Raw genomic sequence first — 46,853 nt, 5'->3', positions numbered from 1 at the left:
CAGCAGCGAAGAACCGAACTATACGCCTCCCAACAAAACCAGTCAACACCCAATTTCAAAAAAATTGCAGAATTTCTGCAACTGTCTGTATTTAAATAATTTTAAATTTATCAAATTTTATATATTCACTAGGTGTACAGAATCTTCAAAGATAATAGCCCTACAACTTTGCTCTTATTTGCTACATTCAGATGCTATCTCTCTTTATATTGCTGGCGCTTTGGTCCTATCTACTCTTACAATCTACACTTTCTTCAATAAAACAATCATAAATTTAAAATTGTCCTATTATGAGCAACCAACAAATCCAACAAAAATTTGAACAGGCATATCACTCTTTTATCGAAGAGGAAAATTACGAGGAAGCGCTTAAACGTGCGGAGATTCTTTGCCTTCTCAATCCACAATCTGTCGAATTTCATCACAAAGTTGCTTATGTCTATCTAAAGCAATTGAATTGGGAAAAAGCCATTGAGGCCGAAATGAAAACATTGGAGCTGGATTGCGCCTATATCCCTGCTTTGGATTTACTTGCACATGCATACGGCGGTTTGGAAAATTGGGAAAGAACCGGATTTTATGGCCATCAGGCTTTGGTCTTGAAAGATAAAGCCATACCTGACCTTCAGCATGAAATTATTCCTGCATCGGCGCCAAAAGATGGAAAACGGATTATCTCGTTTTCTTTATTTGGTAATAGTTCCAAATATATTGAACCTGCCGTCTTAAATACCCAGCTTGCTCCTGTTCTTTTCCCTGGCTGGACATGCCGTTTCTATGTTGATGATTCTGTTCCGGCCGAAGCCCTCCAACGGTTTAAGGCCAATGGTGCGGAGGTTATCCATATTGATCCCCAACTGCGCAACTGGCCCGGAACGATGTGGCGTTTTCTTGCGATAAATGATCCTGAAGCTGAATATGTGATATTTCGCGATGCTGATTCTATTATTTGTTATCGAGATGCAGCTTCTGTTTCGGAATGGATAAAAAGTGGCGCCCTATTCCACACCATACGCGATTCGGGCTCGCATACTGCTTTAATTCTTGCAGGCATGTGGGGGGCTAAGGCCGGTGCCGTCCCTAATATGCGGGAAAGAATTCAAAACTTTATTGATAGCGGCTATTCTTCAAGGCATTTCGCGGATCAGGATTTCTTAGAAAAAGAATTGTGGGCCTATATACGCCAAAATCTCTTTGCACATGACCGACTGTTCAACTTCCGTAATCCGCATGACATCCCCGGAGAATTCAACCCAGATTATCAAATTGCTTTCTGCGAAGGTGCAACCAGCTTCAATGCGACAACCGATTATGAAGATAACAGCTTGGCGAGATGGACTTTATATTCGCGTGTATCCCCTTTAGTCAATCGGGATTACTCGCTTAATATTGTTCCTGAATTTAAGGTATGCAGTTACGTAACTGAAGTAAAAAACGGAATTGTCTCAGCTTCCTTACCCAGAAGATACGGTAATGCCATTAAAGCAGGATTGGCAAAAATCAATATCGAGAGAATTTGATTTCAAACAATAGCTTAACTAAACATCCAATATCATGAGCAAACACATTCTCCTCGGCATTACCGGCGGTATTGCGGCGTATAAATCGTGTGAACTGGTCAGACTGCTGAAAAAGCAAGGACATTCTGTTTCAGTGGTGATGACGAATTCTGCGACGGAATTTGTCTCTCCGCTGACTTTCCAAGCATTAAGCGGCAATCCCGTGTTATCGGATACCTATTCAGGCGCTTCCAATAATGGCATGGCGCACATCAATCTGACGCGCGAAGCCGACGCATTTCTTATTGCGCCTGCAACTACCAATACGATTGCCAAAATTGCCAACGGATTGGCCGACAACCTGCTGACTACTTTGGCCGCAGCCAGAAAATGTCCTTTGGCCGTTGCGCCTGCAATGAATGTCGAAATGTGGAACAACCCTGCCAACCTGCGCAATATTGCACAACTGGCTTCAGACGGCATTACCGTGTTTTACCCAAACAGTGGCGAACAGGCTTGCGGAGAAACAGGCACAGGCAGAATGGTTGAAGCAGTCGATCTGGCAGATTTGCTAGAAGATTTATGGACACCCAAGCTACTGAGCGGCAAAAAAGTTCTGATTACAGCCGGCGCAACGTTTGAAGCCATCGATCCTGTCCGCGGTATTACCAATATTTCCAGCGGACAAATGGGTATGGCTTTAGCGCGTGTGTGCCGTGCTGCCGGAGCGGAAGTCACACTGATTTACGGTCAAATTCAGACGGCCTTGCCAGCAGGCTTGGCTCATTCTGAACAGGCTGTCAGCGCAGAAGCCATGTATCAGGCAGTCCACCGCCACATCCATGCGCAAGATGTCTTTATTTCCGTTGCAGCCGTTGCAGACTATAAAGTCAAAAACAGCAGCAACGAGAAACTGAAGAAAAACGGCAATCAGCCTCCGGTTATCGAGCTGACAGAAAATCCGGATATTCTCGCATCCGTAGCCGCCCTGCCTTCCCCACCATTCTGCGTCGGCTTTGCAGCGGAAAGCCATCAGGTTTTGGAATTTGCACGGGCAAAACGTTTGCGCAAAAACGTACCGATGCTGGTGGCCAACCAAGTTTCCGTTTCCATGGGTAAGCCAACCAATCAAATCACCATTATTGATGACCTTGCTGAAACCTCCTTTCCGGAAATATCCAAACGCCAAGCCGCAGATGAAATCGTCAAACGCTTGGCTGAATTGTTGTCTTAATCAAACAGAAGGCCGTCTGAAAATTTTTCAGACGGCCTTTGTTCAAACACACATTACAGTCCCAATTCGCGCAGGAAACGAATATCGTCTGCCCAACCGGATTTCACTTTCACCCAAATCTTCAAGAAGACTTTGGTATCAAACAATTTCTCCATATCAAGGCGTGCTTCAGTAGAAATTTTCTTCAATTTCTCCCCACCCTTGCCAATCAAAATCGCCTTTTGGCTGTCTTTATCAACCAACACCGCGATATAAATGCGGAACAGTCCGCTTTCCTCTTCCTCAAACTGCTCCACTTCAACATTCATCGCATACGGCAGCTCTTCGCCCAAATAGCGGAACAATTTTTCGCGCACAATTTCCATCGCCAGGAATCGGCTTGATTTGTCCGTCACCATATCTTCCGGATACATCGGGATACTTTCCGGCAGATACGGCTTGAGCAGCTCCAGCAGATTGGCAATACGCAGACCATGTTTCGCGCTGACTGCCTCGCTGGCGGCAAACTCAAACTCTTGGCGCACTTCATTGATAAACGCCTCAAGTGCAAATTTGTCTTTGGCTTTATCTTTATCGATTTTATTGACCACCAATACCACGGGCGTATGCTTAGGCAACTGTTTCAACACCACGCGGTCGGCATCGGTAAAGCGCATGGCTTCCACCACAAAAACCACCACGTCCACGCCGCTCAATGCTTCGGTGACGTTTTGATTAAGACGGTCATTCAAAGCATTGCGGTGATTGGTTTGGAAACCCGGGGTATCGACAAACACAAATTGCGCCGTGTCGTCGGTGTAAATACCGGTTACACGGTTGCGCGTGGTTTGTGCTTTTTTACTGGTAATACTGATTTTCTGACCGATTAAATGGTTCATCAGCGTGGATTTGCCGACATTCGGACGCCCCACGATGGCCACAAAGCCGCAACGATAATCTGTCGGGTGTTGCGACTCGTTTTGCAAAAAGGTTTCGATATCCATTTATATATGACTTTCTTGATTGTTTCAGACGGCCTTTGCATTTTCTCAAAGGCCGTCTGAAATATTATTTTTTAGATTTTTTCAAAGGAAACTTCTGTTCCAACCATTCTAGGGCTTCACATGCCGCTTTTTGCTCGGCTACTTTCCGACTGCTGCCGCGTGCATTGCAGATGAAACCAAGTTCGCCCAAATCGCAGGAAATCACAAACATCGCATCGGCCGTCTGCTCCGCCTGCTCTTCAATTCGATATTTTGGCAGGGCAAAGCGGCGTGCCTGCAAGGCTTCCTGCAAAGCGGTTTTACTGTCTTTTTTGCCGATATTCAAATCCGCGCGTTTTACGCGTTCCGCAAACAAATGGCGAACTACTTTTTCCGCCGCAGAAAAATCAGCGTCAAAGCTGACCGCCGCAAACATCGCCTCCATCGCATCGGCCAAAATCGAAGGCCGTCTGAAACCGCCGCTCTTCAACTCGCCGGCACCCAAATACAAACCGTCGCCAACATTCATTTCCAACGCGATTTCAGCCAATACGCCTTCATTTACCAAAGCCGCGCGCATCCGCGACAACTCGCCTTCCGACAATTTCGGAAACGCGTCAAACAACATCCGCGCCACGGAATAGTTCAAAATCGAATCGCCGACAAATTCAAAACGCTCATTGTGTTTGGCATTGTAGCTGCGGTGGGTCAAAGCCTGCTGAAGCAGCTCCATATTGCGGAACTCATAGCCCAGACGCTTTTGAATCGCTCGATGCGCCTGCTGTTTGAACAAATCAGGTTTCATTCCATACTTTCAAAAAACAGCCCGAAAATACGCCTCATCCGCAGTGAAACAAAATAAAAAGGCTACACCGGCAACTTTTTTATTTTGGCTCATTGTTTCTTGCGTCCCTCAAGCCGATAAACAATCAAAAGCCGTCATGTTCAAACCTGACGGCACTTGCCGACATTGTACCATCAAACCGCCCCTGCACACATCCGTGCGGAAAAGCGGCGAATCGTGTAAAATCATGCCAAATCATCTCTTTGTCAACTCCATGAACAAATTTGCCCAAGCATTGGCCGCAGCGCTCGACCGCTGCATTGTTACCAACACCGTCGCCGAACAAGGCGAACCCGTCGGCTTCCTCTACCGCGAAGCCCCCGTATTTGAAAATGACAGCGGCTGGCGTATTTTCAGCGGCGACGAAACCGACGAATACACCGACAATCCCGACAACTTCAGTATTGTCAGCCTCTCCGCCATTACTGCAGACAATCCCGACATCGCGCCTCTGCTGACTCAGGCAGAAGGCAGCGCGTGGGAACTGAACGAAGACGGCGAGTTCCAAGCCGTTGCCGATTGGCAGCCGCAAGAATAATCCATCCCCATTTCGTTTCAGACGGCCTTCTTTATAACAAGGCCGTCTGAGACCGAGCCGAATCCCTATTTCACCAATATTGAAGGAATCATCATGAACATTATCGAACCTCGCCTCGACGGTACCAACTTGCGCATCGGCATCGTTCAGGCCCGCTTCACCAACGAAATCGGCAGCGAAATGGTCAAAGTTTGTTGCCGCACCTTAAAAGAATTGGGCGTAGCCGAAGACAACATCACGCTTGCCACCGTCCCCGGCGCGCTTGAAGTGCCTATCGCGCTGATGAACCTCGCTTCATCCGAACAATTCGATGCCCTGATCGCCATCGGCGTTGTGATTCGTGGCGAAACCTACCACTTTGAATTGGTATCTAATGAGTCCGGCGCAGGTGTCAGCCGCGTTGCCCTTGACTACAACATCCCGATTGCCAACGCCATCCTGACAACTGAAAACGACGAACAAGCCGTTGCCCGCATCGAAGAAAAAGCCTCCGATGCCGCCAAAGTTGCCGTAGAATGTGCCAACTTGGTCAATCATCTTTTGTCAGAACAATACGAAGACGACGAAGAATAAACTTCTCCCCGTATTGAATACAGCATATTTTCAGACGGCCTCCCAATCATGACATTGAGGCCGTCTGAATCATTCAATATTCAGCCGACAACCCTCGGCACCCTCTTCACAAGGAATACCCATGAAAAGCCCACGCCGCCGCGCACGCGAGCTTGCCGTACAAGCCATTTATCAAGCAGGCATCAACAAAACCGCCGCTCCCGAAATCGCTAAAAACATCCACGAACTGTCCCAATCTTCCAATATGGATGAAGAGCTGTTCAACAAACTGTTTTTCGGCGCACAAACCCATGCCGAAGAATACATGGAAAAAATCAGTCCCCTGCTCGACCGTGACGAAAAAGACCTCAGCCCTATCGAACGCGCCGTTTTGCTGGTTGCCTGCCATGAGCTGAGCACCATGCCTGAAACCCCATACCCCGTCATCATCAATGAAGCCATCGAAGTTACCAAAACTTTCGGCGGTACCGATGGCCATAAATTCGTCAACGGCATCCTCGACCAACTGGCTTCCCGCATCCGCCCTGACGAACCGCGCCGCAAAGGCTAAAATTGACTTCACATCGGGTCGAGATTACCAATCTTTGCCCTGTTGAGGCTAATCTGCTTATACAGCCAAACCATCCAAAAGGCCGTCTGAAATTCAGACGGCCTTTTATATTTCGATTTATTCCGATTTTGGTATTTCATAACCGGGGCAGTTTTGTTTATCGCTGTTTGCCCAGATGATACCGCTGTCGTTGTAATAAACGGTACAAGTTTCATCGGCATTGGTTTCTTTATTGGGTACAGCCTTCAAAATATAACCTGAATCGGAAGGATTAGGCATAGAATCCGTACCTTCGGAAAAACTAATATTGAAATATTGATTCTGCTGCAAATTTTCAGGAGGAAACCCTACAAAAGTACTTTTTTGAGTATAGTAGCGTTCGAGCTGTTGGGCATTATGCAGCATCTGGGTGCGGACGGATGCGAGACGCGTTTGGCGGATGTAGTTTTGATAAGACGGATAGGCGATGGTAGCGAGAATGGCTGCAATCAAAACGACTATCAGCAGCTCGATAAGCGTGAAGCCTTGTTGGTGTTTCATTTTATTTGTGTCGTTAATAATTGGAATAAGACATGAATATTATAGTCGTTTTCTTGCGGCTTAAATGTTCAGATTCGGAGGGAGTTTGGGAATTTATGTAAACGAGGTACAAGTTCTGAAAAATATCTTCATCCTTTTATTTTTTATTTCAATAAGTTAAACTTCAATTTAAGCCAACTGTCTCTTGGTTGGCCTTAGTCTTTACAGTAAAATCCAGTTGTTTTTTGTCTCTATCAATACATTTGTTGCTTGTCTGCGACGTTATTTTATTGAATTGGTTCCTTTTATATGTCTAAAGTTTTCAAGTGGGCGGCCGGTACGGCTGTTATCGTGGCTGCGGCTTTCGGCGGCTGGTCTTTGATGAAGCCTGAGCCTCAGTCTTCTTTTATTACGGAAGTGGTCAAACGCGGCGATATCCGTCAAACCGTATCGGCAACCGGCGAAATCTCGCCTTCCAATTTGGTATCCGTAGGCGCAGAAGCTTCAGGCCAGATTAAAAAACTGTATGTGAAACTGGGCCAACAAGTGAAAAAAGGCGATTTGATTGCAGAAATCGACTCAACCAATCAGCTCAACACGTTAAATACCGAAAAATCCAAACTGGAAACTTATCAGGCAAAATTGGTTTCTGCAGAAATCGCGCTTTCCAGTGCGGAGAAAAAATATAAGCGCGAACTTGCCTTATGGAAAGAACAGGCCACTTCCAAAGAAGATTTGGAATCTGCACAAGACTCTTTAGCCGCAGCCAAAGCCAATGTCGCCGAGCTGAAGGCCTCCATCAAACAATCCAAAATCTCCATCAATACGGCCGAATCCGAACTGGGCCACACGCGGATTACCGCTACCATGGACGGCACCGTAGTCGCCATTCCTGTTGAGGAAGGCCAATCCGTCAATGCGGCGCAATCTACGCCGACCATTATCCAACTGGCCAATCTGGAAACCATGTTAAACAAAATGCAGATTGCCGAAGGCGATATTACGAAAGTCAAAGCCGGTCAGGATATTTCGTTCACCATTTTGTCCGAGCCGGACACCCCGATTAAAGCAAAATTGGACAGTGTCGACCCCGGCCTGACCACCATGTCTTTGGGCAACTACACCAGCAGCACGGACACGACTTCCAATGCGATTTACTACTATGCCCGCGCACTTGTACCGAATCCCGAAGGCAAACTTTCTATCGGTATGACCACTCAAAACACGATCGAAATCAACGGCGTGAAGAATGTTTTACTGGTACCGACGCTGACCGTGAAAAAACATAACGGCAAATCCTATGTCAGCATTTTGGGCGCAGACAATAAAGCGGTAGAACGCGAAGTAACCGTCGGTTTGAAAGACAGCATGAATACCGAAATCAAAAGCGGCTTGAAAGAAGGCGAAAAAGTGATCGTTTCTGAAATGAGCGCAGATGAAAAGAATAAGAGCAGCGAACGCGCGATGATGGGTGGCGGCCCTCCTCGCTGATTGATTAAGGCCGTCTGAAAGGTTTGGCTGTGTTTCAGACGGCCTTAGTTCCTATATTTCTATTTTTCGCCCGGAAAGATTATGAGTTTAATCGAATGTAAGAATATCAACCGTTTTTTCGGTAGCGGTGAAAACCGTGTGCACGTATTGAAAGATGTCAGCCTTTCTATTGAGAAAGGCGACTTTGTGGCGATTATCGGCCAGTCCGGCTCAGGCAAATCGACACTGATGAATATCTTGGGCTGTCTGGATACCGCCACCTCCGGCTCTTATCAAATCGACGGCATCGAAACATCGCAAATGCAGCCGGATGAGCTGGCGGCTTTGCGCCGTGAGCGTTTCGGCTTTATTTTCCAGCGTTACAACCTGTTAAGCTCGCTGACCGCCCGGGACAACGTCGCCCTGCCTGCCGTGTATATGGGCATGGACAGCAAAGAGCGCGCGGAACATGCGGAAAAATTATTGGGCGATTTGGGTTTGCAAAATAAAGAAGGCAACAAACCCAGCGAGCTTTCCGGCGGTCAGCAACAGCGCGTTTCGATTGCCCGCGCGTTGATGAACGGCGGCGAAATCATCTTTGCCGACGAGCCGACCGGCGCATTGGATACCGCCAGCGGTAAAAACGTGATGGAAATCATCCACAAGCTGCACGAAGACGGGCATACCGTGATTATGGTCACCCACGATCCGGGCATTGCGGCAAACGCAAACCGCGTCATCGAAATCCGCGACGGTCAGATTATTTCGGATACGTCTAAAAATCCCGATATTCCGCCAAGCAAAGTGGAGAGGATTAAAGAAAAAGCTTCCTGGTCGTTTTATTACGATCAATTTATGGAAGCATTCAAAATGTCGGTACAGGCGATTATGGCGCACAAAATGCGTTCGCTGCTGACCATGCTGGGGATTATCATCGGTATCGCTTCGGTGGTATCGGTAGTGGCCTTGGGTAATGGCTCGCAACAAAAAATCTTGGAAGACATCAACTCGATGGGTACAAACACCATCAGTATCTTCCCCGGCCGTGGTTTTGGCGACCGTAGAAGCGGACGGATCAAGACACTGACGATTAATGACGCAAAAGCCATCAGCCAACAAAGCTACGTCGCCTCTGCCACCCCTCAAACCAACTCCAGCGGCACCTTGACCTACCGCAACACCGACCTGACCGCCTCGCTTTACGGCGTAGGCGAACAATATTTCGACGTGCGCGGTTTGAAATTGGAAGAAGGCCGTCTGTTTGATGATGACGATGTAAAAACCGATGCCCAAGTCGTCGTCATCGACCAAAACACCAAAACCAAACTCTTCGGCGAAGGTGTCAATCCTTTAGGTAAAACCATCCTTTTCAAAAAACGCCCGCTAACCGTCATCGGCATTATGAAAAAGGATGACAACTCGTTTGGTAATTCCGACTCGCTGATGCTTTGGTCGCCGTATACAACGGTCATGCACCAAATTACCGGCGAGAGCTATACCAACTCCATCGTTGTCAAAATCAAAGACGATGCCAACACGCAAGTTGCCGAAAAAAGCCTGACCGAGCTGCTGAAAGCACGCCACGGTACAGAAGATTTCTTTATGAACAACAGCGACAGCATCAAAGAAATGGTTGAAAGCACAACCGGCACCATGACGCTGCTGATTTCTTCCATTGCGGTCATCTCTTTGGTGGTCGGCGGCATCGGCGTGATGAACATCATGCTGGTTTCCGTTACCGAGCGCACTAAAGAAATCGGCGTCCGCATGGCAATCGGCGCACGCCGCAACAATATTTTGCAACAGTTCCTAATTGAGGCAGTCTTAATCTGTATCATCGGCGGCCTGTCAGGCGTATTGTTGTCCGCAAGCATCAGCCTGGTGTTCAACTATTTTGTTACCGACTTCCCGATGAGCATTTCCATGACTTCCGTCATCGGCGCAGTCGTCTGCTCCACCGCCATCGGCGTCGCGTTCGGCTTTATGCCTGCCAACAAGGCTTCCAAGCTCAACCCGATTGATGCGCTGGCTCAGGATTGATTCAGTTAGATGTAACAAACAATATTCAGATAACCTATGGTATGTACATCACCAAAGCACGATAAGGATAAATAATGCAAAACTGGCAACAATATGAATCGCAATATCAAATCGAAGCATTGCTATACGAGTTGTGTATCCAAGCCATTCAAATCATGGCTAAGGAATCTGAAGGCACTGTGATTAACGGTATTGCCTTAAACGTTCATTCTTATTACGGCACTTGCGGCTTGTCTTTTAATCGTGCTGAAAATGGAGAAGATGGCTCATTTTTGCGTGAAAATGATATACAACCACCCGATTGGAGTGATGAATGGAATGAAGCTGTTTATCAAACATTTAAACCTTTCAAAGAAAAACACCGTTATGCCATTGCCGACATTATGCAGGAGTTGGGAAATAAAAATCTGGATGCAGAATTTGAAACATTTGGTAACGGCTTTCTATATACCTGTCGTCGTGTAATGAGTCGATTACGACAAAATAAAGCCTTTGAAAAATATGCCAATATCTCGAATAATTGTTGGTATCCAGTTACTGAAATTGACGCTGATACTGAAGAAGAGGAACGACTTTTAGAAGAAGTCTACCAAGAAATAATTTCAACCCTCACTGCATAAACTTAAATTCAAACATGCATCCCAATAAAGTACAAAGAGATAAATTAAATAAGCTGAGCGACCTGCCCAATGTCGGCAAAGCTGTGGCGGAGGATTTAGCTTTGCTCGGTATCACGCAGCCGCAGGATTTGGCAGGACAGGACGCTTATGAAATGTACGACCGCCTGTGCAGCCTGACCGCAACCCGACATGATCCCTGCATGATCGATATTTTCCTATCGCTGGTTGATTTTATGCAAGGGAACGAACCGAAGCTGTGGTGGCATTTTACGGAACAGCGAAAGGCGTTCTTGGCAGATAAACAAAAGTAGCCAACATTATTTGGTTAGCATTTGAAACCATCTATGCCGTCCGAAACTCTGTTACCCGAAAGATTTTTTATGAAGACGAAACCTTTTTCCCAAGCAGCCTTGTCATTGGCTGTTGCCCTTGCCCTAAGTGCGTGCGCCGCGCCTAAAGCCAATCCGAACCTGACGCTGGAAGCGACCGGCCAAGTCATGAGCGCTGCCGAAACTGCCGAACGCTACGATGTCAACGGCAACTGGTGGGAAATCTACCAAAGCCCGCAGCTTAATGCGCTGATGGAGCAGGCGTTGGCGAACAATGTCGATTTGAAACAGGCCGCCATCAGCGTCAACAAGGCTTTGTACCAAGCCAATATTTTGGGTGCGGATTTGGTGCCTTCGTTCAGCGGCTCATTGGGCGCAAACGCTTCTAAAAACCTGAAAACTGGCAGCCACGGCAATACCTTCAGCAGCCAGCTTGGCTTGAGCTACGAATTGGATTTATGGCGTAAACTCAGTGCCACTGCCGATGCTCAGGTATGGGAATATCAAGCCACGCATGAAGACATGGCCAACACACGCCTGACTTTGATTAATAATGTCGCCGATGCGTATTTCAATATCGCCTATCTGAACGAAGCCATCGAGTTGGCAAAAAAATCGTTAAAGCAATATCAGGAAATCAACCGCATTGCAAATGCCAAGTTCCGCTACGGCCGGGCCGATTCAAGCCAGCCGACCCAAGCCAAACAGTCATTGCTGAGCGCGGAAAACAGCCTGTTGTCTTTGCAAAACAATTTGGATACGCAAAAACAGGTTTTGCGTAATTTGTTGAATTTAAGGCCGTCTGAAAACATGGCCGCCGATCCGGCACAATTCCGCCTGTTGCCTGTCAAAGGCGTGAACTTGGACGTACCGATTACCGTTTTGGCCAACCGCCCCGACCTGCGCGCCGCCGAATACCGCCTGCAAGCGTCGCAACAATCGGTCAACGCGCAAAAACGCAGTTGGTATCCGTCGATTACTTTGGGTGCAAGTTTGAGTACGTCTTCCGATAAAGCGAAAAGTACGTTCAATATCCCCATGTTGGGCGGCTCAGCCACCATCAATCTGCCTTTCCTTAATTGGCAGACCATGAAATGGAAAGACAAAACCGTACAAGCGGAGATGGACAGCGCCAAGCTGAATTTTGAAAAAGCCCTGACCACAGCGCTCAACGAAGTCAACACCAACTACCTTGCCTACAAAAACGCACAGGCCGGCCTTGCCAATCAGGAACAGCGTTATCAGTTGGACAAGAAAAACAGCCATTACTATCAAGTCCGCTACCAACACGGTAAAAACGAACTGAAAGACTGGCTGGAGGCTTTGAATACGGAATACAGCTCGGCTCAAAACCTGCTGAACCAACGCTATGAGGCTTTAAAATACGAAAATATGGTATATAAAGCCATGGCGGGACGTTATACGCCGAAATAGCATTTTCAGACGGCCTTTGGTTAATTTCCGTCAAAGGCCGTCTGAAACCATTCAAGCAACTGAATTTTCATATATAATCGCGCGTTTATTTGATTTTATCCGGACAACATTATGGCCTTCGCCTCTCTCTTTACGCTTTTGGACGACATTACCGCCGTTTTGGACAATGTAGCGATGATGACCAAAGTCGCCGTCAAGAAAACCGCCGGCGTGGTCGGCGACGATTTGGCGCTCAACGCCAATCAGGTAACCGGCGTATCTGCCGAGCGCGAATTGCCGATTATTTGGGCCGTGGCAAAAGGCTCTTTGGTCAACAAACTGATTCTGGTGCCGCTTGCGCTGTTGCTTTCCGCTTTCGTGCCTGCACTGATTACGCCCTTGCTGATGATCGGCGGTGTTTATTTGTGTTTTGAAGGCGTGGAAAAACTACTGCACAAATTTCTGCACCGCAATGAACACGAAGACGGACACGATGCCGAGCCTGAAGTTACAGACGAAAAAACAAAAGTTAAAGGCGCGGTCCGCACGGATTTCATCCTCTCCGCCGAAATCATCATTATCGCGCTGGGCGTTGTTGAAAAATATGACCTGATAACACGTTCTTTGGTTATGGTTGCCATCGGTATCGGCATGACGGTGTTGGTGTACGGCTTGGTCGGCATTATCGTTAAACTTGACGACCTCGGTATGATGCTGATGCGCCAAAAAAGTGCCGCCGTACAAGGCATCGGACGTGGTTTGATTTCATTTATGCCTTGGTTTATGCGCGGCTTGAGCATTGTCGGCACGCTGGCGATGTTCTTGGTCGGCGGCGGACTGATCGCCCACAACCTTGGTTTTTTGCACGACTTCCTCCACGCGCAACATTGGGACAGCGGCATGATGGAACATATCGCCAATTTGGTGATCGGAGTAGCCGCCGGTGCATTGGCCTGCGCCATTGTCCTGCCTGCAATGAAACTGTTTCAAAAAGACTGATTTTGTTTCCCTGCCGTCTGAAAACCTTTCAGACGGCCTCAATACCATTTAAAGCATGAATATTTTCCGTAAACTCGAACAATACTGGCAACACCCGCTGCTGTACTGGCCGCTGGTCATCTTGATTGCCGCCGCAACGCCGTTCACTTTTGCCCCGTATTATCATTTCTGGCTGATGCCGCTGTTGTTTGGCGCGCTGATACGCCTGATTGAATTGCGTCCGCGCTTTGCCGTCATGACTGCCTATCTGTTCGGATTAATCGGTTATACGGCGCAGTTTTATTGGATACACACTGCCCTGCATGATGTTTCGGGGCTGCCGGATTCATACGCCATCCCCCTCACCTTCCTGCTGCCGGCATTTCTTGCGCTTTATCCGGCCATCTGTTTTTGGGTGTGGAGAAAATGCAACCTGGCTCGCTGGGCCAAAACCGGCCTCCTGCTGCCGATTTTGTGGACGCTGGCAGAATTTGCCCGCGAACGCTTCCTGACCGGATTCGGCTGGGGCGCCATCGGCTATTCCCAAATCATCAAAGACAGCCCGTTGGCAGGCTTCGCGCCGTTGGGCGGCATTCATATGGTTACGCTGGCAACCGCTTTCCTCAGCGCATGGCTGGTGTTGCTGATTGACAACCACGGCCGTCTGAAACACCGCCTGCTGCCCTTATGCCTTATCGTTGCGCTCTGCTCCGTCGGCTACATTTCCCAACAAACCGAATACACCCGCCCTGACGGCAGCACCAGCACCGTCGCCCTAATTCAAGGCAATATCGAGCAAAATCTGAAATGGAAAGAAGAGCAAATCATTCCGACCATTCAGAAATACTACGAACAAATCAGCAAAACCAGTGCCGACATCGTCATCCTGCCCGAAACCGCCTTGCCGCTGATGCGCCAGGACCTGCCCGAAGGCATCTTAGAACAATTCGCCGAACAGGCGCAAAGCAACGGCAGCGCATTGGCCATCGGTATCAGCCAATATACGCCCGACGGCAACGGCTACGAAAATGCCGTCATCAATTTGAGCGACTATCACAACAGCACTTCCGATACCATCCCCTACTACGCCAAGAACCACCTGGTTCCATTTGGTGAATACAAGCCATTGCCCATCATTACCGAGCGCCTCTATAAAATGATGGATATGCCTTTGGCCGACTTCCAAAAAGGCGGCGACAACCAAGCGCCTTTGACAATGAAAGATCAAAAAGTCGCCTTCAACATCTGCTATGAAGACGGTTTCGGCGACGAACTCATCGCAACGGCCAAACGCTCCACCCTGCTTGCCAACATCAGCAATATGGCGTGGTACGGCAAATCCAATGCCATGTACCAGCAGCTTCAACAGTCCCAAGCACGCGCGATGGAACTGGGCCGCTACATGGTTCGCGCCACCAATACCGGCGCAACCGCCATTATTTCCCCTAAAGGCACGATTGTTGCCGAAGCCCAGCCGGATACAGAAACCGTCCTGGAAGGCCACGTCAAAGGCTACATCGGTGAAACGCCTTATATGAAAGCAGGAGGCTCAACCTGGCTTATCAGTATTTTAGCCGCCATCAGCGTATTCCTCATTCTGATTGGCCGGAAGAAACCAGAATAAAAAAATTTTAAGACCTTGTTTAACAAGGTCTTTTTTATTGATATAACTATTTACATACAGAAATGTTTGTAATATACTTATCCAAAACCTAGCAAATCACTCAAATTTTCAAAGACAATCAACCCCTGCAATTTAAGCAGCAAAAACTATTGAATCCATCGTTTAATTTACAGAAAAAATCCAACCCATAACAAAACAAACCACAGGCAGTGTTATACTGCTTGTCACACAATAAACAAAAAGCCGTTTTCAGACGGCCTAATCAAGGAGAGCATCCTTTTATGAATAAAGCTTTTGCATTACCCGTTATCCACAGCGGCAACGGTAGCCTCGAGCAATACATTCATACAGTCAACAGCATTCCCATGCTGACTGCTGAAGAAGAAACGCAACTGGCCGAACGTCAACAAAAAGGCGACCTCAACGCCGCCAAACAGCTTATTCTGTCCCATCTTCGCGTCGTCGTATCCATTGCACGCGGTTACGACGGCTACGGCCTCAACCAAGCCGACCTGATTCAAGAAGGCAATATCGGCCTGATGAAAGCCGTCAAACGCTACGAACCGAGCCGCGGCGCGCGCCTGTTTTCGTTTGCCGTGCATTGGATTAAAGCCGAAATCCACGAATTCATTTTGCGCAACTGGCGTTTGGTCCGCGTTGCCACCACCAAACCGCAACGCAAACTGTTCTTCAATCTGCGCAGCATGCGTAAAAACCTGAATGCCTTGTCTCCAAAAGAAGCGCAAGAAATCGCCGACGATTTGGGCGTCAAATTGTCCGAAGTCTTGGAAATGGAGCAACGCATGACCGGTCACGATATCGGCATCATGGCAGAAAACAACGATGACGAGGACAACTTTGCCCCTATCGACTGGTTGGCCGACCACGATGCAGAGCCTAGCCGTCAGTTGTCCAAACAAGCCCACTACGCCCTGCAAACCGAAGGTCTGCAAAATGCCTTGGCGCAACTGGACGACCGCAGCCGCCGCATCGTTGAAAGCCGCTGGTTGCAAGACGATGGCGGTTTGACCCTGCACGAATTGGCTGCCGAATACGGCGTATCTGCCGAACGCATCCGCCAAATCGAAGCCAAAGCCATGCAAAAATTGCGCGGTTTCTTGGCAGAAGAAGCTGAAGCCGTTTAAGCCTTTCTTGATAAAAGGCCGTCTGAATCTTTTCAGACGGCCTTTTCGATGACAAACCTCATTGTATCTTCTCCCCCAACACATTCATTTTAAAGCCCACTTAAGCTATAATACCCACCACACACACTACCCAGTCATACCATAACCATGCAACTTACCGTCGTCGGACTCAATCACCAAACCGCGCCCTTGAGCATACGCGAAAAACTGGCATTTGCAGCTGCAAATCTGCCGGATGCCGTGTCCAACCTCGCGCGCAGCGAGGCGGCGGAAGAAGCAGTCATTCTTTCTACCTGCAACCGCACCGAGCTTTACTGCGTCGGTGAAACCGAAAAAATCATCGACTGGTTGGCGCAATATCACGACCTGCCTGCCGAAGAAATCCGCCCTTACCTCTATACCTTGGATAATAATGAAACCGTCCGCCACGCCTTCCGTGTCGCCTGCGGTTTGGACTCCATGGTCTTGGGCGAACCGCAAATTCTCGGTCAAATCAAAGATGCCGTCCGCGTTGCGCAAGAACAGGAAAGCATCAATACCCACTTAAACGCCCTGTTTCAAAAAACCTTTGCCGTTGCCAAAGAAGTGCGTACCGACACTGCTGTCGGCGAAAACTCCGTATCCATGGCCTCTGCATCGGTCAAAATGGCAGAGCAAATCTTCCCTTCCATTTCCGATCTGAACGTCCTCTTTATTGGCGCAGGCGAAATGATTGAGCTGGTGGCCACTTATTTTGCCGCTAAAAATCCCAAGCTCATTACTGTTGCCAACCGCACACACCAGCGCGCGCAGGAATTGTGCGACAAACTCGGTGTCAACGCCGAAGCCTGCCTGCTGAACGAATTACCCGATATTCTTCACGATTACGACGTGGTTGTTTCTTCCACTGCCAGCCAACTGCCCCTCGTCGGCAAAGGCATGGTCGAACGCGCATTGAAAAAACGCCACAACATGCCTGTTTTCCTGCTGGATTTGGCCGTTCCGCGCGATATCGAAGCCGAAGTCGGCGAATTGGAAGACGCATATCTCTATACCGTGGACGACATGATGGATATTGTCCAAAGCGGTAAAGACGCGCGCAAAAAGGCAGCGGCGGCAGCTGAAAGCATGGTGGAAGAAAAGGTCAGCGAATTTATCCGCCAGCAGAAAAACCGCCAAAGCGTTCCGCTTATCCGCGCCTTGCGCGACGAAGGCGAACGCGCACGCCGCCAAGTGCTGGAAAATGCCATGAAACAACTGGCAAAAGGCGTATCGGCCGAGGATGTCCTCGAACGCCTCTCCATTCAGTTGACCAACAAACTGCTCCACTCTCCGACACGCACGCTCAACAAAGCCGGCTCGGACAACAGCGAATTAATCGATGCCGTGGCACAGATCTACCATTTGGATCAACACGACTGACCACAATTTAAAGGCCGTCTGAAAAAAGCGAACCGACCGACAGGTCATATTCAAAAGTTTTCAGACGGCCTTAAAACAATAAAATCCCAATTATCATTTTTTCATTTAAAATGAAATGCTTGAAAAAAAACCGTTAAAGTGTAAAAATCCTACCTTATACATTTAAACAGCATTCAAACAATAAAACTGCCTGCCGATTCAAACGCATGCCGACAATACGATAGGCACCGGCAAAAGGAACTTTCGTGAATATTAAAACAAACACATATCTGGCCCTTGCTGTTCTCTCAGCTTCCCTTCTTTCAGGTTGCGACAAAGTCAGCACCTTTTTCGACAAAGACGAAAACAAAGAACTCGTCCAACGCATAGAAACCAATACCGATGACGGGAAAGTCGGTATGCTGTTGCCCGACTTCGCCCAACTGGTACAAAACGAAGGACAGGCAGTCGTCAATATTCAAGCGACACCGGCAAAACGCACCGCGACACCGGATGACGACCACAGCATGGACCTGAGCCAATTCCCCGACAATGATCCGTTTTACGAGTTCTTCAAGCGCCTTGTTCCCAATATGCCCGACATGCCGCAAGAAGATACCGAAAGCGACGCTTTGAATTTCGGTTCCGGCTTTATTATCAGCAAAGACGGTTATATCCTGACCAATACCCACGTGGTTGCCGGCATGGGCAATATCAAAGTCCTGCTCAACGACAAACGCGAATACACGGCCAAACTGGTCGGCTCAGACACTCAATCCGACGTTGCCCTCTTAAAAATCGAGCCGCAAGAAGACTTGCCGGTTGTCAAAATCGGCAATCCGAAAGATTTGAAACCGGGTGAATGGGTAGCCGCCATCGGCGCACCTTTCGGCTTTGACAACAGCGTAACTTCAGGCATCGTCTCCGCCAAAGGCCGCAGCCTGCCGAATGAAAACTATACGCCGTTCATCCAAACCGACGTTGCCATCAACCCCGGCAACTCAGGCGGTCCACTATTCAACCTCCGCGGCCAAGTAGTCGGCATCAACTCGCAAATTTACAGCCGCAGCGGCGGTTTCATGGGCATTTCGTTTGCCATTCCGATTGATGTCGCCATGAATGTGGCCGACCAATTAAAAGCCAACGGCAAAGTCCAACGCGGTCAATTAGGCGTAGTTATTCAAGAAGTTTCTTACGATTTGGCCAAATCTTTCGGTTTAGACAAAGCAAGCGGCGCACTGATTGCCAAAATCATGCCGAACAGCGCGGCACAACAAGCCGGTTTGCAGGTTGGCGACATCGTACGCAAAGTTAACGGCGAAGAAGTCCGCGCTTCCAGCGACTTGCCTGTTATGGTCGGCTCGATTATGCCGGGTAAAGAAGTGACTTTGAGTATTTGGCGCGGCGGCAAACAAACCGATGTCAAAGTCAAACTTGGCAGCGCAGCCGAGCAAACGGAAACTTCTGCAAAAGAAGCCGAACATCCGCAACACGAAGGCGGCCATGACGGCTTTACCGTTGAAAACGCAGGCCTGACTTTGCAGGTTGAAAACGCCGACGGCAAACAACGCTTGATCGTTCTGCGCGTTAGCGGTGCGGCCGAACGTGCCGGCCTCAAACGCGGCGACGAAATCATTGCCGTCAGCCAAATCAGCGTCAATGACGAATCCACTTTCCGTAGCGCATTGGAAAGCTCAGGCAAAAACGTACCGCTTTTGGTACAACGCGACGGCAATACTTTGTTCCTCGCGCTAAATCTGCAGTAGTCCGATTTTTCAGACGGCATGATGATGTGTTAGATGATAAAATACCCATCTGTCAGAGGCGGTGGGTATTTTGTTATCCGTCTTCCAATTTAGGCCGTCTGAAAATATTTCACCGCTTATATACAATATAATTATGCAACTTATTAATTATTCGAATTCTATTTTATCCATCGTCCCGGCAGCCATTGCGCTCGCCTTGGCCATTGCCACGCGCCGTGTATTGCTGTCCCTCGGTGTCGGCATTATCGTCGGCTCATTCCTGCTGGTAGGCGGTAATCCACTCGATGCCTTGATTCACTTAAAAGACATGGCGGTCAGCCTGACTTGGGCGGACGGCGATTGGTCTTTGGGCAAACCCAAAATCCTGCTCTTTTTGGTGCTTTTGGGGATTTTCACTTCCCTGCTGACGCATTCCGGCAGTAACCAAGCATTTGCCGATTGGGCAAAACAGCACATCAAAGGCCGTCGCGGGGCGAAGCTGCTGACCGCCTGTCTGGTATTCGTTACCTTTATTGACGACTATTTCCACAGCCTTGCCGTCGGTGCGATTGCCCGCCCTGTAACCGACAAATTCAAAGTTTCCCGCGCCAAACTGGCTTATATCCTTGACTCCACTGCCGCGCCGATGTGCGTTTTGATGCCTGTATCCAGCTGGGGGGCGTCGATTATTGCTACTTTGGCAGGCCTTTTGGTGACTTACAACATCACAGACTACACACCAATGGGCGCATTCGTGGCCATGAGCCTGATGAATTACTACGCCGTCTTCGCATTAATTATGGTGTTTGTCGTTGCCTGGTTCTCCTTCGACATCGGCTCTATGGCTCGTTTGGAACGCGCCGCTTTGAACGAAACTCATGATGAAACCATTGAAACAGGCCATCCTAACGGCCGCGTATTCGCGCTGATTGTGCCGGTTTTAGTACTGATCATCGCCACTGTTTCCGCTATGATTTACACTGGCGCACAAGCTTCTGAAACCTTCTCTTTGCTCAGCGCGTTTGAAAATACCGACGTGAACACTTCCCTCGTATTCGGCGGTACTTGCGGTGTATTGGCCGTCATCCTCTGCACCATCGGCACCATCAAAACCAACGATTACCCTAAAGCCATTTGGCAGGGCATCATCTCTATGCGCGGTGCCATTACCATCTTGATTTTGGCATGGATCATCAGCACCGTTGTCAGCGAGATGCACACCGGCGAATACCTCTCCACTTTGGTGGCAGGCAATATCCACGCAGGCTTCCTACCCGTGATTTTGTTTCTGCTCGCAGGCGTGATGGCCTTCGCTACCGGCACAAGTTGGGGCACATTCGGCATCATGTTGCCGATTGCCGCCGCCATGGCCGTCAAAGTCGAACCTTCGCTGATTATCCCTTGCATGTCCGCCGTCATGGCCGGTGCCGTATTTGGCGACCACTGCTCGCCGATTTCCGACACCACCATCCTCTCTTCTACCGGCGCACACTGTAACCACATCGACCACGTTACCTCGCAATTCCCTTACGCACTAACCGTTGCCGCCTCTGCCGCTATCGGCTACCTGATTTTAGGCATGACCGGCTCTGCGCCTTTAGGTTTTGTGGTAACCGGCATCGTAATGGTTGTGTTGATTTTCATCTTAAAAGACAAGAAAAAAGCAACTGCCTAATTCAAAACCAATATTCAGACGGCCTGAGATATTCCGACACGCTCAGGCCGTCTGAATATTGCAATTACCCATATATACATTATTCAGGACAAAACAATGAATACGCCCCATCTTCCACGCGGCCCAGTCATGGCCGACGTCGCTGCCTATCATCTGACCGAAGAAGAAAAACAACGCCTGCTCGACCCTGCCGTCGGTGGCGTTATTTTGTTCCGCCGCAACTTTGAAAACGTCTCCCAACTCAAAGCTTTGGTTCAAGAAATCAAAGCCGTCCGTACACCTGAACTCATCATCGCCGTTGACCACGAAGGCGGACGGGTTCAACGTTTTATTGACGGCTTCACCCGCCTGCCGGCCATGAACGTATTGGGCGAAATTTGGGACAACGAAGGCAAAGAAGCCGCCTGCGCCCAAGCAGAACAAGTCGGCTGGGTTTTGGCAACCGAACTCTCCGCCTGCGGTATCGACCTATCCTTTACGCCTGTATTGGATTTAGACTGGGGGCAATGCGCCGTCATCGGCAACCGCAGTTTCCACCGCGACGCCAACATCGTGACCCAGCTTGCCCTTGCCCTGCAAAAAGGCCTGAACAAAGGCGGCATGAAATCTTGCGGCAAACACTTCCCCGGCCACGGCTTTGTCGAAGGCGACAGCCATCACGTCCTGCCTTGCGACGAACGCAGCCGCGAAGGGCTCGAAGCCGCCGACCTTATCCCATTCCGAGCATTGAGCCAAGCAGGCATGGCCGCAGTCATGCCTGCCCACGTCGTATACCCGCAAATCGACAGTCAACCTGCCGGCTTCTCCGAAAAATGGCTGAAACAAATCCTGCGCCAAGAAATCGGATTTAACGGCGTTATCTTTTCAGACGACCTGACCATGGAAGGTGCATGCGGTGTCGGCGGTATTAAAGAACGCGCCCGACTTTCTTTTGAAGCGGGCTGCGACATTGTACTAGTGTGCAACCGCCCTGACTTGGTAGATGAATTGCGAGACGGTTTTCACGCACCGGCAAACGCCGACTTGGCAGCACGTTGGCAATACATGGCCAACACATTGACCGTACAAGAAACTGCCGACATCATGGCAACCGAAGAATTTCAAGCCGCCCAACAGGCAACCGCCAAACTGGCAACGCCTAAAGACATCGCAGGCGGTGTCAAAGTCGGCGAAGCATTCTGATTCAAGGCCGTCTGAAACATTGACGGCAAATAAAAAAAGGAAGACTTGAAAAGTCTTCCTTTTTTTATTTAAACCGATTAGCGGTGTTGCGGATTGTAACGGCTTTCCAATCGCAGGAATACCCAGCCCAAAAAGCTTGTCAGCACCAAATAAATCAGCGCGATTGTATAAAGCGGTTCTTCATAGACAGAATAGCGGCCGGTAATCGTGCTTTGTACATAAGCCAACTCAGCCACGCCGATGACGGACAATAATGAGCTGTCTTTCAACAAAGTAATAAATTCACTGGCCAATGGCGGCAACATACGGCGCAAAGCTTGCGGCAAAATCACATAACGCATCGCCTGAGTATAGGTCAGACCCAAAGAACGCGCAGCTTCCATTTGGCCCTTATCAATCGACTGGATACCGGCACGGAAAATCTCACAAATATACGCACCCGAGTTCGCAACCAAAGCCAAAGAACCGGCAATCAACGCACCATAAGAACGGCGCAAATCAATGGCTGCTTCGCCGCTAATCAATACACCGTCGGCCGGATGAACAAAAAATGGGAACCAAACATAAGCCCAAATCACAATTTGTACAAACAATGGCGTACCACGAAACAGCGTCACATACCAAAAAGAAATCTTACGCAACACCCAAGCCAAGACACGCATCGGCACACCGGCTTTTTCCGGATTGATCAAACGCGCCAATGCCAGCAGCAAACCCAAAACTGAGCCGCCTGCCGTTGCAACCACCGTCAGTCCCAGCGTCGTCAACACGCCGTATAAAAACATCCAGCGGTATTCATAAATAATGTCAAAACGAAAATCCATAACCCTTCCGTCGGTCAAAATCGGTAACTAATCCGAATATTTTTTAAAATGAAGCTTAATATTTTACAAGAAAATACATTGCTTGAACGGTTTTTTGTTAAATTATTCCGCCCAACCCTGCTTTTTTTACATTTCCAATGAATTGCAGCCCCTTTTCACCTTTGCCCATATAGGACATTTTCCGTATAAAAAACAAAGCGCAAACCTGACACAAAATTGACCGAAATACAAAAACAGCGGATAATCCGCCCATTCTTCAAACATCTTTCAGACGGCCTTCCCTCTTTCCTTGAGGGCCGTCTGAAAACATTTTAAAAAGCATAAAACATGAAAGCACCCGAACTCTTATTGCCGGCAGGCGGCCTCGAACGCATGCGCGCTGCCTACGATTACGGCGCAGATGCCGTTTACGCCGGCAGCCCGCGTTACTCCCTGCGCGCCCGCAACAACGAATTTGCCAAACTCGACGTCCTCGAGCAAGGCATTAAAGAAGCGCACGAGCGCAACAAAAAATTCTTCCTGACCGTCAATACGCTGCCGCACAATTCCAAACTCAAAACCTTTGTTTCCGATATGGAACCCTTGATTGCCATGAAACCCGACGCGCTGATTATGGCGGATCCGGGCTTAATCATGACTGTGCGCGAAAAATGGCCGGAAATGCCGATCCACCTATCCGTTCAGGCAAACACCACCAACTACTGGGGCGTAAAATTCTGGCAGAACATCGGTGTCGAACGCATCATCCTGTCGCGCGAATTAAGCATGGAAGAAATCGCCGAAATCCGCCAAGAATGCCCCGACATCGAACTCGAAGTCTTCATCCACGGCGCATTGTGCATCGCCTACTCAGGCCGTTGCCTATTGTCGGGCTATTTCAACCACCGCGATCCCAACCAAGGCACCTGCACCAACTCCTGCCGTTGGGACTACAAAGTCCACAACGCCACTGAAAGCGATGCGGGCGACGCCCAGCTTCTGCAAGGTTTCAACTTTGAAAAAGCCCAAGAAGAAGCCAACCAAAACTTTGAAGGCATCAATGGTCAAAAACGCCACCCATACGCTGACAAAGTTTTCCTGATTGAAGAGTCCAACCGCCCGGGCGAAATGATGCCGATTATGGAAGACGAACACGGCACCTACATCATGAACTCCAAAGACCTTCGCGGCATTGAAGTGGTTGAAAAACTGGCCAAAATCGGCGTGGACAGCCTCAAAGTCGAAGGCCGCACCAAGTCGCTTTATTATGTTGCACGCGTAGCTCAGTCCTACCGCAAAGCGATTGACGATGCCGTTGCAGGCCGTCCGTTTGATTACAGCCTGTTGAGCGAACTCGAAGGCCTTGCTAACCGCGGCTACACGAGCGGCTTCCTTGAGCGCCACCAAACTCAGGATTACCAAAACTACCTGACCGGCCACTCCATCGCCAAACAAAGCCAATATGTCGGCCACGTTACCGAAATTGATGAAAACGGCTGGGCGACCATCGAAGTCAAAAACCGCTTTGCCATCGGCGATTCACTCGAAATCATCCACCCGAGCGGCAACCAAACCATCAAATTAGAACAAATGACCCGCAAAGGCCAGCCTGTCGATGTTGCCCCAGGCAACGGCATTCAGGTCAAAATCCCGAATATGCAAGGCAAAGAAAAAGCTTTGGTTGCGCGGATTATGAATCCTTAAGCATCAACAAAACAAAGGCCGTCTGAAACTTTCAGACGGCCTTTTAAATGATCTATGCTATTTTAAGCCTGTTCTTGCAATACGGCGGCAATCAATTCTTCCGCACCATCATCTGCCAGTTTTTTGGCAACAGCGCGACCCAAAGCATCGGCGTATTCGGCAGGGGCTTGCGCGTCTGCCTGCAAAATGACTGAACCGTCAGGATGACCGACCAAGCCGCGCAAGGTCAGTAAGCCGTTTTCTTCAGTGCAATATGCGGCCAGCGGCACTTGGCAGCTTCCACCCAAAGCGCGCGCCAACGCACGTTCGGCCGTAACGCAGGCGTGTGTGGTATCGTGGTTTAACGGCTTTAAGACTTCGTACAAATCTTCGCGATGCGCTGCAATTTCAATACCCAATGCGCCTTGTCCGGCGGCAGGCAGGCTGTCGGATTCCGACAAAATCATGCGGATGCGTTCGTCCAATTCCAGACGCTGCAAACCGGCGGCGGCCAAGATAATCGCATCGTATTCGCCGTTATCGAGTTTGGACAAACGGGTTTGCACATTGCCGCGCAAAGGTTTGATAACCAAATGCGGATAGCGCGCACGCAACTGGGCTTCGCGGCGCAGGCTGGATGTACCAACGACGGCGCCTTTGGGCATTTCTTCCAAACGCGCGTATTGGTTGGACACAAACGCGTCAAACGGATTGGCGCGTTCGCCGATGGCTGCAAGCGCAAAACCTTCAGGCAAATCCATCGGTACGTCTTTAATAGAATGCACGGCCAAGTCGGCCCGACCGTCATACAAAGCCTGTTCCAACTCTTTGACAAACAAGCCTTTACCGCCGACTTTTGACAAAGTTCTGTCCAAAATCTGGTCGCCGCGCGTGGTCATGCCCAAAATCTCGACTTCGCAATCGGGATACAGGGCTTTCAGACGGCCTTGGATGTGTTTTGCCTGCCACATGGCAAGCAGGCTTTCGCGACTGGCGATAACGAGTTTTTTCGGGTTCATAATGGTTGCCTGAAAGATGGAAAACGGCATGAAGTCTATCATATTTTGGGCGGTTTTTCAGACGGCATGGGGGTGAATATGTTATATTTACACCTAAAAACCAAATTTTCTGGACAACATGAAACGCGCCAAAAAATATCCTTTTTTATCCTTACAGCGGCAACGTTTTCATCTGAACTTTGAAAACGCCTCTTCCGCCGCCGATCTTCCGAGCGAACGCGATTTTTACCGCTGGGCATGGTCTGCCCTGAAAAACGAATACCGCCGCGCTGACATCAGCCTGATTCTTCTGGACGAAGAAGAAGCCCGCGCCTACAACCGCGACTACCGCGGCAAAGATTACGCCACCAATGTATTGAGTTTCGCGCTCAACGAAGGCGAAATCCTACCCGACCAGTTTTCAGACGGCCTGTATGGCGATTTGGTGATTTGTCCGCAAGTGGTTTTGAAAGAAGCCAGCGAACAAGGCAAAACACCCGAGCAGCATTTTGCCCACCTAACCATACACGGCACTTTACACCTGATGGGCTACGACCACATCGAAGACGATGAAGCCGAAATAATGGAAGCCGAAGAAATCCGCCTGATGCTGGCGGCAGGCTTTCCCAACCCCTACCAAGAGGACGAATATTAAAATGGACGGTACGCAGTCGAAACCCAAGTTTTTCGAACGCCTAATCTCCCGACTTGCCGGCGAGCCCGACTCCGCCGAAGACGTATTGACCCTGTTGCGCCAAGCGCACGAGCAGGAAGTTTTTGACGCCGACACACTGACCCGGCTGGAAAAAGTATTGGACTTTGCCGAGCTGGAAGTGCGTGATGCCATGATTACGCGCAGCCGCATGAACGTATTGAAAGAAAACGACAGCATCGAGCGCATCACGGCCTACATCATCGAAACCGCCCATTCGCGTTTCCCCGTCATCGGCGAAGACAAAGACGAAGTTTTGGGCATTTTGCACGCCAAAGACCTGCTCAAATATATGTTTAACCCCGAGCAGTTCCACCTGAAATCCGTCTTACGCCCTGCCGTTTTCGTCCCCGAAGGCAAATCACTGGCCTCCCTTTTAAAAGAATTCCGCGAACAACGCAACCACATGGCGATTGTCATTGACGAATACGGCGGCACATCCGGCCTGGTCACCTTTGAAGACATCATCGAGCAAATCGTCGGCGACATCGAAGACGAGTTTGACGAAGACGACAGCGCCGACAATATCCACGCCGTTTCTTCCGAACGCTGGCGTATCCACGCCGCAACCGAAATCGAAGACATCAACGCCTTTTTCGGCACAGAATACAGCAGCGAAGAAGCCGACACCATCGGCGGCCTGGTCATTCAAGAATTGGGGCACCTGCCCGTACGCGGCGAAAAAGTCATCATCGGCAACCTGCAATTTACCGTCGCACGCGCCGACAACCGCCGTCTGCACACCCTGATGGCCACACGAATTAAAGAAAACACGGATAAACCATGATTATTCTGGATCACGTCTCCAAACACTATCAAACACGCGACAACAAAGACTTTGTCGCCGTCGAGCCGACCAGCCTCGAAATCAAACAGGGAGAAATCTTTGGCCTGATGGGCTATTCCGGCGCAGGTAAATCCACCCTGCTGCGCCTGATTAATTTATTGGAACGTCCGGATACAGGCACCGTCAGCGTGTGCGGCCAGGAACTGACTGCGCTCAACGCCACGCAACTGCGCCACGCCCGACAAAACATCGGCATGGTGTTCCAACAGTTCAACCTATTGAGCAACCGTACCGTTGCCGAAAACGTCGCCTTTCCTTTAGAAATTGCCAAATGGCCGTCTAAAAAAATCCAAGCGCGTGTTGAAGAATGTTTGGAAATCGTTGATTTGCAAGACCGTGCCAACCATTACCCGTCCCAACTTTCCGGCGGTCAAAAACAACGTGTCGGCATTGCCCGAGCGCTGGCGCCGCAACCTCAAGTCATCCTTGCCGACGAACCCACTTCCGCCCTCGACCCTGCCACTACGCGCAGCGTTTTGAAGTGTTTGGAGGACATCAACCGACGTTTCAACGTAACCATCGTCATCGTTACCCACGAAATGAGCGTTATCCGCCGCCTGTGCGACCGTGCCGCCCTCTTGGACAAAGGCCGTCTGCTGGAAATCGTTGAAGTACACGGCAACCAAATCCATGCCCAATCCGAAATCGGGCAAGAGCTGATTCGAGAGGACTAATATGGCAGATTTAACATTTGAAAGTGCTGTTGCGACCATCGTCAGCATGAAGGGCGAAATTATCCAAGCCTTGGGCGAAACCTTTATTATGGTCGGCCTATCAACTACTTTCGCCGTTATTTTCGGTACGATTTTGGGCGTATTGCTGTTTGTTACATCTAGCCATCAGTTGCACTACAACAAACAGCTGAATTTGTTTTTGGACAACCTGGTCAACCTGATGCGCGCGTTTCCTTTTGTCATCCTGATGATTGCCATGATTCCTGTTACACGCGCCATCATCGGCACGACCATCGGCCCGGTTGCCGCCTCATTGGTATTGAGCGTATCCGGCTTGTTCTACTTCGCCCGTCTGGTCGAGCAAAACCTGCGCGAAGTACCCAGAGGCGTGATTGAAGCGGCCTCCGCAATGGGTGCTTCCCCCATGAGTATCATCTGCAAAGTGCTTTTGAATGAAGCGCGCGCAGGTATGGTTTCCAGCATTACCGTACTGGCTATCGGCCTTCTGTCGTACAGCGCGGCGGCAGGTATGATTGGCGGCGGCGGCTTGGGCGACCTTGCCATCCGTTACGGCTACTACCGCTATCAAATGGAGGTCATCATATTCATCGTCGCCATCCTGGTTTTACTCGTTATCCTGATTCAAGGCATCGGTAACAGATTGGCACGCAAACTGGACAAACGTTAAACAAACCAGGCCGTCTGAAATGGACTTACTATTTTTCAGACGGCCTGTTCTCTATTTAGGACATATATTCCCATTAAGTTTACAAAAAAGCATCCTCATATTTCCAAAATAGATTTACAATCCCTCTTTTTTTGACAGCGGCAGCTTGAGGCCGTCTGAAACCGTTTTATCATCCATCAGGAGCAAAATTATGCGAATCAACCCATTCTTCAAAACCCTTTCTGCCGCTGCGCTCGCCATCGTACTGGCTGCCTGCGGCGGTCAAAAAGACAGCGCGTCGGCTGCCTCTGCCGCTTCTTCCGCCGACAACGGCGCAGAGAAAAAAGAAATCGTCTTCGGTACAACCGTCGGCGACTTCGGCGATATGGTAAAAGACCAAATCCAACCGGCTTTGGAGAAAAAAGGCTATAAAGTCAAACTGATCGAGTTCACCGACTATGTGCGCCCCAACCTTGCTTTGGCAGAAGGCGAATTGGACATCAACATCTTCCAACACAAACCTTATCTGGACGACTTCAAAAAAGAACACAAACTGGACATCACTGAAGCCTTCCAAGTACCGACTGCACCTTTGGGCCTGTACCCTGGCAAACTAAAATCTTTGGACGAAGTGAAAGACGGCGTCAGCGTTTCTGCGCCTAACGACCCATCCAACTTTGCCCGTGCATTGGTTATGTTGAACGAATTGGGCTGGATTAAACTGAAAGCCGACGTTGATCCGCTGACCGCATCTAAAGCAGATATTGCCGAAAACCCTAAAAACATCCAAATCGTAGAACTTGAAGCCGCCCAACTGCCGCGCAGCCGTGCCGACGTTGACTTTGCCATCGTTAACGGCAACTACGCCATGAGCAGCGGCATGAAACTGACCGAAGCCCTGTTCCAAGAGCCAAGCTTCGCCTACGTTAACTGGTCTGCCGTCCGTACTGCCGACAAAGACAGCCAATGGTTGAAAGATGTAACCGAAGCCTACAACTCTGACGAGTTCAAAGCCTACTCACAAAAACGCTTTGCCGGTTACAAATACCCTGCGGCATGGGGTAAAAACGCAGCTGCAGGTGCTCAAGCCGAAGCCGCCTCTACTGCTTCTGCAACCAAATAAATCGCTCTTTAAAAAAAGGCCGTCTGAACGTTCAGACGGCCTTTTTCTATCATCACTCACAAAGTCAAAAAATTATTTCTTATTGATATCAATCACTTAAATAATTTATTATATCAAACCGAATCAACTGTTGTAAAAATATTCAATAAAAATCCATGTTTTTATTCAATATAATCAATCACTAAATGAATTATTCTACTTTTTTATAATATTCACTGGTAATGTTCCGCTTATCCTGATATTATACCGTTCATCTAAAGACATCCGGTTATCTGCATTACAGACCGTTCATCTGAATTGCTTCAAACCACTTTGTCGGATTTTCCCATATATGTTGTGTTTCTCCGTATCGAAGGGGTTTGAGCGGTCGAAATACCGTTTTGCTTAGATATTAAAGCTTCGTGCTTTGAAATGAGTGAATTTTTGTTTTAAGTGTCGTAATCTCTTGCTAATTACTCCCAGCTGCAAGAGTTTCAGGGTTGTCTATTTGGACAACCCTTCTTTTTTATACTCCATTGTTTCAATAACTTAGACTTTCCCTTATTCATATATTCAAACCAACTGGCAAAACCATTCTTTTTCCCACCTCAAATCTTCTTCAATTCATTATTCGGCATCACCAGCCAAACCTGTGCCTTTTTAACTTGAGCCGAAGTACGGATGGCCGCCTCATCCATAATGGAGAATGCGGTAGAAAAGGCATCGGCAACCGCCGCACTCTCTGCCATGACGCTCATGCTTTTATAGCGCGGCTGGCTTCCGCCTGTGCGCGGGTCAAACAGATGGGTAAATTTGCCTGCCTCGTCCATTACCGTGCCATAGCCGCCCGATGTGGCAAACGCTTGATTTTTCATGGTAATGGTGGTCAAAATTTGGTCTTCTTGGTCAGGATTGCGGATGCTGACATTCCACTCGCGCTGGTTGGCATTATCAAAGCCGTAAATCTCCCCCATATCAATCAATGCCTGAGAAACGCCTTGCTGCTTCAACAATTCGGCTACTTTGTCGGTGATATAGCCTTGGGCAATGCCGTTAAGCGACAAGCCCATGCCTTTTTGGGCAAAACGGATTTCTTTGGTATCAAAGTTGACTTTATTGAAGTCCACCAATTTAAGCGTATCTTTGATGCTGCGTTCAGACGGCGGCGTTTCGGTTTTCGGATTCCGTCTGAAATGGTCGGCATACAGATTCCACAAAGGCTGAATGCTGGGATCAAATGCACCTTGCGTCAGCCGATGAATATCCCGGCTGATACTAAGCAGCTGCAAAAAATCGGATGGCGGATTTTTCAGACGGCCTTCTCGGTTTAAGCGGCTGATCAGGCTGTCGTCCCGATACAGGCTGAAGATTTTTTCCAATCGTGAAACTTCTGCCAATACTTTGTTGATCAGTATCTCCGCCTGCCTGCGTCCAACACCGAACAAACGCAATTCCGCACCCGAGCCTAATGCAATCCCTTTCCAGATAACAGGCTGCCCTTCTTGATTCGGGCCGGCTGAATGAGTCGGCCGATTGGTTTTTCGGCTGATGACAAAGGGAATGCCGGCACCGGCGGCAAGTGTGGCGGCGACGGCGATGAAACGGCGGCGCGTTAAAGGAGTGGACATGGCATATTCCTTGGATTTTTTATTTTTACATTGCAAACCTGCATCATTAAATATCAATCGGCAGCCTTCAACACAAAGGCCGTCTGAAATGGTTTCAGACGGCCTTTATTGATTGTTTTATTTGAAAATATATTCGTCGGGCATTTCTGCAAAACCGACAACTCTGCCGCCTTTTTCTTTGGCGAATTTTTCAGCTTGTGCCTTGTCTGCAAAAGGAAGCGCATCTTCCGCACCCATGCCGCCGATAAAGCTGCTTTCGATAACGTAATAGGCTTTTTTCGCATCTATCCATTCGGTGTCGGCATTGGGTTTTTCCCAATCTTTGACTTTACCCATATCGGTAACATAGATGACATGAATGCCTTTCGGCTCTTCAGGCAGCTTGGTGTAGCCGAACATCTGCTTGATGGTGGAAAACCAAACTGGTTTTTCAGGTTTGCCGTTCAAGAAGATTTGCGCTTTAGGGCCGTTGTGTTCAGTCAAATTCATGCTGCAGTAATGACCGACCGCGCTGTCGCTGATTTGTTGGGGCGCAGGCGGAGGGCTGTTGTCCTGCTTGCTGCAGGCTGCCAATGCGATGAGTGTGAAGGTAGTCAATAATATTTTTCTCATATTTGTCGCTTTCCGAAAATCCAGGCGGCTAAAATTAAAGGAATGATAACCCATAATACCTGAGCCGTCAGCAAAACAGGCATACTCAGGCTGATTTGTTCGCTCAAACCCGCCATGCCGGCATACATGGCTGTATTTTCGTAACCCGTCAGGTTCAGCAGGCGATAAATGTCTGCGGGGTTGAACAGAAGAACGGTTTCTACTACAGGCGCGGTAATGACTTGTTCGGTATCGGCAACCAAAACACCTAAAAGCGCCATATCGAAAATAACGACAAAAAACAGCCATACGCCGATGGCAATACCGGCGGCGGTACCGCGTTCTTTAACTTTTGCGCTGATCAAATAACCCATGGACAAAAAGGCTGCGCCAAGAATCACGCTGGCAACAATCAAAAGGGCGAAAGGCTGCCATGCGGCAATATCAAAACTGCCGTTGGCAAGCTGAAGGGTAATACCTGCCAATCCGTAGCCTGCCGTAGTAGCAAGGGCAAGGATGATGAGGTGGCCGATAAATTTACCGGCAAGGATTTGGTTGCGCGAGATGGGGTAACTTAGCAGCAACGCCATTGTACCGCGCTCGATTTCGCCGATCAGTGCATCATAAGAGAGCAACATCGCAATCAGCGGAATCAGGAAAATAGACAGGCTGGACAGACTGACTACGGTTACCGTCAAGGGATCAACCTTGACCGAACCGGTAGGCGAGCTGCCGAGAAAGCCTAATGATAGTGCCAATGCGGCAAGCAAAAGTGCGGCGGCAAGAACCCAACGGTTGCGCAGGCTGTCGCGGACTTCTTTGCCGGTAATAATCCAAACGGGGTTCATACGTCTTCCCTCTTCAAGAATTGCGCGTACATATCGTCAAGTGTAGGCGTGTGGATATCGATGTAGGCAAGACTGCCCAAATCACCCAATTCGCTCAAAAGAGCCATGCGCTCTTCTGCTTTACATTGCGCTTGGTATGACAGGCCGTCTGAAAGCGGATGCCAACGCTCGCTCAACAAGCGCGCTTCTTTCAAACGGACGTTGACGGTCAACGGCAGACCGCTTTGAACATGCAACTCATCCATGCTGCCGTCGGCAACTTTCACGCCGTTTTTCATGACGATGATGCGGTCGGCGTGGCCGTCAAGCTCGGCCAGTGCGTGGGTGCTGAGCAATACGGTTGCGCCGCGTCCATTGAGTTCGCGCACAACTTCGTAAAACATTTGACGCGAAGCCGGATCAAGGCCGGTAGTCGGCTCGTCAAACAGTAAGACTTTAGGTTCGCCCAACAAGGCTTGTGCCAAAGCGAGGCGTTGGCGCATCCCTTTGGAGTAAGTGCCGACACGGCGGCGTGCGGCCTGGGAAATGCCGACACGCTCGAGCAATTCGCGGTTTTTACTCAGGGGCTGTTTTTTAAGTTTGGCATAGAAATCCATGGTTTCGATACCGGTCAATGAAGGGTGCAATGCAACCGTTTCAGGCAGGTAACCGATTTGGCTGCGACGCTGCGCCCCTGCTTTACTGCCGGTCGGCTCTCCCAAAAGCATCACTTCGCCTTCGGTCGGCGTAATCAGGCCGAGTATCAGCTTCATAATGGTAGATTTGCCCGCACCGTTGTGTCCTGCCATGCCGACGCTCTCGCCAGCCTTGAGAACCAGATCGACTTGGTTGACGGCCTTTTGGCTGCCAAACTGCTTGGTCACGTTTCTCAATTCAACGTGGTTGGTACTGCTCATGGATATTCCTCTAGTGAATGTTTCAGACGGCCTTTGTATTGGGCCGTCTGAAAGGTTACATATTGGCATTTCCGCCTGTCAGCGCACCGTTTTCGGCATTACCCCATTCGGATTGGTGCGTTTTTGCTTCATGCAGCAATTCGTCCTTCATGGCTTCGTATTTGGTTGTCGTTTTATTGCGGACGGGGTTCATCAAAGGCTTGCTGTCAATTACGCCGCCGGGCAGGATGGCGGGAAATTGCGATTGCGCCCATTTGACAATGCTGATGGCAGGGCTGTTCATCAATAACCGGGCAACGGGTGCGCGCCAGATGATTTGGTCGATAATCCCGTTGGGACGGTAGGCACTGTCGCCGAAGCCGTCGCCGTCAAGGTCAAAGGCGCTGTTATCGCTCCAATAGTTGCCGCGACCGCCCTCACCCCAATCGAGGAAGCGGGTGCTGACATATTTAACCTGGCTTTCGTTATTAATAAATGAATTTTCGTACAGGGTTGTGCCTTCGATGGCTGCGGTGAAGTGGATACCGATTTGGCAGTTCTCGAAATGATTGGCAAAAATTTTATCGTAGTTGGCATTGTAGGCAAACACGCATTTGCCTGCCTTGTTGATCACATTATCGTGAATTTCGGAATAATTGACGTAGTTGAGCATAATGCCTTGGTCGCGGCTGCCAACGGCAATGTTGCCATACACTTTCAGGCGTTCGGAAAACATCAGCACATAACCCATATTGTTGCCGACGGAGATATTGTTGCTGACTTCGCTGTCATTAGTGTACATATAATGGACGGCAAAGCGTAAGTCGCTAAAACGGTTGCCTTTGTAGGTATTATGGGTACTGGTATTTGAAAAAATACCGTCACGGCCTTTAGAAATATCGTTATCGACCACTTGCGCACCGGGCGCATTCCAGACGGTTACGCCGTTGCCGCGTTCGTTGACGCGCAGGGTTGCATCGCCGATGATTTTATTTTCCCGCACCATGGATTCTGCCGCACCGTGAATATACACGCCGACTGAGTTGTCGATGATGTTGTTATGCTCCACCAGCGCGCGCGTTGCCGTCTCTTCTAAATAGATACCGGCATCCATTGCCGGCAAACTCATGCCGGAATGGGAAACGGTCAGATTGCGCAAAGTTACATCAGGCGCATGAACGGCAACCGTCCTCCCGCTCCGGTCGCCGACAATCTTGGCGGAACGATCGGCAGGGCCTTCGATGGTAATGGGTTTGTCGATATAGAGTTTGGTTTTGTATGTACCGGAGGCAAGCTTGAGCGTATCGCCGGCTTGGGCGCGCGCCAAAGCATCATTTAGATTGTCTTGTGCGGATACGTTGATGACTGCGGCAAAGGCCGTCTGAACCATGCTGCCAAGCAGCAATACGAGTGCGGCACGTTGCCATTTGGAACGATGGATTTGTGTGTGCGTCATAATCATATCTCTGTTTCAGACGGCCTGCTTGCCGCATGATAAACCGATGCGGAAACAGGTATTTTGGTGTTATAGCAAAGCTGTCTGATGATGGCTTTCATTTTGTGGCCATATCGGCCGACAAACAACTTTGCTATAAAGGCCGTCTGAAAGAATGTTTTTTCAGACGGCCTGAAGAATTAAATCATCAAACCGAAATTATTTTGGTTTAACAATCATTTGGCCAGACATTTCCATGTGCAATGCGTGGCAGAACCATTGGCAGTAGTACCAGTGTACGCCTGGACGGACAGCTTTGAAGGTTACAGAAGATGTAGCTTGCGGGCCAATCTCCATAGCAATGCCATAACCTTCCAAAGTAAAGCCGTGAGTCAAGTCTTCAATGGTCTCAACGTTGGTTACATATACGGTAACTTCGTCGCCTTGGTTCACTTCAAATTGAGGAACGCTGTAAGCAGGCGCAACGGCAGTCATGTACACGCGTACTTTGTTGCCTTCGCGTACGACTTTGGCAGCTTTTTCCAGCTCAACACCGTCTTTTTGAGCTTGTTCCAAAGCTTCTTGCCAGAACCATGGGTCTTTGCGGTCCCAAGTTTTGCTTGGGTTCACTTTAGACGCAGCAACCAAGCACAAGTCGTGTGGTTCGGCAAAAGTCGGATTGTCATGCACCAGACGCATTTCGTCGCCGGAGATGTCGATCAATTGGTCACACTCAGGTTTCAAAGGACCAGCATTCAAGAAGCGGTCTTTAGAGAACTTGTTCAAAGATACCAACCATTTACCGTCGGCTTCTTTGGTTTCGCCCATGGTAGTGTGGTTGTGGCCCGGTTGATAGTGAACGTCGAGTTTTTGTTTGATCGGATCGATTTTCTCGCCTTTATAGGCTTTAATCGCATCGTCGATGTTCCATTTCACCATTTGGCTGTCGATAAACAATGTAGTATAGGCATTGCCGCGACCGTCAAATGCAGTGTGTAATGGGCCAAGACCCAATTGAGGCTCGGCTACGACAACATCGCGCTCTTTGATTTTACCTGCAAACAAGTCATCCAGTTTGCTGACATCCAATACGGTAACGGTTGGAGACAGTTTACCGTTGAGCATGATGTATTTGCCGTCAGGGCTTGCATTACAGCCGTGAGGAGAGTTAGGAACCGGGATGTAACGAGTGTATGGAGAGTTGGCTTCCGCACGACCGTCCAACATTTTCACGCCGTTAACTTCTTTGAAGTCGCCTTTTTTGATGCCTTCTTCGATGGCGGCCAGGTTAAATACCACACACCAGTCTTGTTCGTTGGAAGATGCACCTTGTACAGTCAGAGCGCGCTCAGAGTTATAGCAGGTAGAGAAAGAGTATTTACCTTGGTAGTCGGCATCGCCATTATCCAAGTTACCGTCTACCAATACTTGCCATGCGATGTCCATGGTTTCGCCGTCAACTGCAGTATAAACGGCATTCCAAGTTTTAGGATCATCCCATTTGCCTACGCCGTCAACAGGAACGATATGCTCGCCGTTGGCAAAGACGTAGCCGGTTTTCGGATAGCGTTGAGGACGCAGACCGTGAACACCTGAAACGTTTGGAATTTCAACGATTTTATCGGTTTTCATCACATCCAAGCGGATACGGCAAACGCGGTTGTTTGCTTTATCGTTGGCATATGCATAGCGGCCGTCGTAAGTTTGATCGGTAAAAGACAAGTGCGGGTGGTGCAAGTCGCCGTTAGGGTAGCAGCGCAGACCGCTGTCTTGCAGGAATTTACGGGTTTCCGGCGTAATTTTTTCATTCAAAATACGCAGGCTCTCGTTGGTACGACCCCAACCGGTAGCGCTGTCCATATTGAATACAGGGATACGCATCAACTCACGCATAGAAGGTACGCCGATCAAGCGCATTTCGCCTGATTGACCGCCTGACAAGAAACCGTAGTATTGGTCAAGCTCGCCTGGACCGACTTCGGAAGTTTGTTTGCCCGGCTCGGCAGAATGAGCAGCGGCTTTCTCGGCAGGTGCAGCACCGGAAGTAGCAGCTTTATCACCCTCGCCGTTAGAGCAACCGGCCAAGCCCAACAAACCGGCACCGGCAATACCTGCACCGGAAGCAGCGGCAGTACCTAAGAATGAACGACGGCTTAAGCCGTTTTGTTCTAATTTTTCGTCTGACATACGACACTCCTTGGATAAAATCCGGCGGCCGATTTTTCAGACGGCCTGCCGATGAAAAACTTTCTAAGTCGGGCTGCCGATACAGCCCTCTTTTTTTATTGATAAATTACTACTTGTCGACACTGATTGCCGATTCTTTTTTAACAAACTGGACGACTTGTTCTTGGGCATTTTGCGTTGCTGCCGCATCATGCTGATCAGCTTTTGCCGCCGCTTGTTTTTGTTTTTTCTTATTCGTTGCCACTACTTGAGGACAACGCGTATCGTGATGATACATTACCTGACAATGCAGACATTGGATACATTCGTTCGGATGAATGTCGCCTTCAGGTGCGATTGCCTGTACGGGACATTCGTGTGTACAAATCTGGCATGGGTTACCGCACATTTTATAACGGCGCAGCCAATCAAACACACGGAAGCGGCCCGGCAATGCAATACCTGCACCCAAAGGACACAGATAACGGCAGAAGAAACGTTCGATGAACAAGCCTGCAATCAGCAAAGCGGCGGCGAACATAACGAACCACCATTCACGCATGAATTTCAAAATAATTGCAGTTTTGAAAGGCTCAATTTCAGCAAATTTTTCAGCCGTACCCAAATCGTACAGGGAAATTGCCAACAAGGCGAAGAAAATTACATATTTAATCGCACTCAGACGGGTATGCAACAAGTGTGGCACTGTAATTTGTTTCATACCCAATTTTTTAGCGATACGGTTGGTTAACTCTTGCAATGCACCGAAAGGGCACAGCCATCCACAGAATGTACCGCGGTTCCACAACAGCATGGTCGCCGCTGTAAAGAGCCACAGAATGAATACCAGCGGATCCATCAGGAAAAATTCCCAGTGGAACTCAGTCAAAACAGCTGAGAACAACGTCAAAGTATTCACTACCGATAATTGTGCCTGAGCATACCAGCCGATATAAAACAGCGTAAAGGTCAGGAAACAGAGACGGAATCGGTCATACCATTTTTCGTAACGGACAATCCAATCTTGGAACAGGAATACCAACAGAAGAATTGTCAAAGCAATACCGACAACCACGATTTGACCTTGTTTGGCTTTCCAAACCTGTTTCCAAAGTTGGTTGGATACGCCTTCCTCAGCCGTTGCATCTTCTGCAATACCTGTACTTTCCTCCGGAGCAGAGGCTGCCACAGCCACCGGCTCAACCGGTGCACTAATTTCAACCGGCGGTGCTTTAGGATCGTCAACGTAGTAGCCTTTTGGCAATTCATAATCCAAATCGGCAGTTACAAATGCCTTATCATTTACGCTCAACACACGTTGAATCATCAATTGCAAACGCCATGGTTCGGCACCATCAAATTCCACACCTTCAGGGATAGTAAACCAAGAAACCTCTTTAAATGCAGGCGCACCTTCCGCTGCCAAAGCAACTACACGCTCATGTTGTGCATCGGTAAAACGGAAGCTGGTATCGCCCTGAATCATTTCGATACGGTCGAAGATACCGCCACGCACATAGCCTGAGCCTTTCCAAGAGTATCGGCCTTCACCGGCAACCATAATTGCCTGTTGACCTGGTTGCAAACGTTTTTGCAGATTATTCCAACCGGCTTCACCTAAAAGGCTTTTACCGATAGAAGGTTGGCTGACCAAAGCAACATACAGATCAATAAATGTATCGTTACCATCACCCTGCTCTGCATGATCTGCCACACCTGCTTTACCGCTTTTCTCAAACAGTTTATTGATTTCGTCGATAGAAATATGCAGATGACCGACGGCTTTTTGTTCCAAAAGCGCATTCCATGACAGGATATCTTGTTTGTCTTGATTGGCAACACGACGCGGACGGGTTTGAACGGTAGGTTCGGCAGACTGTTCGCCGGAAGCAGCTGCCGTACCGGCTTGAACTGCTTTATCCGTACCCAAATGATATTGATGAATAACCGATTTGACAGAACGCTGAATACTGTCATTAATCACCATCAACGTTACAGTCGCACCGCTGATGATATCAGCAGGAGCCACACCTGGCTGAGGAGGATTTTTAATAAAATTTAAGCCGATATATTTATCAATGAATTTATCGACACGGGATTGCGGAATACCAATCAGCATAATTGGTTCATGGTGTTCAACCAATTTTGCTCCCGCAATAGTGCCATCATTGGCCAATGCGACCATCGTATCAATCGGCTTACTCGAATAACCACGCGTATTGACCACATCAGTCGTGATATAAACCAAGCCAAGCTGCTCTTCGCCTTTATATACACGAGCAACCAAAGGCTTACCTTCAGGTTTGCCGTAACGATCAGCACCAGGAAAAATTTCAGAAGGCTGAATTTTTGCCAAGAAATCAGGCAAGCGCTCTGCGTAAGCAGGTAGGCTTACTATCATCATAGAAAATACAGCAAACAGCACAAGGATTCGTTTCCAAATGCCACTTAAGCACTTCATTTCAAGACAGGACATGGCTATTCCCGATATATCGATACTCTAAACACTGATATTATATGAATCATCCATCGGCAATAATTTGATTAAAATCAAGTTTACAAATCTTAAAACCAAATTCCATATGCTAATAATACTTTAGAACTATATTGAACAATCCCATCTTCGGCAGACATGAAACATAGGAAAATCAACCCAATTCAACAAATCTTCTTATATTATTAATTTATTTATAATAATACTCAAAACAATTCCCAAAATTCTATTCAGCATATATTAAAGTAGAATACAAAGATTCGATTTTAATTTCAATAGGCCGTCTGAAAATAATCTAAAAAACTTTATCCCCCCATTCTTTCAACACAAAATATACTTTCCATACAAACAAAAAGAGCCTGTATAACACAGGCTCTTTTTTCAGACTAATCTTAAATCAGATTAGAATTTGTGACGCAGGCCAACAGTACCAGCAGTTTTCTCGTATTTAGCATCGCCTTTGCCTTCTTTCAACCAGCCGGCAGACAACAGGGCAGAAGTGCGTTTAGAGAAGTCGTAGTCAGCACCAACGATAACTTGGTTGTACGCGCTGTTCTCTTGTTTCACGCCTTCTTCTTTAGCTTTGAAGCCGTGAGCGTAAGAAACACGAGGAGTTACGTTGCCGAAGCGGTAAGCAGCAGTTGCACCAACTTCAGTACGTTCGTTTTTCTTAGCACCAGCTACGTCAGCTTTAAAGCCTTCGTATTGGCCTACAACAGCAACCATCAGGTTGTTGGCATCGTAACCAGCAGTCAGACGGTGAGCTTGGTGATCTTTGTAAGTACCGGCAGCCAAAGTAGTGTTGTGGTTGAATGCATCCAGGTAACCAGAAGTCAAGTCAGCACGTTTAGCATAAGAACCAGCGTAGCGACCGAAGAAACCAGAATTTTCGTAGTTCAAGCCCAAGTCGTAAGATTCACGGCTTTTCACAGCGTGATCGTATTTGTCGCTAGGGTTAGCATTGTCGCGAGGTTGGTATTGTACGCTTGTGCTGAAACCACCAAACACAGGAGAGTCGTAACGTACAGACACTTTACGAGTATCTACACGTTTGATTTTACCCAGTTGCAAAGCATCTGCGTTAGCGGCACTAGACTCCCAAGGGTCGAAACTGTCGCTGCTGTCTTTCAAAGCAGTGTTCAGTTTACCGGCACGAACTTTACCGAAACCACCTTCCAAACCGATGAAGGATTCGCGAGAAGCCCACTCTTTGTCGCCACCAGCGATAGAAGTGTTTTGTTCAACTTGCCAAATAGCATTCAGGTTGCTACCCAAGTGTTCGTGGCCTTTGAAGCCGATGCGAGAACCGTAGTCAGCAATCTCAGTAGCAGTTTTAGAAGTAGTCTTACCTTCTTTTACTTTAGAAATTTCAACGCCGGCTTTAACTTGACCGTACAGAGTCACATCAGCCATAGCTGCAACAGGCAGAGCTGCCAAAGTCAGAGCAATCAGAGATTTTTTCATTGCTGTATTCCTTTTCTATTGTGAAGAAATAACTTAAGCAGACCGGACAATCCGCTTAGGCTTACATTATCGCTGGAATCAGCGATTCCATGACTGTTACTATAATTGCTCCTCTCTAAAAAAACAAACTTTATTCAATCCACCCCTACCACCCTTAAAGCCCAGCAAAGGCAAACACAGCCTAAAAAAAGGAAATTTATTATTTAAAATCAATGATAAATTTCTTTTAAAACCAATTGTGCATTTTTACAACACTTTATTAATTTACACATCAATCACGCTATTTTGTTGCTTTTATACCAACAATCCGTCAATTAGGCCGTCTGAAAAACGTTACCCGAAACATTCATCCACTCAGGCAGAGGCAGTTTTACCACCCCAAACTCATCAGGATAATCAACGCCTGTCAAATACAGGCCGTCAGACATAAAAGTCGGAGGCGCTTTCAATCTGCTTCTTGCATAAAAGATTGACTGAAATTCATCCACACTGATCCTGCCACTTCCTACATATACCAATGCGCCCATGATATTGCGCACCATATGATGCAAGAATGCATTTCCATGCAAATCAAGGCACAAATAACGAGGAGTCCCACTAATACTTGCCCTATACAGCGTTTTTATGGGCGATTTTGCCTGGCACTCAGCCGCACGAAAGCTGGAGAAGTCATGTTCACCCTCCAACAAAGCAGCAGCCTGCCTCATCAGATTTAAATCTAATTTCAAATGTGTCCACCCCACCCTGCCGACCAACAACGGAGAGCGAACCGGAGATGATTCCAGCAAATAACGGTAATGCCGACCATAAGCATCAAATCGGGCATTGAAATGCGGTGCAACTTTTTGCGCAAACAATACAGCCACACCGTCAGGCAAATGCGCATTGACTCCACGCACCCACGCCTGCTCCGGACGGCTTACAGATGTATCAAAGTGTACAACCTGAGCTGTCGCATGCACGCCCGTATCCGTCCTTCCCGCAACAATCGTATTAATCCGCTCTCCTGCTATTGAAGTTAATGCCTGCTCTAAGGCCGTCTGAACAGTTGGCAGGTCCCCGGCCTGTTTTTGCCAGCCATAAAAACGGCTTCCGTCATAAGAGAGGGTTAAAGCCCAACGCTGAACGGAACCTCCTGTTGTATTCGTTTGTTCGGTCATTTTTGATACTTCTTATAAATTGATATTGTTGTCCACGCTCAAATAACAAATATTAAAAGGCGTGATCATCACACGCCTCTCATCATATATTTCAGACGGCCTTTATCTTCGCCCACCATATAGAACTGCCATGCAATACTGTCATATCTAAAAATGGATTCGGCCCAAATCTCATCTTTTAATTTACCATAAAAAAGATGCCGTCTAAAACGGCATCTTCATTTGACTGACACTTATGCGCCAAGTTCTTTCATCAGTTTTTGGGCTTTATATAGAATATCGCCTTCAGCTTCTTCAATCAGCCCTTGCAATGTTTCTCGGGCTGCCTCAGGATCACCAATCTCGATATACATCTTAGCCAAATCATATTTAGCCTCGAGCGGAGCAGTCATACCGACTGATTCTGAAACAAAGCCTCTTTCGTTATTGCTTTTATCGGCGGCCACTGAAACATCTTCAGCCTCCCATTCCAATGCACCTTCTTCAATCACAAACTCGGAAGCAGCTTCTTCTTTCTCTGCTTCTTCTTTGGTTTCTTGAATTTGCACGTCCTGATCTTGCTTGACATCAAATGGCAGCACATGGTCGTCTGAATTTTCAGGCGTTTCCACTGTAAACTCTAGTGGCTCTTCATTTCGCTCAGGCATAACAACAGATACCGGCTGATACGGATTTTCCGTCTCAGGCTCGTACACGCTTTCTGTCGACTCGATATTGTCCCAATCCGCATGACGACGTTGCTCTGTTTCTGCATCATGCGTTACTGCACTGGAAAGAATACCTGCCTGACTATGGTCAATCTTGCCCAAGTCGAGTTTGACATCGTCAACATTGGAAGATTCTTCTACTTCATTGATAACGACATCATCTTCAAAATCATCTTCAACAAGCAAACCTTCTTGAGTTTTTTCAGACGGCGTTACTTTGCTTGCGGCAACCGCAGCAGCGGCTGAAGCAGCAGCACTTTTCTGTACAGGCTTTTCTTCATCCTTACGGCTTGCAGGCGCGGCTTTCGGCTCGTCTTTACGTTTACCGGCAGCTCTCAACAACAGCCAAGCAGCAATAAGGGCTGCGCCGCCTGCCAACAACCATTTCCACAAATTGCCGTCTGATTCACTCTCTACCGGCTCTGCAGCAGAATCAGTCGTAGCAATAGGTTCCGAAGCCAATACATTCTCTTGGTTATCGGAAGCCATAACATCTTGTACATCGGAAGCAGGAGCTGCTGATGCTGCATTTTCATTGACAGCCGCAGATGCTGCTTGCTCCGTTTGCGCAGCTGAAGCTTGTTTCATTTCTTCCTGTTGCTGAGGATTTGCGCCGGCATCTTTAACCTGAGTTTCAGTCTGAGCATCAGGCTGAGTAACAGGTTTTTCTGTTTTAGCTTCTGTTGTATTGGCGGCTTCATTGCCTTTTTCCGGCGCCGTATCGGCTTTAACAGGTGCAGATGCAGCCAAGCGTTGCAACTCGCTACGGCTCGGGATATTCAGCACTTTACCTGCCAACATACGGTTGGCATTGTTATCAATAAACACATCCGGATTGGCATTAACCAACGCTTGAATAGTTTGATCCAAGGTCATACCTTGCGGACGGATGCTGGACGCAATGGCAATCAGGGTTTCACCCGTACGTACCAAATGCTGTCTGCCTGAACGTACGGCCGTATCGTTTTTAGCGGAGGCTGTCTGAACTTGTTTTTTCTCAGCCTTACGTTGCGCATCTTTACGCACTTGAGCTACCTGATTGCCTGCTGCTTTATTGTTTTTTGTTACAGGCTGTTGGACATTGCGCGTCGGCTCGAAGGATTGAGATTCGACAGCCTGACGGGTGCGGACGGATGCCGCATCTTTAGCGTCGTATCCGGCCGGATCGATGATGGCAGTGTATTCACGCGATTGCGCGCCAACACCTACTTGGAAAACCAAAACAGGATCTTTAATGGCTTTGGAAGAACGAATCGTAACGACTGCCTTATCGCCTGATTTGCGTACCGCCGCGCGCAAATTGCCATTTGAAATAGTGGCCTTACCGCCATTAAGTAGAGCCTGAGCTTCCTCGCCTGTTACGGTAATACTGCCTGTAAAAGGTTCGCCCAGATGAGATTGGACATTCAAGCCGCCCAAACCTGCTGAAGCACCGAGCGATGTCATTAAAGCGATAGAAGCTGTAATTAATTTAATATTGTGATGTTTTTTCAAAACTGATCCCCTGTTCGGAAATTATGGTACTGACCAATGTGCGCGCATTTAACCATATATTTACTAGATATTACGTCATGATATATTTTTAACCCATTCCTGCCAAGCAATAGAGGCCATTCAGCCTGAAATTCCTTGGTAAATCTATTACTTTTGCATGCTTGTGTTTCTTTTTTACAAATTTCTCCGACCCAAAACAAATATTTTATATAAATATATGCGGCATTAAAGTCATGAGGGAAGGTGCAAAAAAACACATCTGCCTGTATGATTAGCATTTACTCAATTAGTTTCATCATTAACATATGAAAGTTTTGAGCGACTTATTCGCCGTATTCTTATTTTTCATTACATACATCATCACCAAAGACATGATTGCCGCAACGGCTGTCGCGGTTGTAGTCGGCATAGCCCAAGCTGCGCTGACCTTTTGGAAACACCGCAAGCTGGACACCATGCAATGGATCAGCCTGATTTTGATTGTCTTTTTTGGCGGTGCAACGATTTTACTGAAAGATAACCGCTTCATCATGTGGAAACCGACCGTTCTGTTTTGGATCGGCGCGATCGTCATGCTGTTTAGTCATCTTGCCGGTAAAAACGGGCTAAAAGCCGTGATGGGTAAAGAAATGCAGCTTCCTGATTTTGTATGGACGCGCCTGACTTATGCATGGATTGGCTTCCTGATTTTTATGGGGGCTGCCAATCTCTTTGTCTTTACGTATTTTCCAGACCAATGGGTCAATTACAAATTGTTCGGCACATTGGGTTTCACAATCATTTTTTCTATCGCACAGGGCATTTATCTGATGCGTTTCCAGCCTAAGGAGGATCAATAATGGAATATTTCATGCTTTTGGCCACTGATGCCGAAGATGTCCACGAAGCACGCATGGCGGCACGCCCCGCGCATTTGGCACGTTTGGAAGAATTGAAAGCGCAAGGCCGTCTGCTGACTGCCGGCCCCAATCCCCTGCCGGATAATCCGGAACGCGTCTCCGGCAGCCTGATTGTGGCTCAATTTGAGTCTTTAGACGCCGCACAAGAATGGGCCGAACAAGACCCTTACGTCGATGCCGGCGTATACGCCGAAGTCTTGATCAAACCCTTTAAAGCCGTGTTCAAATGAGCAATATGCGTCAAATGATTGAAGAACGCCTGCAGGCACTTGAGCCTGAGTTCTTCGATTTTGAAGATGAGAGCCATCTGCACGCCGGCCATGCCGGCAATAAAGGCGGCGGGCATTATGCGATATTGGTGGTCAGCAACGCATTTGAAAATATCGGCCGCCTCCAGCGGCAACGTATGATTAAGCAGCTTTTACAAGACTTGTTTTCAGACGGCCTGATTCATGCGCTCAGCATCAAAGCAACCACGCCGGACGAATACTTCCATTAAGATTACCGCCCAAACTTTGATTTCCAATCATTAATTTAGAAGAGAAATACGATGAAAAAAACCTACTTTGCTTCAGCCTTGATGCTCGCCCTAACTTCCGGCACCCTGTTTGCCCAAACTTTGGTTACCGTCAACGGCCAAGCCATCGACAGCAGTGTTATTGACGACCAAGTGGCTTCCGTACGCGCCAGCAATCCTAACATTCAAGATACGCCTGAATTGCGTCAAATGCTGACTGAACGTCAAGTTATCAGCACTGTGGTTACCCAAGAAGCCAAAAAATTAAAGTTGGATCAAAGCGCTGAATTCAAAGCGGCACTGGAGCAAGCACGTGCCGATGCCGCCAAGCAAGGAGCGGATAAAAAGCCCACATTCAAAACCGAATGGGCGGCTTTTGAAAATGATTTGTTAGGCCAAGCCTTCGCAGCGCATATCGTCCGTCAATATCCTGTTCAAGAAAAAGATGTCAAAGCCGCTTACAACGACTTCAGCAACTTCTATAAAGGTACTCAGGAAGTCCAACTGGGCGAAATCGTGACCGACAGCAGCAGCAACGCCCAAAAAGCCATTGCCGATTTGGATGCGAAAAAGAGCTTTGCTTCGGTATTGAACCAATACTCAATTGACGAAGCGGCCAAAAAAGCCGGCGGCATCCCTAAAGCTTATGTTCCGCTTAAAGATTTACAAGAATCAGCACCTCCGCTTTATGCAGCCGTCAAAGACCTGAAAAAAGGCGCGCACACTAAAACGCCGCTGCAAAACGGTAATCTGTATGCCGTCTTCTACG

Annotated in this window: 42 protein-coding genes; 27 read left to right on the top strand and 15 right to left on the bottom strand. The window is 48.4% G+C overall.

All coding sequences use genetic code 11. From position 1 onward, the window contains the following. Window positions 1-290: 290 nt before the first annotated feature. Window positions 291-1,520: a tetratricopeptide repeat protein gene (locus HMPREF2661_RS06740; protein WP_049322813.1), complete on the top strand. Its 1,230-nt coding sequence runs from the start codon at window positions 291-293 to the stop codon at window positions 1,518-1,520. 34 nt (window positions 1,521-1,554) lie between these two features. Next, the gene (gene coaBC / locus HMPREF2661_RS06735) at window positions 1,555-2,733 is read left to right on the top strand and encodes a bifunctional phosphopantothenoylcysteine decarboxylase/phosphopantothenate--cysteine ligase CoaBC (RefSeq protein ID WP_049322812.1); all 1,179 of its coding nucleotides are present in this window, start codon (window positions 1,555-1,557) and stop codon (window positions 2,731-2,733) included. Between the two features lie 53 nt (window positions 2,734-2,786). On the opposite strand, the gene era is transcribed toward coaBC, so the two are convergent. Beyond that, window positions 2,787-3,716, bottom strand: a complete 930-nt coding sequence (gene era / locus HMPREF2661_RS06730; RefSeq protein WP_036493257.1) for a GTPase Era — start codon at window positions 3,714-3,716, stop codon at window positions 2,787-2,789. A 64-nt stretch (window positions 3,717-3,780) separates the two neighbouring features. Next, complete coding sequence (gene rnc / locus HMPREF2661_RS06725) at window positions 3,781-4,500, bottom strand: ribonuclease III (RefSeq protein ID WP_049322811.1); 720 nt, start codon at window positions 4,498-4,500, stop codon at window positions 3,781-3,783. 253 nt (window positions 4,501-4,753) lie between these two features. On the opposite strand from rnc, the gene HMPREF2661_RS06720 reads away from it, so the two are divergent. From HMPREF2661_RS06720 to nusB, 3 genes are all read left to right on the top strand, one after another. Then, window positions 4,754-5,077 carry a DUF2185 domain-containing protein gene (locus HMPREF2661_RS06720; RefSeq protein WP_003748560.1) on the top strand — a complete coding sequence of 108 codons (324 nt, stop codon included), beginning with the start codon at window positions 4,754-4,756 and terminating at the stop codon, window positions 5,075-5,077. A 93-nt stretch (window positions 5,078-5,170) separates the two neighbouring features. Then, complete coding sequence (gene ribH / locus HMPREF2661_RS06715; protein ID WP_003748562.1) at window positions 5,171-5,650, top strand: 6,7-dimethyl-8-ribityllumazine synthase; 480 nt, start codon at window positions 5,171-5,173, stop codon at window positions 5,648-5,650. Between the two features lie 121 nt (window positions 5,651-5,771). Then, the gene (nusB, locus tag HMPREF2661_RS06710; protein ID WP_003748564.1) at window positions 5,772-6,200 is read left to right on the top strand and encodes a transcription antitermination factor NusB; all 429 of its coding nucleotides are present in this window, start codon (window positions 5,772-5,774) and stop codon (window positions 6,198-6,200) included. 117 nt (window positions 6,201-6,317) lie between these two features. Here nusB and HMPREF2661_RS06705 read toward each other — a convergent pair whose 3' ends face one another. Continuing rightward, the gene (locus HMPREF2661_RS06705; RefSeq protein ID WP_070822883.1) at window positions 6,318-6,740 is read right to left on the bottom strand and encodes a type IV pilin protein; all 423 of its coding nucleotides are present in this window, start codon (window positions 6,738-6,740) and stop codon (window positions 6,318-6,320) included. 288 nt (window positions 6,741-7,028) lie between these two features. On the opposite strand from HMPREF2661_RS06705, the gene HMPREF2661_RS06700 reads away from it, so the two are divergent. From HMPREF2661_RS06700 to nagZ, 12 genes are all read left to right on the top strand, one after another. Then, the gene (locus HMPREF2661_RS06700) at window positions 7,029-8,210 is read left to right on the top strand and encodes an efflux RND transporter periplasmic adaptor subunit (protein WP_070814781.1); all 1,182 of its coding nucleotides are present in this window, start codon (window positions 7,029-7,031) and stop codon (window positions 8,208-8,210) included. A gap of 81 nt (window positions 8,211-8,291) precedes the next feature. Continuing rightward, on the top strand, window positions 8,292-10,229 hold the full coding sequence (locus HMPREF2661_RS06695; RefSeq protein ID WP_070822880.1) for a MacB family efflux pump subunit: 1,938 nt from the start codon (window positions 8,292-8,294) through the stop codon (window positions 10,227-10,229). Window positions 10,230-10,303: 74 nt separating this feature from the next. After that, the gene (locus tag HMPREF2661_RS06690; protein ID WP_070822877.1) at window positions 10,304-10,849 is read left to right on the top strand and encodes a hypothetical protein; all 546 of its coding nucleotides are present in this window, start codon (window positions 10,304-10,306) and stop codon (window positions 10,847-10,849) included. A 14-nt stretch (window positions 10,850-10,863) separates the two neighbouring features. Then, complete coding sequence (locus HMPREF2661_RS06685) at window positions 10,864-11,160, top strand: helix-hairpin-helix domain-containing protein (RefSeq protein WP_070822874.1); 297 nt, start codon at window positions 10,864-10,866, stop codon at window positions 11,158-11,160. Window positions 11,161-11,229: 69 nt separating this feature from the next. Then, window positions 11,230-12,612, top strand: coding sequence for a TolC family protein (locus HMPREF2661_RS06680; protein ID WP_070822872.1), 1,383 nt, complete (start codon window positions 11,230-11,232; stop codon window positions 12,610-12,612). Between the two features lie 111 nt (window positions 12,613-12,723). Further along, window positions 12,724-13,590 (top strand): DUF808 domain-containing protein, encoded by an 867-nt coding sequence (locus HMPREF2661_RS06675; protein ID WP_070822870.1) that lies wholly within the window; start codon window positions 12,724-12,726, stop codon window positions 13,588-13,590. Window positions 13,591-13,645: 55 nt separating this feature from the next. After that, window positions 13,646-15,193 carry an apolipoprotein N-acyltransferase gene (gene lnt / locus HMPREF2661_RS06670; RefSeq protein ID WP_070822868.1) on the top strand — a complete coding sequence of 516 codons (1,548 nt, stop codon included), beginning with the start codon at window positions 13,646-13,648 and terminating at the stop codon, window positions 15,191-15,193. Between the two features lie 281 nt (window positions 15,194-15,474). After that, window positions 15,475-16,338, top strand: a complete 864-nt coding sequence (gene rpoH / locus HMPREF2661_RS06665; RefSeq protein WP_004519690.1) for an RNA polymerase sigma factor RpoH — start codon at window positions 15,475-15,477, stop codon at window positions 16,336-16,338. Between the two features lie 147 nt (window positions 16,339-16,485). Next, window positions 16,486-17,739, top strand: coding sequence for a glutamyl-tRNA reductase (gene hemA, locus HMPREF2661_RS06660; RefSeq protein ID WP_003748579.1), 1,254 nt, complete (start codon window positions 16,486-16,488; stop codon window positions 17,737-17,739). A 245-nt stretch (window positions 17,740-17,984) separates the two neighbouring features. Further along, complete coding sequence (locus tag HMPREF2661_RS06655) at window positions 17,985-19,484, top strand: DegQ family serine endoprotease (protein WP_070822867.1); 1,500 nt, start codon at window positions 17,985-17,987, stop codon at window positions 19,482-19,484. 133 nt (window positions 19,485-19,617) lie between these two features. Next, window positions 19,618-21,138, top strand: coding sequence for a Na+/H+ antiporter NhaC family protein (locus tag HMPREF2661_RS06650; RefSeq protein ID WP_070822865.1), 1,521 nt, complete (start codon window positions 19,618-19,620; stop codon window positions 21,136-21,138). 96 nt (window positions 21,139-21,234) lie between these two features. Beyond that, complete coding sequence (gene nagZ / locus HMPREF2661_RS06645) at window positions 21,235-22,320, top strand: beta-N-acetylhexosaminidase (RefSeq protein WP_070583463.1); 1,086 nt, start codon at window positions 21,235-21,237, stop codon at window positions 22,318-22,320. 77 nt (window positions 22,321-22,397) lie between these two features. Here nagZ and HMPREF2661_RS06640 read toward each other — a convergent pair whose 3' ends face one another. Next, window positions 22,398-23,144 (bottom strand): amino acid ABC transporter permease, encoded by a 747-nt coding sequence (locus HMPREF2661_RS06640; protein ID WP_070822862.1) that lies wholly within the window; start codon window positions 23,142-23,144, stop codon window positions 22,398-22,400. Window positions 23,145-23,471: 327 nt separating this feature from the next. Between HMPREF2661_RS06640 and yegQ the strand changes: the two genes are divergently transcribed. Beyond that, window positions 23,472-24,827 (top strand): prephenate-dependent tRNA uridine(34) hydroxylase TrhP, encoded by a 1,356-nt coding sequence (yegQ, locus tag HMPREF2661_RS06635; RefSeq protein WP_003679384.1) that lies wholly within the window; start codon window positions 23,472-23,474, stop codon window positions 24,825-24,827. Between the two features lie 62 nt (window positions 24,828-24,889). Here the strand turns inward: yegQ and hemC are convergent, their stop codons facing one another. Next, window positions 24,890-25,825 (bottom strand): hydroxymethylbilane synthase, encoded by a 936-nt coding sequence (hemC, locus tag HMPREF2661_RS06630; protein WP_107810756.1) that lies wholly within the window; start codon window positions 25,823-25,825, stop codon window positions 24,890-24,892. A gap of 118 nt (window positions 25,826-25,943) precedes the next feature. Here hemC and ybeY point away from each other — a divergent pair, with 118 nt between their 5' ends. The 5 genes from ybeY (at window position 25,944) to HMPREF2661_RS06605 (ending at window position 29,827) form a co-directional block, all read left to right on the top strand. Then, on the top strand, window positions 25,944-26,459 hold the full coding sequence (gene ybeY, locus HMPREF2661_RS06625; protein WP_070814791.1) for an rRNA maturation RNase YbeY: 516 nt from the start codon (window positions 25,944-25,946) through the stop codon (window positions 26,457-26,459). Between the two features lies 1 nt (window position 26,460). After that, entirely contained in the window at window positions 26,461-27,303 is an 843-nt protein-coding gene (locus tag HMPREF2661_RS06620; protein ID WP_003748594.1) for an HlyC/CorC family transporter, read from the top strand. Next, window positions 27,300-28,037: a methionine ABC transporter ATP-binding protein gene (locus HMPREF2661_RS06615; protein WP_004519679.1), complete on the top strand. Its 738-nt coding sequence runs from the start codon at window positions 27,300-27,302 to the stop codon at window positions 28,035-28,037. The genes HMPREF2661_RS06620 and HMPREF2661_RS06615 overlap by 4 nt, the downstream gene beginning before the upstream one ends. Window position 28,038: 1 nt before the next feature. Beyond that, on the top strand, window positions 28,039-28,725 hold the full coding sequence (locus HMPREF2661_RS06610; RefSeq protein WP_004519678.1) for a methionine ABC transporter permease: 687 nt from the start codon (window positions 28,039-28,041) through the stop codon (window positions 28,723-28,725). 190 nt (window positions 28,726-28,915) lie between these two features. Then, window positions 28,916-29,827 (top strand): MetQ/NlpA family ABC transporter substrate-binding protein, encoded by a 912-nt coding sequence (locus tag HMPREF2661_RS06605; protein WP_070822859.1) that lies wholly within the window; start codon window positions 28,916-28,918, stop codon window positions 29,825-29,827. A gap of 587 nt (window positions 29,828-30,414) precedes the next feature. Here HMPREF2661_RS06605 and HMPREF2661_RS06600 read toward each other — a convergent pair. The 10 genes from HMPREF2661_RS06600 to HMPREF2661_RS06555 all read right to left on the bottom strand — a co-directional run bounded on the left by HMPREF2661_RS06600 (window position 30,415) and on the right by HMPREF2661_RS06555 (window position 44,620). After that, window positions 30,415-31,434 carry an FAD:protein FMN transferase gene (locus tag HMPREF2661_RS06600; RefSeq protein WP_070822890.1) on the bottom strand — a complete coding sequence of 340 codons (1,020 nt, stop codon included), beginning with the start codon at window positions 31,432-31,434 and terminating at the stop codon, window positions 30,415-30,417. A 117-nt stretch (window positions 31,435-31,551) separates the two neighbouring features. Next, entirely contained in the window at window positions 31,552-32,046 is a 495-nt protein-coding gene (locus HMPREF2661_RS06595) for a nitrous oxide reductase accessory protein NosL (RefSeq protein WP_003748604.1), read from the bottom strand. Next, window positions 32,043-32,873, bottom strand: coding sequence for an ABC transporter permease (locus HMPREF2661_RS06590; RefSeq protein WP_070822856.1), 831 nt, complete (start codon window positions 32,871-32,873; stop codon window positions 32,043-32,045). Before HMPREF2661_RS06590 ends, HMPREF2661_RS06595 begins: the two co-directional genes overlap by 4 nt. Beyond that, window positions 32,870-33,769, bottom strand: a complete 900-nt coding sequence (locus HMPREF2661_RS06585; protein ID WP_070822853.1) for an ABC transporter ATP-binding protein — start codon at window positions 33,767-33,769, stop codon at window positions 32,870-32,872. The genes HMPREF2661_RS06590 and HMPREF2661_RS06585 overlap by 4 nt, the downstream gene beginning before the upstream one ends. Before the next feature lie 55 nt (window positions 33,770-33,824). Next, window positions 33,825-35,210, bottom strand: a complete 1,386-nt coding sequence (locus HMPREF2661_RS06580) for a nitrous oxide reductase family maturation protein NosD (RefSeq protein WP_049322791.1) — start codon at window positions 35,208-35,210, stop codon at window positions 33,825-33,827. A gap of 192 nt (window positions 35,211-35,402) precedes the next feature. Beyond that, the gene (nosZ, locus tag HMPREF2661_RS06575; protein WP_070822850.1) at window positions 35,403-37,370 is read right to left on the bottom strand and encodes a TAT-dependent nitrous-oxide reductase; all 1,968 of its coding nucleotides are present in this window, start codon (window positions 37,368-37,370) and stop codon (window positions 35,403-35,405) included. A gap of 109 nt (window positions 37,371-37,479) precedes the next feature. Further along, window positions 37,480-39,753 (bottom strand): NosR/NirI family protein, encoded by a 2,274-nt coding sequence (locus HMPREF2661_RS06570; protein WP_084824312.1) that lies wholly within the window; start codon window positions 39,751-39,753, stop codon window positions 37,480-37,482. 492 nt (window positions 39,754-40,245) lie between these two features. Further along, a complete protein-coding gene (gene porB, locus HMPREF2661_RS06565; RefSeq protein WP_070822847.1) occupies window positions 40,246-41,307 on the bottom strand; it encodes a trimeric porin PorB in 1,062 nt (353 codons plus the stop codon). 314 nt (window positions 41,308-41,621) lie between these two features. Continuing rightward, window positions 41,622-42,467 (bottom strand): tRNA pseudouridine(38-40) synthase TruA, encoded by an 846-nt coding sequence (gene truA / locus HMPREF2661_RS06560; protein ID WP_049359898.1) that lies wholly within the window; start codon window positions 42,465-42,467, stop codon window positions 41,622-41,624. A 233-nt stretch (window positions 42,468-42,700) separates the two neighbouring features. After that, complete coding sequence (locus HMPREF2661_RS06555; RefSeq protein WP_070822844.1) at window positions 42,701-44,620, bottom strand: motility hub landmark protein FimV; 1,920 nt, start codon at window positions 44,618-44,620, stop codon at window positions 42,701-42,703. Between the two features lie 353 nt (window positions 44,621-44,973). On the opposite strand from HMPREF2661_RS06555, the gene HMPREF2661_RS06545 reads away from it, so the two are divergent. From HMPREF2661_RS06545 to HMPREF2661_RS06530, 4 genes are all read left to right on the top strand, one after another. Next, window positions 44,974-45,507: a septation protein A gene (locus tag HMPREF2661_RS06545; protein WP_049322786.1), complete on the top strand. Its 534-nt coding sequence runs from the start codon at window positions 44,974-44,976 to the stop codon at window positions 45,505-45,507. Then, on the top strand, window positions 45,507-45,797 hold the full coding sequence (locus HMPREF2661_RS06540) for a YciI family protein (protein WP_004519663.1): 291 nt from the start codon (window positions 45,507-45,509) through the stop codon (window positions 45,795-45,797). The genes HMPREF2661_RS06545 and HMPREF2661_RS06540 overlap by 1 nt, the downstream gene beginning before the upstream one ends. Continuing rightward, window positions 45,794-46,066 carry a BolA family protein gene (locus tag HMPREF2661_RS06535; RefSeq protein ID WP_036493183.1) on the top strand — a complete coding sequence of 91 codons (273 nt, stop codon included), beginning with the start codon at window positions 45,794-45,796 and terminating at the stop codon, window positions 46,064-46,066. Before HMPREF2661_RS06540 ends, HMPREF2661_RS06535 begins: the two co-directional genes overlap by 4 nt. Before the next feature lie 51 nt (window positions 46,067-46,117). Next, window positions 46,118-46,853, top strand: a 736-nt coding sequence (locus HMPREF2661_RS06530) for a hypothetical protein (RefSeq protein ID WP_070822842.1), incomplete at its 3' end; no start/stop codon positions are given.

It is taken from the genome of Neisseria sp. HMSC061B04, assembly GCF_001836705.1.
Classification (GTDB): Bacteria; Pseudomonadota; Gammaproteobacteria; order Burkholderiales; family Neisseriaceae; genus Neisseria.
The sequence above is the reverse complement of the archived record's forward strand: the minus strand, read 5'-3'. Positions and strand labels throughout refer to the sequence as shown.

What these genes read in the sequence shown, in the direction of transcription:
- HMPREF2661_RS06740 (WP_049322813.1), top strand. Translation starts at nt 291, where the DNA reads ATGAGCAACCAACAAATCCAACAAAAATTTGAACAGGCATATCACTCT.
- coaBC (WP_049322812.1), top strand. Translation starts at nt 1,555, where the DNA reads ATGAGCAAACACATTCTCCTCGGCATTACCGGCGGTATTGCGGCGTAT.
- era (WP_036493257.1), bottom strand. Translation starts at nt 3,716, where the DNA reads ATGGATATCGAAACCTTTTTGCAAAACGAGTCGCAACACCCGACAGAT.
- rnc (WP_049322811.1), bottom strand. Translation starts at nt 4,500, where the DNA reads ATGAAACCTGATTTGTTCAAACAGCAGGCGCATCGAGCGATTCAAAAG.
- HMPREF2661_RS06720 (WP_003748560.1), top strand. Translation starts at nt 4,754, where the DNA reads ATGAACAAATTTGCCCAAGCATTGGCCGCAGCGCTCGACCGCTGCATT.
- ribH (WP_003748562.1), top strand. Translation starts at nt 5,171, where the DNA reads ATGAACATTATCGAACCTCGCCTCGACGGTACCAACTTGCGCATCGGC.
- nusB (WP_003748564.1), top strand. Translation starts at nt 5,772, where the DNA reads ATGAAAAGCCCACGCCGCCGCGCACGCGAGCTTGCCGTACAAGCCATT.
- HMPREF2661_RS06705 (WP_070822883.1), bottom strand. Translation starts at nt 6,740, where the DNA reads ATGAAACACCAACAAGGCTTCACGCTTATCGAGCTGCTGATAGTCGTT.
- HMPREF2661_RS06700 (WP_070814781.1), top strand. Translation starts at nt 7,029, where the DNA reads ATGTCTAAAGTTTTCAAGTGGGCGGCCGGTACGGCTGTTATCGTGGCT.
- HMPREF2661_RS06695 (WP_070822880.1), top strand. Translation starts at nt 8,292, where the DNA reads ATGAGTTTAATCGAATGTAAGAATATCAACCGTTTTTTCGGTAGCGGT.
- HMPREF2661_RS06690 (WP_070822877.1), top strand. Translation starts at nt 10,304, where the DNA reads ATGCAAAACTGGCAACAATATGAATCGCAATATCAAATCGAAGCATTG.
- HMPREF2661_RS06685 (WP_070822874.1), top strand. Translation starts at nt 10,864, where the DNA reads ATGCATCCCAATAAAGTACAAAGAGATAAATTAAATAAGCTGAGCGAC.
- HMPREF2661_RS06680 (WP_070822872.1), top strand. Translation starts at nt 11,230, where the DNA reads ATGAAGACGAAACCTTTTTCCCAAGCAGCCTTGTCATTGGCTGTTGCC.
- HMPREF2661_RS06675 (WP_070822870.1), top strand. Translation starts at nt 12,724, where the DNA reads ATGGCCTTCGCCTCTCTCTTTACGCTTTTGGACGACATTACCGCCGTT.
- lnt (WP_070822868.1), top strand. Translation starts at nt 13,646, where the DNA reads ATGAATATTTTCCGTAAACTCGAACAATACTGGCAACACCCGCTGCTG.
- rpoH (WP_004519690.1), top strand. Translation starts at nt 15,475, where the DNA reads ATGAATAAAGCTTTTGCATTACCCGTTATCCACAGCGGCAACGGTAGC.
- hemA (WP_003748579.1), top strand. Translation starts at nt 16,486, where the DNA reads ATGCAACTTACCGTCGTCGGACTCAATCACCAAACCGCGCCCTTGAGC.
- HMPREF2661_RS06650 (WP_070822865.1), top strand. Translation starts at nt 19,618, where the DNA reads ATGCAACTTATTAATTATTCGAATTCTATTTTATCCATCGTCCCGGCA.
- nagZ (WP_070583463.1), top strand. Translation starts at nt 21,235, where the DNA reads ATGAATACGCCCCATCTTCCACGCGGCCCAGTCATGGCCGACGTCGCT.
- HMPREF2661_RS06640 (WP_070822862.1), bottom strand. Translation starts at nt 23,144, where the DNA reads ATGGATTTTCGTTTTGACATTATTTATGAATACCGCTGGATGTTTTTA.
- yegQ (WP_003679384.1), top strand. Translation starts at nt 23,472, where the DNA reads ATGAAAGCACCCGAACTCTTATTGCCGGCAGGCGGCCTCGAACGCATG.
- hemC (WP_107810756.1), bottom strand. Translation starts at nt 25,825, where the DNA reads ATGAACCCGAAAAAACTCGTTATCGCCAGTCGCGAAAGCCTGCTTGCC.
- ybeY (WP_070814791.1), top strand. Translation starts at nt 25,944, where the DNA reads ATGAAACGCGCCAAAAAATATCCTTTTTTATCCTTACAGCGGCAACGT.
- HMPREF2661_RS06620 (WP_003748594.1), top strand. Translation starts at nt 26,461, where the DNA reads ATGGACGGTACGCAGTCGAAACCCAAGTTTTTCGAACGCCTAATCTCC.
- HMPREF2661_RS06615 (WP_004519679.1), top strand. Translation starts at nt 27,300, where the DNA reads ATGATTATTCTGGATCACGTCTCCAAACACTATCAAACACGCGACAAC.
- HMPREF2661_RS06610 (WP_004519678.1), top strand. Translation starts at nt 28,039, where the DNA reads ATGGCAGATTTAACATTTGAAAGTGCTGTTGCGACCATCGTCAGCATG.
- HMPREF2661_RS06605 (WP_070822859.1), top strand. Translation starts at nt 28,916, where the DNA reads ATGCGAATCAACCCATTCTTCAAAACCCTTTCTGCCGCTGCGCTCGCC.
- HMPREF2661_RS06600 (WP_070822890.1), bottom strand. Translation starts at nt 31,434, where the DNA reads ATGTCCACTCCTTTAACGCGCCGCCGTTTCATCGCCGTCGCCGCCACA.
- HMPREF2661_RS06595 (WP_003748604.1), bottom strand. Translation starts at nt 32,046, where the DNA reads ATGAGAAAAATATTATTGACTACCTTCACACTCATCGCATTGGCAGCC.
- HMPREF2661_RS06590 (WP_070822856.1), bottom strand. Translation starts at nt 32,873, where the DNA reads ATGAACCCCGTTTGGATTATTACCGGCAAAGAAGTCCGCGACAGCCTG.
- HMPREF2661_RS06585 (WP_070822853.1), bottom strand. Translation starts at nt 33,769, where the DNA reads ATGAGCAGTACCAACCACGTTGAATTGAGAAACGTGACCAAGCAGTTT.
- HMPREF2661_RS06580 (WP_049322791.1), bottom strand. Translation starts at nt 35,210, where the DNA reads ATGATTATGACGCACACACAAATCCATCGTTCCAAATGGCAACGTGCC.
- nosZ (WP_070822850.1), bottom strand. Translation starts at nt 37,370, where the DNA reads ATGTCAGACGAAAAATTAGAACAAAACGGCTTAAGCCGTCGTTCATTC.
- HMPREF2661_RS06570 (WP_084824312.1), bottom strand. Translation starts at nt 39,753, where the DNA reads ATGATGATAGTAAGCCTACCTGCTTACGCAGAGCGCTTGCCTGATTTC.
- porB (WP_070822847.1), bottom strand. Translation starts at nt 41,307, where the DNA reads ATGAAAAAATCTCTGATTGCTCTGACTTTGGCAGCTCTGCCTGTTGCA.
- truA (WP_049359898.1), bottom strand. Translation starts at nt 42,467, where the DNA reads ATGACCGAACAAACGAATACAACAGGAGGTTCCGTTCAGCGTTGGGCT.
- HMPREF2661_RS06555 (WP_070822844.1), bottom strand. Translation starts at nt 44,620, where the DNA reads ATGACATCGCTCGGTGCTTCAGCAGGTTTGGGCGGCTTGAATGTCCAA.
- HMPREF2661_RS06545 (WP_049322786.1), top strand. Translation starts at nt 44,974, where the DNA reads ATGAAAGTTTTGAGCGACTTATTCGCCGTATTCTTATTTTTCATTACA.
- HMPREF2661_RS06540 (WP_004519663.1), top strand. Translation starts at nt 45,507, where the DNA reads ATGGAATATTTCATGCTTTTGGCCACTGATGCCGAAGATGTCCACGAA.
- HMPREF2661_RS06535 (WP_036493183.1), top strand. Translation starts at nt 45,794, where the DNA reads ATGAGCAATATGCGTCAAATGATTGAAGAACGCCTGCAGGCACTTGAG.